This is a genomic window from Bartonella alsatica (assembly GCF_013388295.1).
Lineage (GTDB): Bacteria > Pseudomonadota > Alphaproteobacteria > Rhizobiales > Rhizobiaceae > Bartonella > Bartonella alsatica.
Map to the genome: position 1 here is coordinate 1,179,045 of NZ_CP058235.1, position 57,671 is coordinate 1,236,715.

At 37.1% G+C, this 57,671-nt stretch carries 47 protein-coding genes, 1 other RNA gene and 2 pseudogenes (2 of these 50 cut by a window edge); 10 read left to right on the forward strand and 40 right to left on the reverse strand.

Annotation, left to right across the window (positions count from 1 at the left end):
• The 6 genes and pseudogenes from ugpE to HWV54_RS04830 form a co-directional block, all read right to left on the reverse strand.
• On the reverse strand, window positions 1–794 hold the 5' portion of the coding sequence (gene ugpE / locus HWV54_RS04805) for a sn-glycerol-3-phosphate ABC transporter permease UgpE (RefSeq protein ID WP_005866201.1). Its footprint begins 58 nt before the window's first position; only the first 794 of its 852 coding nucleotides appear in the window; its start codon is at window positions 792–794; its stop codon lies beyond the left edge, outside the window.
• 10 nt (window positions 795–804) lie between these two features.
• Window positions 805–1,689 carry a sn-glycerol-3-phosphate ABC transporter permease UgpA gene (gene ugpA, locus HWV54_RS04810; protein WP_005866199.1) on the reverse strand — a complete coding sequence of 295 codons (885 nt, stop codon included), beginning with the start codon at window positions 1,687–1,689 and terminating at the stop codon, window positions 805–807.
• A gap of 105 nt (window positions 1,690–1,794) precedes the next feature.
• Window positions 1,795–3,120: a sn-glycerol-3-phosphate ABC transporter substrate-binding protein UgpB gene (gene ugpB, locus HWV54_RS04815; RefSeq protein WP_005866198.1), complete on the reverse strand. Its 1,326-nt coding sequence runs from the start codon at window positions 3,118–3,120 to the stop codon at window positions 1,795–1,797.
• Window positions 3,121–4,032: 912 nt separating this feature from the next.
• Complete coding sequence (locus tag HWV54_RS04820) at window positions 4,033–4,959, reverse strand: metal ABC transporter solute-binding protein, Zn/Mn family (RefSeq protein WP_005866197.1); 927 nt, start codon at window positions 4,957–4,959, stop codon at window positions 4,033–4,035.
• Between the two features lies 1 nt (window position 4,960).
• Window positions 4,961–5,842 (reverse strand): metal ABC transporter permease, encoded by an 882-nt coding sequence (locus tag HWV54_RS04825; RefSeq protein ID WP_005866195.1) that lies wholly within the window; start codon window positions 5,840–5,842, stop codon window positions 4,961–4,963.
• 8 nt (window positions 5,843–5,850) lie between these two features.
• Window positions 5,851–6,598, reverse strand: a pseudogene (locus tag HWV54_RS04830) (ABC transporter ATP-binding protein); the annotation flags it as partial.
• Between the two features lie 702 nt (window positions 6,599–7,300).
• Here HWV54_RS04830 and nrdH point away from each other — a divergent pair.
• From nrdH to nrdF, 4 genes are read left to right on the forward strand one after another with little or no spacing between them, the layout of a single operon-like run.
• Entirely contained in the window at window positions 7,301–7,525 is a 225-nt protein-coding gene (nrdH, locus tag HWV54_RS04835; protein WP_005866191.1) for a glutaredoxin-like protein NrdH, read from the forward strand.
• Entirely contained in the window at window positions 7,525–7,923 is a 399-nt protein-coding gene (nrdI, locus tag HWV54_RS04840) for a class Ib ribonucleoside-diphosphate reductase assembly flavoprotein NrdI (RefSeq protein ID WP_005866188.1), read from the forward strand. Before nrdH ends, nrdI begins: the two co-directional genes overlap by 1 nt.
• The gene (nrdE, locus tag HWV54_RS04845) at window positions 7,905–10,055 is read left to right on the forward strand and encodes a class 1b ribonucleoside-diphosphate reductase subunit alpha (protein ID WP_005866186.1); all 2,151 of its coding nucleotides are present in this window, start codon (window positions 7,905–7,907) and stop codon (window positions 10,053–10,055) included. The genes nrdI and nrdE overlap by 19 nt, the downstream gene beginning before the upstream one ends.
• 11 nt (window positions 10,056–10,066) lie before the next feature.
• Window positions 10,067–11,041 carry a class 1b ribonucleoside-diphosphate reductase subunit beta gene (gene nrdF, locus HWV54_RS04850; RefSeq protein WP_005866184.1) on the forward strand — a complete coding sequence of 325 codons (975 nt, stop codon included), beginning with the start codon at window positions 10,067–10,069 and terminating at the stop codon, window positions 11,039–11,041.
• Here nrdF and prmC read toward each other — a convergent pair.
• The 4 genes from prmC to secA all read right to left on the reverse strand — a co-directional run bounded on the left by prmC (window position 11,038) and on the right by secA (window position 16,308).
• Window positions 11,038–11,904, reverse strand: coding sequence for a peptide chain release factor N(5)-glutamine methyltransferase (gene prmC / locus HWV54_RS04855; RefSeq protein WP_005866182.1), 867 nt, complete (start codon window positions 11,902–11,904; stop codon window positions 11,038–11,040). The genes nrdF and prmC overlap by 4 nt on opposite strands.
• A complete protein-coding gene (gene prfA / locus HWV54_RS04860) occupies window positions 11,901–12,980 on the reverse strand; it encodes a peptide chain release factor 1 (RefSeq protein WP_005866179.1) in 1,080 nt (359 codons plus the stop codon). The genes prmC and prfA overlap by 4 nt, the downstream gene beginning before the upstream one ends.
• A gap of 174 nt (window positions 12,981–13,154) precedes the next feature.
• Window positions 13,155–13,655, reverse strand: a complete 501-nt coding sequence (locus HWV54_RS04865; RefSeq protein WP_005866177.1) for a Fur family transcriptional regulator — start codon at window positions 13,653–13,655, stop codon at window positions 13,155–13,157.
• Window positions 13,594–16,308: a preprotein translocase subunit SecA gene (gene secA / locus HWV54_RS04870; protein WP_005866175.1), complete on the reverse strand. Its 2,715-nt coding sequence runs from the start codon at window positions 16,306–16,308 to the stop codon at window positions 13,594–13,596. The genes HWV54_RS04865 and secA overlap by 62 nt, the downstream gene beginning before the upstream one ends.
• 420 nt (window positions 16,309–16,728) lie before the next feature.
• Between secA and HWV54_RS04875 the strand changes: the two genes are divergently transcribed.
• The 3 genes from HWV54_RS04875 to HWV54_RS04885 all read left to right on the forward strand — a co-directional run bounded on the left by HWV54_RS04875 (window position 16,729) and on the right by HWV54_RS04885 (window position 19,591).
• Window positions 16,729–17,682: a peptidylprolyl isomerase gene (locus HWV54_RS04875; RefSeq protein WP_005866173.1), complete on the forward strand. Its 954-nt coding sequence runs from the start codon at window positions 16,729–16,731 to the stop codon at window positions 17,680–17,682.
• Between the two features lie 113 nt (window positions 17,683–17,795).
• A complete protein-coding gene (gene argJ, locus HWV54_RS04880) occupies window positions 17,796–19,028 on the forward strand; it encodes a bifunctional glutamate N-acetyltransferase/amino-acid acetyltransferase ArgJ (RefSeq protein ID WP_005866171.1) in 1,233 nt (410 codons plus the stop codon).
• A 149-nt stretch (window positions 19,029–19,177) separates the two neighbouring features.
• Window positions 19,178–19,591: a (deoxy)nucleoside triphosphate pyrophosphohydrolase gene (locus tag HWV54_RS04885; RefSeq protein WP_005866169.1), complete on the forward strand. Its 414-nt coding sequence runs from the start codon at window positions 19,178–19,180 to the stop codon at window positions 19,589–19,591.
• 1,093 nt (window positions 19,592–20,684) lie between these two features.
• Here HWV54_RS04885 and HWV54_RS04890 read toward each other — a convergent pair.
• From HWV54_RS04890 to HWV54_RS04905, 4 genes are all read right to left on the reverse strand, one after another.
• Window positions 20,685–21,551 (reverse strand): C40 family peptidase, encoded by an 867-nt coding sequence (locus tag HWV54_RS04890; RefSeq protein ID WP_005866167.1) that lies wholly within the window; start codon window positions 21,549–21,551, stop codon window positions 20,685–20,687.
• 154 nt (window positions 21,552–21,705) lie between these two features.
• Window positions 21,706–23,073 carry a leucyl aminopeptidase family protein gene (locus HWV54_RS04895; RefSeq protein WP_005866165.1) on the reverse strand — a complete coding sequence of 456 codons (1,368 nt, stop codon included), beginning with the start codon at window positions 23,071–23,073 and terminating at the stop codon, window positions 21,706–21,708.
• 13 nt (window positions 23,074–23,086) lie between these two features.
• Entirely contained in the window at window positions 23,087–24,031 is a 945-nt protein-coding gene (gene coaA / locus HWV54_RS04900; protein WP_245256331.1) for a type I pantothenate kinase, read from the reverse strand.
• Between the two features lie 178 nt (window positions 24,032–24,209).
• Window positions 24,210–25,199, reverse strand: a complete 990-nt coding sequence (locus tag HWV54_RS04905) for an asparaginase (protein ID WP_005866161.1) — start codon at window positions 25,197–25,199, stop codon at window positions 24,210–24,212.
• Between the two features lie 218 nt (window positions 25,200–25,417).
• Between HWV54_RS04905 and hslV the strand changes: the two genes are divergently transcribed.
• Both hslV and hslU read left to right on the forward strand, forming a co-directional pair.
• Window positions 25,418–25,999 (forward strand): ATP-dependent protease subunit HslV, encoded by a 582-nt coding sequence (hslV, locus tag HWV54_RS04910; protein WP_005866159.1) that lies wholly within the window; start codon window positions 25,418–25,420, stop codon window positions 25,997–25,999.
• Window positions 26,000–27,310 carry an ATP-dependent protease ATPase subunit HslU gene (hslU, locus tag HWV54_RS04915; protein WP_005866157.1) on the forward strand — a complete coding sequence of 437 codons (1,311 nt, stop codon included), beginning with the start codon at window positions 26,000–26,002 and terminating at the stop codon, window positions 27,308–27,310.
• Window positions 27,311–27,329: 19 nt separating this feature from the next.
• Here hslU and HWV54_RS04920 read toward each other — a convergent pair whose 3' ends face one another.
• The 3 genes from HWV54_RS04920 to rpsO all read right to left on the reverse strand — a co-directional run bounded on the left by HWV54_RS04920 (window position 27,330) and on the right by rpsO (window position 31,121).
• Window positions 27,330–28,328 (reverse strand): class I SAM-dependent methyltransferase, encoded by a 999-nt coding sequence (locus HWV54_RS04920; protein WP_005866155.1) that lies wholly within the window; start codon window positions 28,326–28,328, stop codon window positions 27,330–27,332.
• A gap of 68 nt (window positions 28,329–28,396) precedes the next feature.
• Window positions 28,397–30,598 carry a polyribonucleotide nucleotidyltransferase gene (gene pnp / locus HWV54_RS04925; protein WP_005866154.1) on the reverse strand — a complete coding sequence of 734 codons (2,202 nt, stop codon included), beginning with the start codon at window positions 30,596–30,598 and terminating at the stop codon, window positions 28,397–28,399.
• Between the two features lie 253 nt (window positions 30,599–30,851).
• Complete coding sequence (gene rpsO, locus HWV54_RS04930) at window positions 30,852–31,121, reverse strand: 30S ribosomal protein S15 (RefSeq protein WP_005866152.1); 270 nt, start codon at window positions 31,119–31,121, stop codon at window positions 30,852–30,854.
• Between the two features lie 329 nt (window positions 31,122–31,450).
• Here rpsO and HWV54_RS04935 point away from each other — a divergent pair, with 329 nt between their 5' ends.
• Window positions 31,451–33,079, forward strand: a complete 1,629-nt coding sequence (locus HWV54_RS04935; RefSeq protein ID WP_005866150.1) for an MFS transporter — start codon at window positions 31,451–31,453, stop codon at window positions 33,077–33,079.
• Window positions 33,080–33,542: 463 nt separating this feature from the next.
• Here the strand turns inward: HWV54_RS04935 and truB are convergent, their stop codons facing one another.
• From truB to HWV54_RS05045, 23 genes and pseudogenes are all read right to left on the reverse strand, one after another.
• Window positions 33,543–34,502, reverse strand: coding sequence for a tRNA pseudouridine(55) synthase TruB (truB, locus tag HWV54_RS04940; RefSeq protein WP_005866148.1), 960 nt, complete (start codon window positions 34,500–34,502; stop codon window positions 33,543–33,545).
• Between the two features lies 1 nt (window position 34,503).
• Window positions 34,504–34,911 carry a 30S ribosome-binding factor RbfA gene (gene rbfA / locus HWV54_RS04945; protein WP_040296462.1) on the reverse strand — a complete coding sequence of 136 codons (408 nt, stop codon included), beginning with the start codon at window positions 34,909–34,911 and terminating at the stop codon, window positions 34,504–34,506.
• 127 nt (window positions 34,912–35,038) lie between these two features.
• Window positions 35,039–37,564, reverse strand: coding sequence for a translation initiation factor IF-2 (gene infB / locus HWV54_RS04950; protein WP_005866144.1), 2,526 nt, complete (start codon window positions 37,562–37,564; stop codon window positions 35,039–35,041).
• Window positions 37,561–38,196 carry an RNA-binding protein gene (locus HWV54_RS04955; protein WP_005866141.1) on the reverse strand — a complete coding sequence of 212 codons (636 nt, stop codon included), beginning with the start codon at window positions 38,194–38,196 and terminating at the stop codon, window positions 37,561–37,563. The genes infB and HWV54_RS04955 overlap by 4 nt, the downstream gene beginning before the upstream one ends.
• Window positions 38,197–39,837 (reverse strand): transcription termination factor NusA, encoded by a 1,641-nt coding sequence (gene nusA / locus HWV54_RS04960; RefSeq protein WP_005866140.1) that lies wholly within the window; start codon window positions 39,835–39,837, stop codon window positions 38,197–38,199.
• A gap of 46 nt (window positions 39,838–39,883) precedes the next feature.
• Entirely contained in the window at window positions 39,884–40,534 is a 651-nt protein-coding gene (gene rimP, locus HWV54_RS04965; protein WP_083832385.1) for a ribosome maturation factor RimP, read from the reverse strand.
• 127 nt (window positions 40,535–40,661) lie between these two features.
• Window positions 40,662–41,363 carry a tRNA (guanine(46)-N(7))-methyltransferase TrmB gene (locus HWV54_RS04970; RefSeq protein ID WP_005866135.1) on the reverse strand — a complete coding sequence of 234 codons (702 nt, stop codon included), beginning with the start codon at window positions 41,361–41,363 and terminating at the stop codon, window positions 40,662–40,664.
• A complete protein-coding gene (metK, locus tag HWV54_RS04975; RefSeq protein ID WP_005866133.1) occupies window positions 41,356–42,627 on the reverse strand; it encodes a methionine adenosyltransferase in 1,272 nt (423 codons plus the stop codon). Before metK ends, HWV54_RS04970 begins: the two co-directional genes overlap by 8 nt.
• A gap of 131 nt (window positions 42,628–42,758) precedes the next feature.
• The gene (locus HWV54_RS04980) at window positions 42,759–43,172 is read right to left on the reverse strand and encodes a helix-turn-helix domain-containing protein (RefSeq protein ID WP_005866131.1); all 414 of its coding nucleotides are present in this window, start codon (window positions 43,170–43,172) and stop codon (window positions 42,759–42,761) included.
• Between the two features lie 147 nt (window positions 43,173–43,319).
• Window positions 43,320–44,954 carry an apolipoprotein N-acyltransferase gene (lnt, locus tag HWV54_RS04985; RefSeq protein ID WP_083832380.1) on the reverse strand — a complete coding sequence of 545 codons (1,635 nt, stop codon included), beginning with the start codon at window positions 44,952–44,954 and terminating at the stop codon, window positions 43,320–43,322.
• On the reverse strand, window positions 44,917–45,936 hold the full coding sequence (locus tag HWV54_RS04990; protein WP_005866127.1) for a hemolysin family protein: 1,020 nt from the start codon (window positions 45,934–45,936) through the stop codon (window positions 44,917–44,919). Before HWV54_RS04990 ends, lnt begins: the two co-directional genes overlap by 38 nt.
• A 100-nt stretch (window positions 45,937–46,036) precedes the next feature.
• Window positions 46,037–46,513 carry an rRNA maturation RNase YbeY gene (ybeY, locus tag HWV54_RS04995; protein ID WP_005866125.1) on the reverse strand — a complete coding sequence of 159 codons (477 nt, stop codon included), beginning with the start codon at window positions 46,511–46,513 and terminating at the stop codon, window positions 46,037–46,039.
• The gene (locus HWV54_RS05000) at window positions 46,510–47,637 is read right to left on the reverse strand and encodes a PhoH family protein (protein WP_005866123.1); all 1,128 of its coding nucleotides are present in this window, start codon (window positions 47,635–47,637) and stop codon (window positions 46,510–46,512) included. The genes ybeY and HWV54_RS05000 overlap by 4 nt, the downstream gene beginning before the upstream one ends.
• A gap of 159 nt (window positions 47,638–47,796) precedes the next feature.
• Window positions 47,797–49,173, reverse strand: a complete 1,377-nt coding sequence (miaB, locus tag HWV54_RS05005) for a tRNA (N6-isopentenyl adenosine(37)-C2)-methylthiotransferase MiaB (protein WP_005866121.1) — start codon at window positions 49,171–49,173, stop codon at window positions 47,797–47,799.
• A gap of 31 nt (window positions 49,174–49,204) precedes the next feature.
• Entirely contained in the window at window positions 49,205–49,696 is a 492-nt protein-coding gene (rimI, locus tag HWV54_RS05010; protein WP_005866119.1) for a ribosomal protein S18-alanine N-acetyltransferase, read from the reverse strand.
• A complete protein-coding gene (gene tsaB / locus HWV54_RS05015) occupies window positions 49,689–50,381 on the reverse strand; it encodes a tRNA (adenosine(37)-N6)-threonylcarbamoyltransferase complex dimerization subunit type 1 TsaB (RefSeq protein ID WP_005866117.1) in 693 nt (230 codons plus the stop codon). Before tsaB ends, rimI begins: the two co-directional genes overlap by 8 nt.
• A gap of 541 nt (window positions 50,382–50,922) precedes the next feature.
• Window positions 50,923–51,951, reverse strand: a complete 1,029-nt coding sequence (locus HWV54_RS05020) for a YeiH family protein (RefSeq protein WP_005866115.1) — start codon at window positions 51,949–51,951, stop codon at window positions 50,923–50,925.
• Between the two features lie 66 nt (window positions 51,952–52,017).
• The gene (gene recR / locus HWV54_RS05025; protein ID WP_005866113.1) at window positions 52,018–52,623 is read right to left on the reverse strand and encodes a recombination mediator RecR; all 606 of its coding nucleotides are present in this window, start codon (window positions 52,621–52,623) and stop codon (window positions 52,018–52,020) included.
• Window positions 52,624–52,659: 36 nt separating this feature from the next.
• Window positions 52,660–52,983, reverse strand: coding sequence for a YbaB/EbfC family nucleoid-associated protein (locus HWV54_RS05030; RefSeq protein WP_005866112.1), 324 nt, complete (start codon window positions 52,981–52,983; stop codon window positions 52,660–52,662).
• Window positions 52,984–52,997: 14 nt separating this feature from the next.
• Window positions 52,998–54,920: a DNA polymerase III subunit gamma/tau gene (locus HWV54_RS05035; RefSeq protein ID WP_005866111.1), complete on the reverse strand. Its 1,923-nt coding sequence runs from the start codon at window positions 54,918–54,920 to the stop codon at window positions 52,998–53,000.
• A gap of 235 nt (window positions 54,921–55,155) precedes the next feature.
• Window positions 55,156–55,253: signal recognition particle sRNA small type (gene ffs / locus HWV54_RS05040), an RNA gene on the reverse strand.
• 599 nt (window positions 55,254–55,852) lie between these two features.
• A pseudogene (locus HWV54_RS07040) lies at window positions 55,853–56,254 on the reverse strand (hypothetical protein).
• A gap of 562 nt (window positions 56,255–56,816) precedes the next feature.
• Window positions 56,817–57,671: the 3' portion of a prephenate dehydratase gene (locus tag HWV54_RS05045; RefSeq protein ID WP_005866109.1), read on the reverse strand. 6 nt of this gene lie beyond the right edge of the window; 855 of the gene's 861 nt are visible here — the last part of the coding sequence; the start codon falls outside the window, past its right edge; its stop codon occupies window positions 56,817–56,819.

A 57,671-nucleotide genomic window follows, 5' to 3' on the forward strand; every position in this document is an offset into this window, starting at 1 on the left:
AGAACAGGCGGTACCATAGCAACAACAGAGACTGCCATTAATATATTCCATTGAGGATTATGTTGAAGTGATTCTATGACAAGCTGTTTTAGAATAATAAGAATAGTTTGATAATTTTGATTAGTTGTAACTATAAGAGGCCAGAGATATTGGATCCATCCATAAATGAACATAATGATAAATAAGGCGGCAATATTGCTTTTGCTAAGAGGGAGAAGAATATCTTTAAAAAATTTAAATGGTCCTGCACCATCAACACGAGCAGCTTCTAAAATTTCATCAGGAACCGTCAAAAAAAACTGGCGAAATAAAAATGTAGCAGTTGCAGATGCAATAAGTGGAATAATCATTCCGCTATAGGTGTTTATCATGCCTAACTGTGCGACTACTGTATATGTTGGGATAATACGAACTTCAACAGGTAGCATCAATGTGACAAAAATGAGAGCAAAAGCAGTTTTTCGAAAAGGAAAGCGCATATAAACAATTGCATAAGCAGAAAAAAGGGAAATAACAATTTTTCCAATACTAATACCAAAGGCCATAATAAGCGAATTCATTAATAATGGCCAAAGATTAGGCAGCCCGAGTTGTACAAGGCCATCACCAAAAATTGTTTTATAGTTTTCCAGGGCGTATTTTCCCGGTAAAAGAGGAAGTGTTCCGGAACTGAATGCCGCTGAACTATGAGTTGATGCAATGATAGCAACATAGACCGGAAAGCAGATAATGATAATACCAAGAATAAGGACAATATGGGTTAGAAATTTCAGAACAGTGCGATTTTCAACCATGATTTGTTTCCTAATATTGTACACGACGTTCAAGCCAGCGAAACTGGATAAACGTTAGGACAATAACTATCAACATTAAAATCGTTGATTGTGCTGATGATGCACCAATCATTTGGTTTTTAAAACCATCATCATACACTTTATAGACAAGAGTACTTGTCGCACGTGCAGGACCTCCCGAGGTTATGTTGTCAATAATACCAAATGTATCAAACATAACATATTGGATATTGACGATAAGAAGAAAAAAGGTAGTTGGTGAAATCTGCGGAAAAACCACAGTCCAAAATCTTTTAAAAGGGCCAGCACCATCAATTGCTGCGGCCTCTATTTGGGAACGTGGAACGGATTGGAGACCTGCGAGAAAAAAAAGAAAATTATAGGAGATTTGTTTCCAGCTTGCTGCAATCACAATAAGGATCATTGCTTGAGTACCATTGATACGATAATTCCATATAATACCTATTTCTCTAAGAAGAAAAGGGATAGTTCCAATGGTTGGATGGAAAATAAATAACCATAATATACCTGCCAATACTGGAGCAACGGCATAGGGCCAGAGCAAGAGCGTTGTGTAAGCCTTTTTTGCACGGATGACACGATCAACACAAACAGCCAAAAGAAGTGCTATAGTCATTGAAACAACAGTAACAGAAATGGAAAATACTGCGGTTATGAAAAGTGATTTCAGATAAGCAAGATCAGAAAGAATTGTTATATAATTTTCAAAACCAATAAACGTTGTCGTAAAACCAAAAGGATCTTCACGTTCGAAAGAGGATTTTATTGCTTGAGCAGCAGGCCAAAAGAAAAATAAAAAAGTCACAATAAGCTGAGGAAGCAGCAGCCAATAAGAGAGTAAACTATTTTTAAAGTATGCGTGTTTTTCTTGCATCCGTAAGGCTTTTTTAATATAGAAACTTCAGAAAGGTGAACAAAAAAGAATTAAAAGGACTCAACTGTTTGGATAAACTTTGATATTTAATAACAAGAATAAATCTTAAAGGTTAGCTTTTTCAAATTCACGTAGGAGTTTATTACCACGTTCAACGGTTTCATCTAATCCATCTTTTGGTGTTTTTGAACCACTAAGGACAGCTTCTAATTCTTGATCAAGAATAGAACGAATTTGTGGTAAATTACCAAATCTTATGCCCTTTGAGTTAACAGTTGGTGGATTGAGAGTGATCTGTTTAATAGCAATATCTGCACCGGCATTTTTATCGTAGTAATGCTGTTGCTTGCTCAATTCATAAGCAGCTTTTGTTGTTGGAAGGTAACCTGTTATCTGATGCCATTTAGCTTGGTTATCTGCTTTCGAGAGATATTTAAGAAAAGCAGCAGCACCAGCATATTCTTCAGGGGTATGACCTTTCAAAGCCCAAATAGAGGCACCACCAATAATTGAATTTTGTGGTGAACCTTTTACATCATCATAGTAAGGTAACATACCAAATCCAACATTGAATTGTGCTTCGGACAAAATTCCAGCACGAGAACCTGAAGATTGCATAAAGATTGCACAATTTTGTGTCATAAACATTGGTGTTGCATCCAACGCTCCAGCAGGGCCACCATAGCGAAAAATACCTTGGTCAGACCATTTTTTTAGGTCAGTCCACATACGCACTTGTAAAGGTCCATTCAAGGTAAGCTCTGTATCAAGACCGCTAAACCCATTTTCTTTCGTTCCAAAAGGAATATTATGCAAAGCTGAAAAATTTTCTATACCAATCCATTGAGATGCATAAGCCATTGTGAAACCACAGCTTGCTGCTTTAGTTTCAAGAATTTTTTTGGAGAAATTCTCAACGTCCTGCCATGTTTTAGGTGGTTGGTCTGGGTCAAGTCCTGCTTTTTTAAAGATATCTTTATTATAATAAAGGATTGGTGTTGAAGCGTTGAATGGCATAGAAAGCATACGCCCCTTAACATCTGAATAATAATCTCTGATAGCAGGCAAATAATCTGTAGAATCAAATTCTTGTTTTGTATCAGCCATAAGTTGATAAACAGGATAAACGGCACCTTTTGCAGCTATCATGGTACCAGTACCAATTTCATAGATTTGAGCGAGAACCGGTTGTTGCTTCCCACGAAATGCTGCAATAAGTGAAACCATACCTTCTTCGTATTCACCACGAAATGAAGGAACAATTTTGTACTTAGATTGACTGGCATTAAAGTCGTTAATGAGACGTTCAGTTTGTTTCCCTAGTTCGCCACTCATAGAATGCCAAAAACTAATTTTTGTTTGCGCAAACCCTACTGTTGTTATGCTGATAGCAATTGCAAATGCTACTATAGAAAAATAAAAACGACTCATAGTTCCCTCTTTCTGAAATGATGGAATACAGGCTTCGCTAAATTTATAGTATTACACATAAACACGCCATAACAATTTTGTTTCAGAAATATTTTGGTTCATTTAAACAGGAACCATTAAAAGGTCAAACGAATTTGTTTAAACTTACTTGCCTTACTTTATGAAAGCTATCGTATGTTAATGAGATACTAACCTGTAAACACCTGATAAAAAACTGAAATGGTGTAAATGGCAAAGCAGTGAGCAAGCTCAAGTCAAGGATACAAACAGTAAAAGTTATTTAGTTATGGTTATTACAGTATTCAGATTTACTTTTTTAAGAGAGAGACGTTTATTCTAGTTATTTGTCTTGTAACTTTTAAATGATTACTTTAAAACAAATCGTTTACACTGTACTTATAATAATCTCTACTAGAGCAGATTTTTTAAATTTATAAGAGGCTATTATCCTCTAAAACTTTTCTGGTGTATTCATAAAATATGTTAGAATATTACTTTTAGGAACTAATAAGCGTTGGTTTTTAGGATTAAGGAAACGCTTTAGGGTATTTAACAGTATTTAAATCTATAAAATGATTTATTTTAGTCTTCCTATAACGACTTTGAAACCATAATTTACAAAGTGTTTTATCAGCGCAAAAATAGAGAATGATTGAGCAGATGATGTTAGTTTATGGGCAAAAAACATGTTAAATAAAATATGTAATTGCACTTTCAAACATTGTATGGTGAGCTCCTTTCAGATTACTATTGCATGTTGAGTTGTCGCGTTTATTTTCTCAATTTATTTGGTATAATTTCTTAATTTATAAATTATTTCAGTATTGAACACTGATTTATCATGATTTACAACATTGTAAATTCTGACAGTTATGATTTTACTAATTTTTCAGCTCTTCTGTAAAATATTTCTTAATGTTTTGTGATGGCGTCAATGATGGTATTCACATTATGTGCCATCATATCAAGATAAGTTGCAGCAGGGCCATTTTCATTTGACAATGCATCAGAATACAATGTTCCACCGATTTTTAAACCGGTTTCTTTTGAAATCTGTTTTATAAGACGCGGATTAGAGATATTTTCAATAAACAAGGCAGCTGCTTTTTTGATTTTAATTTGTTTGATAAGATTGACTACATCAGCTGCTGTCGCTTCAGTTTCTGTTGAAGTACTTTGAGGTGCAAGTATGGTGAAACCATATTCTTGAGCAAAATACCCAAAAGCGTTATGAGATGTGATAATAATACGCTGATCTTTTGGAATGGTAGCGATCTTTGTTTTGAATATTTCTTGTGCTACTTTAAGTTTCTGGATGTAGACTTTAGCATTTTTTCTGTAGCTTACACAGGATTGTTGATCGATTTTACAAAAAGCAGCAGCGATATTTTTGATATAAATTTCAACATTTGGAATAGTTAGCCAAGCATGTGGATCAATACCACTGTGGTAGTGATGTTGTTGGGCAGTATATTTTTGATTTGTAATTTCGAGGGGAGAAATGTTGGCACTTACTTCAACAAGAAGCGCTTTTGTGCCGCTTGCTGTGATGAGGCGGTCAATAAAACCCTCTAAATGAAGTCCGTTAATGAAAATAATATGAGCATTTCTAAGAGCTTGAGCATCACGGGGGGTAGGTTCATAAGTATGAGTATTTGCATTGGGGCCGACAAAAGTAGTCATGGAAATATGGTTACCTCCTACATTCTTTACTAAATCTGCAAGAATAGAAAAACTTACAACAACTCTGATTTTATTATGCGCAGCAGCAGAAAGTGGAAAAAAGGTAAATAATAAAAGAACACCATACAGTACAAATTGTTGAATAAGTTTAGACACATTATTTCCTTAAAGTGGAGTGGGCTGTATAAAAAAGGTGGGGAAACCATGCTACAATAAAGCCGCGTGGACTTATGAAGCAGGAAAAAAGATAAATAGATCCTGCGGCAATAATAATAGAAGGGCCGGAAGGAAGTGACAGATGAAAAGAAAGCAGCAGGCCACATACACTAGCAATGATTCCTAAAAAGATGGAAAATATGCAAATAGGTCCCAGACGCGAAAGCCAAAAACGGGCCGTAATAGCTGGAATCATCATAATGCCTACAGAAAGCAATGTTCCTAATGATTGAAAACCGCCAACCAAATTCAATACGACAAGTCCAAGCAATGATATATGAACATATTTACTCAATGGAGAGAGTGATTTAAAAAAAAGAGGATCAAAGCTTTCTAATACAAATGCGCGCCAGAAAGTACAAAGACTGCATATTGTGATCAGCATTATAGTGGTGATCAGTAAAAGGGCTTGTGTATCAATAGCAAGAACTGAGCCAAATAAAAGATGGAGTAGTTCAATTGTGGAGTTTTTAAGTGAAACAATGATGACACCTACTGCGAGTGCAATAAGATAAAAAACAGTCATTGATGCGTCTTCTTTTTGAGAGCTATTTCGTGAAATCAAGGCGGTTGCTAAAGCAACAATGAAGCCAGCTAAAATGCCACCAATTGTCATGGAGATGAGCGAAAATCCGCAAAAAAGAAAAGCAGCTGCAACACCAGGAAGAATGGCATGGGATATAGCATCTCCTGTTAAACTCATTCCGCGTAGCATCAGAAATACACCAACGGGACAAGCACTGATGGACAGAAGAATTGAACCGATAAGGGCGCTTTGCATAAAGTGAAAATCAAGGAAGGGGGCAAGAAAAAATGCGTACACGTATTATACCTAATAGAATGAGAATCATTGAGGGGAAAATGTTGTCTTAGCGCACTGATACGCAAAGAGCTGAGGAGAAAAAGATGGTATAATGTGATGAGTATTGTCATGAAAAAACTGGGTTGTTTCTCCATAAAAAGCATTTTTTTTATTAATATGGATCATTTTAGGAAAACATTCTTGCACAATGAGAGGATCATGGAGTGCTGTAAGAACCGTTCGTCCTTGTTGTTGCCAATACGTGATCAACGCAAGAAGGTCTGTTTGGGTGTTATAATCTACACCATTGAAAGGTTCATCGAGTAAGATAATATCAGCATCTTGTACAATAATACGTGCAAAAAGAGCGCGTTGTAATTGGCCACTTGACAGCGTATCAAGTGTACGGGTAGCAAGAGCTGTAAGCCCAACCATTTCAAGTGCATTTTGGATTTTAGAATAATAAGGGCGCTGGTTTTTCCACAATCCACAAAAAGACCACAGTCCTGTTTTTACGAGCATTTGCACATCAATTGGAAATGTTTGATCTATATTACATTGCTGGGGAAGGTAAGCAATTCGACTTTGTTTTGGTTTTGTGATTTTACCTGTGATAGGTTTAATCAAGCCAGCGATAGTTTTCAGCAATGTAGATTTTCCAGCACCATTATCACCCGTTATTGCTATCAAAGAGCCCGTTTTTAACTTTGCTGAAAAGCTTCTTATTGCTATTCTATTTCCATAGCCCAATGTTGCACTATTGAAATGCAAATCCATAATTTATACTCTCTTTTATTATTTTCCATAAACATTATGTTATGTAATAATATAACGCTTGTCAACAAAACGTTATATTATTACATGTGTTTTGAGAGTTGAGGATTTTAGTGGGAAGATCGTGGAAAATTTAAAATAGTGATTGAATTTTCCTTGACGAAAAAGAGAGTGTGTATACTATATATAGTATCAAAATGATTGGTGATTCTAAATAAGCACAAGTGAGGGTATAGTGTGTTTCGTTTGGTGTCTAAGTTATTTCCATAATGTGATCGTGAAGAGTTTATTGACCAAGGACAGAGTAGTGTTCCTGTTAGGATATCTCTTTAGGAAGAATTTCCTTTCGTTTTTGTAAGTTGGTTTTTGTCATGAAAAAGTAAAGTTAAGCTATTAGAGAATAGTAGCTGGAGAGGGAAGTTTTCAGACAGCAGGAAGGAATTGTAATGCAGGCGAAAGGTTGTTTTATAACTGGGGGGCTTTTGCTATTTAAGTTGTAGAATGATCACTTATTCTCATCGTAATTTTTGAATTATTTGGTGAGAACTTCTGTTACGTTCAGGAAGCTATGTGTTATTTGAATTAAGAGTATAGCTATGTGTGTTTGCGTACGATTTCTATTTTTTGTTATCCTTGAGTATTTATAAAGTTATCAGAATAAACTCTGTAAGGGTTAATTTGTTAGAATTGTGAAAGTTGAAGAAAATGCCGGTCACTATTTATAGCAAACCATCTTGCGTCCAATGTGATGCTACGCGTCGTGCCTTTGATGCTAAAGGCATTAGTTATCGCGTTGTAGACATTTCTCGCGATGAGCAAGCATATATTTTTGTTCAATCTTTGGGGTATCGTCAGGTTCCTGTAGTTGTTTGTGGTGAAAATCATTGGTCTGGTTTTAGACCTGATATGATTAGTGGTCTTTGTGTTTAATGGGACTTATTGTTTATTATTCGAGCGCAACGGGTAATACTGAACATTTTGTTTTACAGCTTGATCAAAGACTCTTCAAAATTGGTAAAAAAAAACCGTCTGTGTTAATCAGAGAACCTTATGTGTTGATCGTTCCTACCTATGCAGATGGTGAAGGAAGAGGGGCTGTGCCGAAAGCAGTTATTCATTTCCTTAATGAAATCGAGAACCGCAAGTTAATTCGTGGTGTCATTGGTGGTGGGAATCGTAATTTTGGTCGCTATTATAATTTAGCAAGCAAGATCATTTCTGAAAAATGTTGTGTGCCTTGCCTTTATCGTTTTGAGCTACGTGGAACTGATGAAGATGTTATTTGTGTAAAGAAGGGATTGAAAAGATTTTGGAAACAATTGATATAGAACAGTTGCAGAAATCAGGTCAGATCACAGATTATCACGCACTGAATGCAATGCTTAATCTTTATGATGAAAATGGTCATATCCAATTTGATATGGATCGGCTTGCTGCTCGACAATATTTCCTTCAGCATGTTAATCAAAACACGGTTTTTTTTCATAATTTGAAGGAGAAAATAGATTACTTGATAGAAGAAGGTTATTATGAAAAAGCCTTATTTGAACTTTATGATTTCTCTTTTATCAAAAAGCTTTTTAAGCGTGCTTATGCATTTAAGTTTCGTTTTCCTACTTTCTTGGGTGCCTTTAAGTACTACACGAGCTACACCCTGAAGACTTTTGATGGGAAACGTTATCTTGAACGTTATGAAGATCGTGTCTGCCTTGTTTCTTTATATTTAGCACAAGGAAATAAGGCTCTTGCTGAGATTTTTATGGATGAGATTATTACAGGTCGTTTTCAACCTGCAACACCGACATTTTTGAATGCAGGAAAGAAGCAACGTGGTGAATTGGTATCATGTTTTTTACTGCGTGTTGAAGACAATATGGAATCAATAGGTCGTTGCGTTAATTCAGCTTTACAACTTTCAAAACGCGGTGGAGGTGTGGCGCTTTGTTTGACCAATTTACGGGAAGCGGGGGCACCAATCAAGCAAATAGAAAACCAATCTTCAGGTGTATTACCTGTGATGAAACTTTTGGAAGATTCTTTCTCTTATGCCAACCAACTTGGTGCACGGCAAGGAGCTGGAGCTGTTTATTTACATGCGCATCATTTAGATATCATGAAATTTTTAGATACAAAACGTGAGAATGCTGATGAGAAAGTCAGAATTAAAACGCTTTCGCTTGGTGTGATTATTCCTGATATTACTTTTGAGCTTGCTCGTAATAACGAAGATATGTATCTATTCTCACCCTATGATATTGAGCGCGTTACAGGTAAATCCTTTAGCGATATTTCTTTAACGGAGCATTATCGATCTTTTGTTGATAATGCAAAGATTCGTAAAAAGAAAATAAATGCACGTGTCTTTTTCCAGACTTTAGCGGAAATTCAATTTGAATCAGGTTATCCCTATATTTTGTTTGAGGATACTGCTAATAGAGCTAACCCAATAGCTGGACGTATAAGTATGAGTAATTTATGTTCAGAAATTTTGCAGGTGAGTGAGGCCAGTGAACTGGCGACAGATTTAACTTATCGCACTATTGGAAGTGATATATCTTGTAATCTTGGTTCAATGAATATTGCAAAAGCAATGGAAAGTTGTGATTTCGGACGGACGGTAGAAGCTGCTGTTCGTGCTCTTACTGCTGTTTCCGATATGAGTGATATTGCATGTGTACCTTCTATTGCGAAAGGTAATGCCGAAAGTCATGCGATTGGTTTGGGACAAATGAATTTGCATGGTTTTTTAGCGCGTGAGCAGATCTATTATGGCTCTCCAGAAGCGATTGATTTTACTAATATCTATTTTTATATCGTAACGTATCATGCAATACGTGCTTCCAATTTAATTGCACGCGAACGTCAGCAAATCTTTGCAGGATTTGAAAAGTCAGCTTATGCAGATGGCCGTTTTTTTGAAAAATATATTGAGAAAGAATGGAAGCCGCAATTTGCACTTGTCCAAGAGCTTTTTGCACGTAATAATATTGTTATACCAGACCAAAAGGATTGGCAGGAACTCAAGAATTTAGTTATTGAGCATGGTCTTTATAATCGCAATCTGCAAGCTGTTCCTCCCACAGGGTCTATTTCCTATATTAATCATGCGACATCTTCTATTCATCCAATTGCTTCGAAAATTGAAATTCGCAAAGAGGGAAAAATTGGACGCGTTTATTACCCGGCTCCTTACATGGATAATACGAATTTAGATTTTTATCAGGATGCTTATGAGATTGGACCTGAAAAAATTATTGATACCTATGCTGCTGCCACTCAGCATGTTGATCAAGGTCTTTCATTAACTTTATTTTTTCCAGACACAGCTACCACCCGTGATATTAACCGTGCACAAATTTATGCCTGGAAAAAGGGTATAAAGAGTATTTATTATATACGGTTGCGACAAGTAGCGTTGAGTGGAACAGAAGTGGATGGCTGTGTTTCGTGCAGTCTATAGGAGATAATCATATGACAAAGATTACAACTAAGAATCCTGTTGTTTGCGCTGTCAACTGGAATAGATTGCATGATGAGAAAGATCTTGAAGTATGGAATCGCTTAACAGGAAATTTTTGGTTGCCTGAAAAGGTTCCACTTTCTAATGACATTCCTTCATGGTCAAGTTTAACGGAGGAAGAACGCAGGTTAACGATTCGTGTTTTTACAGGATTAACTCTCTTAGATACAATTCAAAATACAGTAGGAGCTATCTCACTTCTGGTTGATGCAATAACAGAGCATGAGGAGGCAGTATTGACGAATATTGCCTTTATGGAAGCGGTTCATGCGCGTTCTTATTCCTCTATTTTTTCAACCTTATGTTCAACCGTAGAAGTTGATGATGCGTTTAGGTGGTCAGAAGAAAATATTCATTTACAGAAAAAAGCCAGATTAGTACTTGAGCGTTATGAAGGAAATGACCCACTAAAGAAGAAAATCGCCTCCACTTTGCTAGAAAGTTTTTTATTCTATTCTGGTTTTTATTTGCCTATGTATTGGGCCAGCCGCGCTAAATTAACTAATACAGCTGATCTCATTCGGCTTATTATCCGCGATGAAGCTGTACATGGTTATTATATAGGCTATAAATTTCAATTAGGATTTTCAAAACTTAATGAGGCCCAAAAGCAGGAAATTAAAGATTTTGCTTTTAACTTGCTTTTCGACCTATATAATATTGAATGCAAATATACTGAAGATCTTTATGACGCTATAGGATTGACAGAAGATGTTAAAGTTTTTCTTCATTATAATGCAAACAAGGCTTTAATGAATCTGGGTTTTGAAGCTCTTTTCCCACCTGAAGTTTGTCGTGTTAATCCTGCCATTTTAGCCGCTTTATCACCAAACTCCGATGAGAATCATGACTTTTTTTCAGGAGCTGGTTCTTCCTATGTCATTGGCAAGGCGGTTGCGACCACGGATGATGATTGGGAATTTTAATGATTGCATGCAAAAAGAAGGGCGCGGGGTATACCGCTTAGGTCTTTGCGCATTTCTAAGCATTTGAAGCCGTTTTTTTCAAATAAGTCGCAAACTTCTTTTTCTTGAGAATATCCGATTTCAACAGCGATATGGCCTTTTTCTTTTAAGTAGTTTGATGCTTTATCAGAAAGCTTTCGATAAAAATCAAGACCATCTTTTCCACCGATCAGTGCGCGTAATGGGTCATACAGTTGCACTTCCTTTGCAAGATTTTGGATATCTGTTGCTGGAATATAAGGTGGATTGGAAATAATAAGATCAAATCGACCTGTAACAGAATCAAACCAATCGCTAAAAAGAGGTATAAAGCGATCTATCACTTCCGCATTCTTTGCATTTTTTGTAGCTGTTTTGAGGGCATCTTCTGAAATATCCACAGCTACTGTGTAGGATTGGGGAATTTGTTTAAGAATTGCAATAGCAATGGCGCCGCTTCCTGTTCCCATATCAAGCAGTGTTATTTTTCCTAATTCTTTCACATGTTTTTTGAGGAGAGGTAAAACAAGATCTATGAGGATTTCTGTATCAGGACGTGGTTCTAACGTATCTGGAGATAATGCGAGAGATATGCCGTAAAATTCTCTTGCCCCTATAATACGGTAGACAGGTTCGCCAGCAATACGTCGTTGTATGGCGTGTTCTAATTGTACAATTTGCTCAAAAGATAAGCACATATCTGGTTGGAAAATTCTATCAGATGCATTTGTATTTGTTATCCATTCAACAAGTATTTTTGCCTCAAGATTGGCTTCAGAAATTCCTTGTGTACGCAATTTTTCTTGCGTTTTTCGGATGGTATAATTGAGAGTATGAGTACTCATTCATTATTATCCATTTCCATAAGGAGTGCTGTCTGGTGATTGGATATGAGAGCATGAATAAATTCATCAAGATCTCCTTCCAAGATGCGATCAAGCTTATACAAAGTGAGATTAATACGGTGATCAGTAACACGGCCTTGTGGAAAATTATAAGTACGAATGCGTTCTGAACGATCACCAGAGCCAACTTGGCTTTTACGGGAAGTTGAACGTTCATTTTCTGCTTTTTGTCGTTCAATGTCAAATAAGCGTGCACGTAAAATTTGAAGCGCTCGTGTACGGTTTTGGTGTTGTGATTTTTCTGCTTGTACTACCATAATTCCTGTTGGAATATGTGTAATACGAACGGCTGAATCAGTTGTATTGACATGCTGTCCTCCTGCCCCAGATGCACGCATTGTATCGATGCGAATATCTTCTGGACGAATTTTAATATCAATTTCTTCAGCTTCTGGAAGTACTGCGACGGTAGCAGCAGATGTATGGATACGTCCACTTGTTTCTGTTTCAGGGATGCGTTGTACACGATGAACACCTGATTCAAATTTCAGTTTAGAAAAGACACCTTTCCCTGAAATGGACGCAATAATTTCTTTATATCCACCAACTTCTCCCTCATTAAGTGAAACAATTTCTACTTTCCAGTTGTGAGCATCGGCATAACGTGCGTACATGCGAAAAAGATCACCAGCGAAAAGTGCTGCTTCTGAACCACCTGTTCCTGCTCGAATTTCAACAATGGCGCTTTTTTCATCAGCAATATCTTTAGGCAAAAGAAGAATTTGGAGTTTTTGCTCAAATTGTTCAATTTTTTGGTTTAATAATGGCAACTCTTCTTGGGCAAGATCGCGCATTTCTATATCTGTTAATTTATCATTGATGATAGTCTCCAGCTCTGCAATCTCTGCAGAAAGATCATTTAATGTACGTATAGAAGCAACAATTGGTTGTAGTTCTGCATATTCAGAAGCTAATTTTACATATGTCTCAGCATCTGGGTTTTTAGCCATTTGGCTCTCAATTATTTCAAAGCGCTTTTCAAGCTGTCTCATACGATCTTTTGGCAAAGAAACCATGATAAATTGGCCTAATTTGTTATAATACGAGCAATTGACTGCCTTATAGCATCAGATAAAAGAGAGTAGTAAAGCAGAAAAACTTTTTTGCCACTGAAAACTATAATTTTTTAGGTGAACTTATAGAAAATCTGATTTCCATAAGGCGTTTTTTGATTATACATATGAGATCACCTATCTAAGAATTGTTTTTTTCCCATACAGTTCAAGGCGATGGTAAATAATATCATAACCAAGGGATTTAGCAATTTCTTCTTGCAATTTTTCAATAATATCAGAATGAAATTCGATAACTTGCCCTGTTTCTATATCAATAAGATGATCATGGTGTTGTCCATCTGCTTGCTCAAAACGAGACGGCCCACCACTAAAGGTATGGCGATGAATTGTTCCATTTCCTTCTAATGTTTTCATTGTTCTATAAACAGTTGAGAGAGAAATGCTAGAATCTATTTTGTGAGCACGCTGAAAAATTTCAAATGCGTTCGGATGATCGTTTGTTTCAGCTAAAATATCAAGAATAATGCGTCTTTGACGTGTTACTCTTAAACCTGCAGTGCGTAGTTCCTGCTCATAATTTCGCTTTTTGTTCATCTTTTTAATTGTTTGTTTTTCAAATAAAGGCACCATGACAATGTTTGTATTTTTTATCTGACCCACAGGGACAACGCTCATTCCGTCCAACCTTTCCCCATGTGGTTACATCATTGGGGTCACGGTCTTTCGGGTTAACAATTCTATTTTCTTGTGTTCGTGTCCACAGGATAGCAGTTTTTTCTTCTCCTTGATTATTTGGAGAGTTATCGGCATCCGTTGGTACAGGTATGAGTGGTTCTATGGGTTGTTGAATGATATCGAAACGCATGAGTTTAGAAATAACAATTCTGCGTAAATTTCTGAGCATGCTTTGAAAAAGTTCAAATGACTCTGTTTTGTACTCATTGAGTGGATCTCTCTGTGCGTAACCCCGAAAACCAACAACAGAACGTAAATGGTCTAAACTTACCAGATGTTCACGCCATAACGTGTCAATAGTTTCAAGTAATATAGCTTTACGACAATAAGCCATAACTTCTGAAGAGTAGCGCTCAGTACGTTCGTTTTCAAGTTTTGTAATGGCATCTGATATGCGTTCAAAAATTTGTTCTTCAGCAATTCCATCTTCTTTTCCCCATTTTTCTACTGGAAGTTCAAGATTAAAAAGTTGGTGAATTTCTTCTTGTAGAACTTTCACATTCCATTTTTCAGAATATGTTCCCGATGGGATATAGGCTTCTACAAGATCTTCAACCACTTCATTACGCATTTCAAGGATCGTGTCTGTCAAATCATCTGCATTCATGATTTCCATACGCTGTTCAAAAATAACCTTGCGTTGATCATTCATGACATCGTCATATTTTAACAAATTTTTACGGATTTCAAAGTTTTGTGCTTCGACTTTTTTTTGCGCTTTTTCAAGGGCTTTATTAATCCATGGATGGGTAATCGCTTCATTTTCTTTCAATCCAAGCTTTTGAAGCATACTATCTATACGGTTGGAGCCGAAAATACGCATAAGATCATCTTGAAGAGAAAGAAAAAATTTTGAGCGACCAGGATCACCTTGACGACCAGAACGTCCACGTAGTTGATTATCAATACGACGACTTTCATGGCGTTCAGTAGCAATGACATAAAGGCCACCAACCGCTAATGCTTTTTCTTTGAGTTGTTGGACATCTTTTTTAATAGCTTCAATTTTAGCAGTTCGCTCTAGACCTTCGGGGATATTCTGTAATTCTTGTCGAATGCGCATCTCGACATTTCCGCCAAGCTGTATATCAGTACCACGTCCAGCCATGTTTGTTGCAATGGTTAATGCTCCAGGAACTCCTGCCTGTGCAATAATATATGCTTCCTGTTCATGATAGCGAGCATTCAAGACTCTAAAATCGTTAATCCCTTCTTTACGTAAACGTTCTGCCAATTGTTCTGACTTTTCAATAGAAGTTGTTCCAACAAGAATAGGCTGTCCTTTTTCGTGTGCTTGACGAATATCCTGTAAAATAGCACGATATTTTTCTTCTTCTGTTCGATAAATTTCATCATCTTCGTCACGACGCTGTATTGGTAAATTTGTTGGAACTTCAATAACATCAAGACCGTAAATATTACTAAATTCTTCAGCTTCTGTTACAGCAGTACCCGTCATACCAGACAATTTTCTATACATACGGAAATAATTTTGGAAAGTGATGGAAGCTAAGGTCTGATTTTCTGGTTGAATAGCAACATGTTCTTTGGCTTCTAATGCTTGATGAAGCCCTTCAGAATAACGCCGTCCTGGCATCATACGACCTGTAAATTCGTCAATGATAACAATTTCACCATTACGCACAATGTAATCTTTGTCACGAACAAACAGCTTATGGGCTTTTAAGGCATTATTGACATGATGGACAATGGCGACATTTTCTATGTCATAGAGGCTTTCACCTTTAAGATGTCCAGCCTGTTCAAGCATTTTTTCAATTTTTTCGGTCCCAATTTCGGTAAAGGTTGTTGTTTTTTGTTTTTCGTCTATTTCATAGTCTTCTGGAGTTAAGATAGGAATAAATGTATCAATAAGGTTGTAGAAGTCAGTACGATCTTCTAGGGGGCCAGAAATGATAAGGGGGGTACGTGCTTCGTCAATGAGGATCGAATCAACCTCATCAACAATTGCATAATGATGTCCACGCTGGACCATTTGACTACGATCAAAGGCCATATTATCGCGCAGATAATCAAAACCCAATTCATTGTTTGTTGCATAGGTGATGTCGCATGCATAGGCTACTCGGCGAGCATCATTATCAAGATCATGGAGAATCACACCTGTTGTTAGTCCTAAAAAGCCAAAGATTTTTCCCATTGTTTCAGCATCTCGACTAGCAAGATAATCGTTTACTGTAACAACATGAACGCCTTTTCCTTCTAATGCATTAAGATAAATTGGCAAAGTTGCCATTAATGTTTTACCTTCACCGGTACGCATTTCAGCAATGCCACAGTCATGAAGCACCATTCCACCAATGAGCTGTACATCAAAAGGGCGCATATCATAAACACGTTTTGCTGCTTCACGGGCAGTTGCGAAAGCTTCTGGTAAGAGCAAATCAACGGTTTCACCTTCAGTAAGACGTTTACGAAACTCATCAGTTTTTTGGCGGAGTTGTACATCGCTTAATTTCACGAATTGTTCTTCTAAAGCATTAATTTGTCCAACTTTTTGACGAAGAATCTTGAGACGTCGCTCATGAGCTGAACCAAAAAATTTACGTGCAAAGACACCTAAACTGACCATTTCTGGCCCTTTCTTTTAATTGTTGCTACTATTATTGGGTAATTCATATGATATCCCCATGTTTTGCAACCCTTAAGGTATTTAATATAACTAGATATAAGTGGTACCATTATATTTATGGGTGTGCAATTTTTCTCTTTGATTGTAAAGTAGAGATAAGAGGCTAAGTGCACCGTGTCAACTTTAGTAATGCTGTTTAGTTGGCACAATACAAAATAATTTAGAATACAGTATGTCATTTTTCTATGATTATCACGTTTTCTATTAGCATTAGATAGGAAGGGATAAACTGAGATAAAAGGACATTTTATGCTTTTTAAAATAAAATTACTGATTTATTTATCTATGTTTAGAGGTTAGAATGTTACAGTTAAAGAAAATAGAATCTTGAATCTGCCTTCATTTTTAAGGAGTATATTTATGAAATTCAATTCTATCACGCTATTTTTGACATCAGCCTTATTAACGAGCACAAGTTTAGGGGTGATAGCCCAAGAAAATTTGAATTCTACAACGAATGATTTAAAGACTTTGGAGAAAGCTTCTGAAAAGGCAGTTTCTCCCTCTCATGTTATGGCGATTATTGAAGGGAAGAATATTACAGCAGGGCAATTAGATGAGTTAGCGCTTGAAATAAATCCTAATTTAACACGTTTTTCTGATGAACAACGTCGTATAATGGTTTTAAAAGCCTACTTGGATATGCAGGCACTTGCTAAGGCAGCAATAGAGAAGGGTATTGATAAGACTGAAGCTTATGATAAACGTATGGCAGTTATGCGTGACAATGTTTTGCAGCAGCTTTATTTTAAACAAACAATTATTGACCAGATTTCAGATACTGATTTGGAGGCCCTTTACAATAAAGAAGTTGCCGCTTTACCCAAAGAAGATGAGGTTAAAGCGCGTCATATTGTAGTCAAAACGAAAAAAGAAGCAGAAGTTATCATTAAGCGTTTAAATAAAGGAGAGAATTTTGAAGAAGTTGCAAAAAAGAATTCAACAGATGGTTCTGCTGCTGTGGGGGGTGATCTTGGCTATTTTAGCCATGGTCAAATGGTCAAACCTTTCGAAGATGCTGCATTTGGCTTAAAAGTTGGCGAATACACCAAAAATCCTGTTGAAAGTCCTTTCGGTTGGCATGTTATTAAGGTAGAAGATCGTCGTTTGAAACAACCCCCTGCATTTGATGATGTTAAAGAAGTGTTGCGTACACAGCTGATAAAAGAGCGTTACCAAAAATTGATTGTTGATTTGCGTAGCAAAATGAATGTGAAATATCCAGATCCTGATGTTATAAAACTTATGCAATCTCTTAATCAAAATGAAACATCGCTTCCAAATGAAACATCAGATGAAGAGGATACAGAATAATAAGGAAGAAACAGTAGATAGTATCGTTGTGGGGTAGTTTGATAAATAAATTTTGTTTAACAAGCTTGGTAATTGTTTTTTAGAGATCATTTTATTTTTACGGAAGGCATAGTGTGACTTTAAAAATATCTCCTTTGTCTCCGCAAAATATACGGGAGCTTCCGCCATTATCTGGTGTACGAATCGCAACGGCTGAAGCGGAAATTAAATATAAAGGTCGTACAGATCTTCTTTTCATCATATTTGATGAACCAGCGAGTGTGGCTGGTGTTTTTACACGCTCAAAATGCCCGTCTGCTCCTGTAGAACATTGCCGCGCATCGCTTTCTCATGGGGTTGCTAGAGGTGTTGTTGTTAATTCTGGAAATGCAAATGCTTTTACAGGTCGTAAAGGAAGGAACACAATAAATGAAATTATATGTGCAGCGGCGAGTGCTTTGAAGGTTGAAGAAAATGAAATTTTTATAGCTTCTACCGGTGTTATTGGTGAGCCAATGGATGCATCGAGTATTGTAAGCCTTTTACCAAATATGGCGGCAACAGCAAAAGAAGGGAATTGGTTGGAAGCTGCGAAAGCAATTATGACGACTGATACCTTTCCAAAACTTGCTACGCGCAGTTTTGATTGTGGGGGAGAGATCGTTACTATTAATGGGATTGCGAAAGGTGCTGGTATGATCGCACCAGATATGGCAACGATGCTCTCTTTCGTCGTAAGTGATGCAGGAATTTCTTCAGATATGCTTCAATTGATGTTATCAGAAGCTGTTCAGGGTTCTTTCAATTCGATTACTGTCGATAGCGATACTTCAACTTCAGATACACTCATGATGTTTACTACAGGAAAAAAAAGCTTTCCTAGCCTTACACATAAAGCTGATCCACGTTATGAGGTGTTCTCAAAGAACTTGAGTGCACTTTTGCATGAACTTGCATTACAAGTTGTTTGTGATGGAGAAGGCGTTCGTCATTTAATTGAAGTTAATGTAATTGGTGCTACAACAGACAATGCTGCGAAGACTATTGCTCTATCAATTGCAAATTCACCACTTGTAAAAACGGCTATTGCCGGTGAGGATGCTAACTGGGGGCGAGTGGTTATGGCAGTTGGCAAGGCTGGTGTTGAAGTAGACCGTGATCTATTGACAATTTGGTTTGGTGAATATCGTTTGGCTGTTAATGGTGAACGAGATCCTGAGTATTGCGAAGAAACAATAGGCGCTTATATGCGAGGTAAACATATCACAATTCGTGTTGATATCGGCTTAGGTATTGGGAAAGCGACAGTTTGGTCTTGTGATTTGACGAAGGAGTACGTTATGATTAATAGCGATTACAGAAGTTAGCAGATGTATCATAAATTTGACATCGGATATCTGTTTGACATCGGATATCTGTATTTCGAAAAGCGTGAAGTGTTTAGCTCTTTCATTTTGAAGTAAGGGGAGAGATAATACGGAAGAGATGATTATATTTACCCCTTTTGGAGAGTGGTATGAGTATAAAAAATTCACTTCTTCTTGTTGTTGCATGTGCATTATTAGATCAAAATAATTGTGTTTTGCTTACAGAACGTCCTAAAGGAAAATCACTAGCTGGTTTATGGGAGTTTCCTGGAGGAAAGGTTGAGCAAGGTGAAATACCAGAAGTATCATTGATTCGTGAATTAAAAGAAGAGCTCGGTATTCATGTTCAGGCAGATAATTTACTACCCTTAACATTTGCAAGTCATGGCTACGAAACATTTCATCTCTTAATGCCATTGTATCTTTGTTACCATTATGAAGGTATTGCTCAAGGACGAGAAGGGCAAAATTTAAAATGGGTTTTTATTGGTGATCTTGAAAAATATCCTATGCCTGATGCTGATAAGCCATTGGTTCGGCTATTGAAAAATTTTCTTCTTTAATAAATCTTAAAAAGAAAATATCGTTTACGAATAAGGGGTATCTTTTTCATAAATATTAATGGTAGATAAGATGATTTCTAAGAGAAAACTTTGTGGTTTTGTAAGAGATTTTTCTTTTTTTGCATTCAACTACTTCATCGTTATTATATTGCACTCATATGATACAAAGTAGATTTTATAAATATAAATTACCGTTTCCATAATAGGTCATTTTTTTGATGTTGTAATGCTTTATTGTTTTAAATGTTCTTACTCTGAATCAAAAAAATTGTTCAAATACGCTTATAAAAAAGATGGCCTATAATTTGAAAAGCAGTTTGAGAGTGGATGCAACATATGATGGATGAATTTTTTAAATGTTAAGAGAAAGTATGACACTGAAAGTATGCCGGCTATGATAGACTAATTTATGATTTGCAAACATAACGTTAGTGATGCTCAGTGGATTTTGCAATTATATATATCTGGATAATAGAACTGAGAAATGAAATTAAAAGTTATCTAAATAAGCATGTGAAAGAGCAGTACAATGTGTGAGGGTACTTATTATAAAGATCTCAGAACCCATTAAAGAATCGAAGTAACAAAAACATGAAGTTCTGCCCAATTTCCATAGTTTAAAAGTTATTACTCTAGATATTTTTGAAAGCTGTGGAGTTGAAAAAGAAAGAAATGTTGAAGCTTAATAATAATTACCTTTATGCATTCCGTTTGCTGCCAAAAATAATACACTCATTACTTTATTGCTCTGTCATTGAACAGTTTTGCTAATTAAATTTGTATAATGCTAATTTATATATATTTCTGTAATATGCGCAATTTAAAGAAAACTACTCATTAAGTTGGTTGACGAATTATCACATTCTCCAAAAATGCATGAATATTAATAAAAATTTTTGAATGAATACTGAATATAAGTTTTAAGAAAAATTAAGTTATTAATTCTCCTTGTTATAAATAAGCTTGCGAAAGAGGATTTGTCGTTTACATGGGATCAGCAACTTTTTTAGATCAGCAGTATTATTTTAAGGTTTTAAAATGAGCTCATGAAAGAATGTAATATTCGTTAGTTATGCTGATTAAGAGTTCCTAATTATACTTCTAATATTGGGCGACGTTTTTCTATAGGATATTGTTGATATTTTTTAGCGATGCGCATAATTGTCTTCTCCAGTGGCTCAATCGTAACATCCATCGAAAAGCCATTTGCATGAATTATATTTTCATCATCAACCATAATAGCAACATGACCTTTCCAAAAAATCAAATCACCTCGTTGAAGTTTATCATTATCTGTAAGTTGATTGCCTATAGTTTTCTGCTGCATGTCAGTATCACGTAAAACCATTTGATCGGTCATTATCATGGAAAGTTGAAGCAACCCTGAGCAATCAATTCCAAAACCACTGACACCACCCCAAAGGTATGGTGTGCGAATAAACATTTCGGCAACTGTAACATAATCTTCATATACGCGCCCAATGGGGCTGAGGTGATTGGTAATGATTGCTTTCCCCTCTTCAAGTATAGAATACATGGTACCACGAACTTCAATTTCATCAACAACACTTACTTTGCTTCCCATGGATAAGGGATATTCCATTGGCCCATGTAAATCAGCTTGGAAATACTGAAAAGTACGTGGTACTGAAACGATATGCGTTTGCTTTACGGTTGATGTACAAAGAACTGTTGTATCAATATAACCAACATAACCATCTTTGAGGGATTGTACCCAAGACATGGTCTTTCCTTGTTCAAAGACGAGAAGCTCTTCTCCGAATAAGCACTCTGTTTGCATTTCACTTTTTTTATTGTTTTCTTTAAAGAGTCCAGCAACAGGTATATTAACACGTTTTTTTTCACCTTGCACAAAGCATTGTGCTGTAACTTCTGTTTCAAGACGTTTGTCTGCTAGATCATCTCTAAATGCATATAATCTTGGATCTTTAGAGACCATTCGTTTACATTCCATTTTTATCTTTGAATAGAATTATAACATGTACTCGTAGGACTTTTCATTCTCAAATAAAGCACAGAACACCATTTGAAGTAATAAGCAATCATTCCTACACTTTCAAAATTATCCATAAAGATGGATATTTTATGTTAATTTAGTTTTTAAAGAGATTATAAAGAGCACGAATAGCTTGTGCAGACCCACCAACAGGATAGCCTGGTTTTTCTTTTGGAACCCACCCATAAAGATCAAAATGCGCAAAATGTTCAGCTTTTTCAACAAAAGAATTGAGAAATAAAGCAGCGACTATAGAGCCAGCAAAGTTATTTCCAGCTATATTATTCAGGTCAGCGATTGGTGATGATAACATTTCTTGATAGGGTTTCCAGAGGGGCATTTGCCAAAGAGGATCGGAAACAGAGTGAGCAGATTGAGAAATTTGTTGCGCCCACATTGAATCATTACAATAAAATGCGGGAAGATCTGGTCCTAATGCTATACGCGCTGCTCCTGTTAATGTTGCCATACAAAGCATATATTGTGGGCTTTCTTCATCACCATAAGCAAGTGCATCGGCAAGGACAAGCCGTCCTTCAGCATCTGTATTGCCAATTTCAACACTTAAACCTTTACGACTTTGGAGAATATCGCCTGGTCTGTAAGAATTAGCAGAAATTACATTTTCAACGGCTGAAATCAAAACACGTAGACGAAAAGGTAATTTGGCATCCATGATAAGTTTAGCTAACCCCAAAACGTGTGCCCCACCCCCCATGTCTTTTTTCATGTATAACATGTTATTGGCTGATTTAATATTAAGACCTCCAGTATCGAAGGTTACTCCTTTACCAATCAACGTTATTTTAGGGTGGTTTTCTTGGCCCCAGCGTAGCTCAATCAGTCGTGGTGCAGTACTACTAGCACGCCCTACAGCGTGAATCATGGGAAAATTATGTGTTAAAAGATCATCTCCACAAATGCTTTGGACATCAGCACCATAGGTTTTTCCCAATTGGCGTGTTTTTTTCTCGAGATTATCAGGATTCATATCATTCGCTGGGATATTGATAAGATCACGAACAAAAAAGACAGTTTCATAAATTCGTTGAAGCTCAACGAAATCAACCGTATCGTTGACATAGATCGACAACGATTTGGAAGAAGAGTTTTGACGATATCGGTTAAATTGATAATTTCCAAATGCCAATCCAAGATAGCTATTTATTTCATGTGAGGCTGTTCCTTCTAAATGCCAATTTCCAGCAGGAAGATTTTTAGCGAGAAGCCCTGTGATAAAAGGTTCATCACCGTTGCCTAGTCCAAAGAACACTTTTTTTAAATGTCCCGTTTTGTGAGGAATAAAAAGTATTTGTCCTGCTTTGCCGGTGAAATTATTAACGTTCATCCATGCTGTCGTTGATGCATCAAGCGATAATTCAACAAGATTTTTAGGACTTACCAAAAATATAGGACAGCTATTATCGATACGTTTTTGGCTAAAATAAATGTAATGTGAGTGCATATTTATGAAATCCTCATAGTTGTCGAAGTGCGACATATTCAACCAAATGGTTTTTTCCTTTGCGTAGAATGAGATTAGATCGTGGTCGTGTTGGCAATATATTTTCTTGTAAATTTTTCAAATTAATTGTTTGCCAGATATTTTCAGCGATTTTTAAAGATTCCTCTTCATGCAGTAGTGCATAACGATGAAAATAAGATTCAGGATTTTGAAAAGCTGTTTTACGCAAACGTTTAAAACGTTCCAAATACCAGTGCCGAATTACTTCTGTTTCAGCATCTACATAGATTGAAAAGTCAAAAAAATCTGAAACAAAAGGGATAATTTTGCCATCTTTAGGGAGATCACTTACTTGTAAGACATTAATACCTTCAATAATTAAAATATCAGGGTGGTCAATGGTAATGGTTTGATTTTCCAGAACATCATAGGTCATATGCGAATAAAGTGGGGCATTAACATTACCAATACCAGCTTTTATAGCAGAAAGAAAGTTCAGCAATTTTTTAATATCATAAGAATCAGGAAAGCCTTTACGATTCATACGATTTTTTTGCTGTAATACAGCGTTAGGATAAAGAAAACCATCAGTTGTAATCAAATCAACTTTAAGATTGGATGCCCAACGTTTCAAAAGTTCTTGAAGGATACGAGCAGTAGTTGATTTTCCCACCGCAACAGAGCCAGCAATTCCAATGATAAAAGGGGTTTTTTTTGTTTCTTTTTGATGTAAAAATTGTTGGCGCTTGTAAAAAAGTTCCTGAACAGCTTCAACATGACATGATAACAAACGTGATAAGGAAAGATAAATGCGTTGTACTTCTTCAAGATCAATTGGATCATCAATTGAACGTAAACGTTTAATTTCATCAAAGGTCAAAGTAAGTGGTGTATCCGCACGGAACTTGGACCATTCTTGTGCGGTAAAGACACGATAGGGTGAATATCGTTCAGAAATAGATTTGACCAGGTTATCTTTTGGGTCAATTTTTGAGAGAATCAAATCAATCATTTATATTAGTCGAGATCTTTTTTGCTGCAGTAATTGATTAAAAATAGATAAGCAAGTTTTTTTGTATTCAAATGAGTTTCGTTTCAGATGTTCTTTATTTTTGGAATAATAAATTAATCTTTTGTTAGCTTATAGTCCAGCTATTCCAGTTTGCATTGATTTGTGCTAGTGATAGCCCTTCTGCCAAAAAAGCCCATAAAAGTAAGCGCGCTTTTACTGCTGATAAATAACCGGACATAAGGGCGCCAGAAGCAATCAAATCGACTTCTGAACCTTTATAACCGTAAGTTATGCGGGTTGTTGAGCCAGTACAGGTACGACTAGCAATAATAATAGGCATTTTTTGTGTATATTGTTGCACGATGTCTGCCTCTTCAAAACTGCAGTGTCCTGATCCGAAACCAGCAATGACAAGTCCAGAATAGTATCCACTTTCGAAGCAGAATTTCATTAGCTGTGTATCAGAGGATAAAGAGGAATGAAGGAGAGCAACTTGGTGATCATAATTTTTGGGAGGATCAAATGTTGTCGGGAAAAAGTTTCGATCATTAAAATAAATTGGTCTTCCTTCCAAAATAGCACCTAAAACACCTGTCAAACCTGATTGAAATGTCTCAATTTTGACAGTATGGTTTTTCTGAACCCAATAGGGTGAGTGAATGGTGTCATTAATTACAACTAAAACACCTCTGTTTCGGCTTTGTGGATGAGCAGCAACACGAGTTGCCGCTAAAACATTAGCCGGCCCATCAGCACCTGCTTCACAGGGTATACGCATAGCACCAGTTATAATGAGTGGTTCTTCTTTGTCCCAATAAAGAGAAAGAAAAAAAGCTGTCTCTTCTAGTGTATCAGTACCTTGGGTTAAAACAATACCTTCTGCACCAGCCTTTATTTGTTGTTTTGCCCACTCTAAGATTTCAAAAAGAATTTTAAAAGATAAAGAACCACTCGGTAATTGTGTGAGTGTTTGCGCGTAAATATTAGCAACGTTATTTAAGTCAGGAACACTTTTGATAAGGGTATCTGAGGTTAATGTCGGTTGCATTTGGCCAAAATTGTCAGCAGCCATTGCAATTGTTCCTCCCAATGTCCCTATTGCTATTTTTTTCATAATTATTCCCTTAAAAGACAAAAATTGTTTAAAAGAACTATTTAACAACAATTTGCATCGATAACAATGCTATCATTTTTTTTTAAAAAAATTGAATTGTGCTAAATCATTGTGTTTTGCAATATATGTTCTTAAATAAAGATAATAATGATTGGATTTTACATTTGATGGAAAGAAATCAATATTAAGAACAAAGGTTAATATTAAGGAGTCTCCTTATGGAAGAACATAAACCAGACATAATGTATGGTACAACTATTATTACTATACGCAAAGGTGACAAAGTTGTGATGGCTGGTGATGGACAGGTTTCGCTTGGGCAGACGATTATGAAAGGCAATGCGCGCAAAGTTCGTCGTATTGGAAAGGGTGGAGCCGTTATAGCTGGTTTTGCAGGCGCTACAGCAGATGCTTTCACTTTGTTAGAAAGATTGGAAACGAAGCTTGAACAATATCCTGATCAGCTCATGCGTGCCTGTGTAGAACTCGCAAAAGATTGGAGAACAGATCGCTATTTGCGTCGTCTTGAAGCAATGATGCTTGTGGCTGATAAGAAAATAACTTTAGCTTTAACAGGGCTTGGAGATGTTTTAGAACCAGAAGATGGAGTTATGGCGATTGGTTCTGGAGGCAATTTTGCTTTTTCGGCTGCTTGGGCACTTATGGATATGGATTTGGATGCTGAAACTATTGCTCGTAAAGCTATGGATGTTGCCGCTAAAATTTGTGTTTACACCAATGATCATTTTACGATTGAAACATTGGATGCAGAATTATCTTCTTTAGAGAAAGCTATTTGAATGTGTGTTGTATTTTCCCCTCGTGAGACTGTTTCTGAACTTGATCGTTTTATTATTGGACAAAATGATGCTAAACGTTCTGTTGCTATTGCACTGCGCAATCGTTGGCGTAGACAGCAGCTTGATGGTCCAATGCGTGAAGAGGTTATGCCGAAAAATATTTTGATGATAGGACCAACAGGTGTTGGTAAAACAGGTATAGCGCGTCGATTAGCAAAACTTGCTGGCGCACCTTTTGTTAAAGTAGAAGCAACTAAATTTACTGAAGTTGGTTATGTGGGACGTGATGTTGAGCAAATTATTCGTGACCTTGTTGAGATTGCTATTTCTCTTGTGCGTGAAAAAAAACGAGATGAAGTTAAAGTAAAGGCTCATATTAATGCTGAAGAGCGCGTTTTAGATGCCCTTGTTGGCAAGACAGCAAGCCCTGCTACTCGTGATAGTTTTCGCAAAAAGTTACGCGAAGGTGAATTAGATGAGAAAGAGATTGAAATTGAAGTAGCCGATAATAACAACAATAGTGCTTCGACCTTTGATATTCCTGGTATACCTGGCGCACAAATGGGAATTATGAATTTGTCGGATATTTTTAGTAAAATGGGGAGTCGTACAAAGGTTCGCAAAACTACAGTAAAGGATGCTTTTAAGCCACTCATTGATGATGAATCAGAGAAACTCCTTGACCAGGATCAAATTATTCAAGAAGCGCTCCGTGTTGCTGAAAATGATGGAATTGTATTTATCGATGAGATTGATAAAATTGCAACGCGAGATGGTGGAGCAAGTGCTGCCGTTTCGCGTGAGGGAGTTCAACGAGATCTTTTGCCTTTGGTTGAAGGAACAACAATTGCTACAAAATATGGACAAATCAAAACAGATCATATTCTTTTTATTGCGTCAGGTGCGTTTCATGTTTCCAAGCCTTCTGATTTATTGCCAGAGCTTCAAGGTCGTTTGCCCATTCGCGTGGAGTTAAATGCTTTAACAAGAGAAGATTTACGACGTATTCTAACCGAACCAGAAGCCAGTCTGATTAAGCAATATATTGCTTTAATGGCGACAGAGGAAGTTCATTTAGAAATTACCGATGATGCGATTGATGCTTTAGCGGATATTGCTGTAAGTTTAAACGCAAGGATTGAAAATATAGGGGCACGTCGTTTGCAAACAGTAATGGAGCGTGTTCTAGATGAAATTTCTTTTACGGCACCTGATAAAGCTGGAACATCGTTTAAAGTTGACGCTGCTTATGTCAGAAAATCTATAGGTGAGCTTGCTGCTGATATAGATCTTTCACGTTTCATTCTTTAAAGTTATCGCTTGTTTTCATCTATCGGCGTGCTTCGATAATTTTAAATCCATGGGCTTTTTCATGTATCAATACCGTATGAAAAATGTCTTTTAACAATGTTTCATAAGGAAGGTATCGGTTAGCAACCAGAAGCAGATTGCCGCCTGGCTTGAGATATTTTGCAGCATTTATAATAAAATGCTGTCCTAATGAGACATCTGTAGTTTGTTGTGTGTGAAACGGCGGATTTGAAATGATTGTATCATATAGATCTGTGATAGGTTCATGTATAAGATCATGCCAATAAAAATGAATCGGACAAGAAGCGGCTATGTGTTTGAGATGCTGTTTAGCTGCTTCCAAAGCGTTATAATCAGCTTCATAGAGGTCGAGAGCTGTTAGTTTTTCGCTTCTTTCAAGGGCAGCATAAGAAAGATACCCCCAACCAGCACCAAAATCAGCGGTTTTTCCAGAGATAATTTTGCACATGTGCAAAGCAAGTGCAGCAGATCCACGATCGATACGACCATGCGAGAACATGCCAGAAGTAGTCTGAAATTTATTTTCAAAAGTGAGTGGTGGTGAACGCAACTGTACAATCTTCTGTCTCTCTATTTTTTGTGGAACTTGAAGCCAAAATACCAGTCCGTGGTTTTTGGACAATTTATCGGTGATAGGAATAAATGTTTTAACCCATTTCATCATTGAAGCAGCGCCAGCCGTTTTATTTCCACCGATAACAATCCATCCACCAGGTCTAACACATTCTAATAAATCAAGAAAACAATTTTGGTTGAAACCACGGTATTTGCTTAAGTGTAAAAGCGCACCATCATAGGTGAAAGTTTTATCTATTTGAGGTGCGCAATGAAACTGAGCATTGGCAAATTTTAAAAAGTTTTGTCGCCATGGTGTTATAACTTTTAAGTTTTGCATCCATTCTGAAGCAGGAATTTCGGTTAAACCAAAACTCAACCATAATTGGTTTGGATTGGGAAGAGCAAGGCTATGGTTTTCAAAAGGTAAAAACAGTAACACATGTAGTTCTTTCAAAGAAAAAATATCATTCTAACATTATGGATGACATTTCATGACAAAAAGAAAGATCACTCTTCTTTTTTCTTACGACGGCGTTTGTTTTCAGATTTATTTTTTTCATCTATGCACTTTTCTTGTTCTTCTTTTATCGATCTATCACCTGTAATTTCTTCACCAGTTTGTTGATCGACGATTTTCATGGATAACCGAATTTTACCCCGCTCATCAAAGCCCATTAATTTAACCCAAACTTTATCGCCTTCTTTAACAATATCTGTTGTTTTTATGACGCGTTCTGACGCGAGTTGAGAGATATGAACGAGTCCATCACGTGAGCCAAAGAAATTTACAAATGCACCGAATTCTGCAGTTTTCACCACTGTTCCTTGGTAGATAGCACCAATTTCAGGTTCATCAACAATAGAATGAATCCAGTGCTTTGCTGCTTCAATGGTTTTAGCATCGGCAGAAGCAATTTTAATTGTTCCATCATCTTCAATATTGATTTTTGCTCCAGTTTGTTCAACGATTTCTCGAATGACTTTACCACCAGAGCCGATAACATCGCGAATTTTATCAACGGCAATATTCATAACTTCAATGCGGGGAGAAAATTCGCTGAGTTCAGCACGTGCACTGGTTAAGGCTTTGCTCATTTCATTAAGAATATGAATTCGACCGCTTTTAGCTTGTTCAAGTGCGATTTTCATAATTTCTTCGGTAATACCATCAATTTTGATATCCATTTGTAAGGCAGTAATACCATTTTCTGTTCCCGCTACTTTAAAATCCATGTCTCCAAGATGATCTTCATCTCCTAAAATATCTGACAAAATAGCAAAGCGTTCACCTTCTTTAATCAAGCCCATAGCAATACCTGCAACTGGGCGTGCCAGAGGAACACCAGCATCCATAAGAGCAAGTGAAGTTCCACAAACAGTTGCCATGGAAGATGATCCATTGGATTCAGTAATTTCTGAGACAGCACGAATGGTGTAAGGGAAGGATTCCTTAGTTGGCAACATGGGATGAATTGCCCGCCATGCCAGTTTGCCATGTCCAATTTCGCGGCGACCAGGAGAACCAAGACGTCCTGTTTCACCTACTGAAAATGGTGGGAAATTATAATGGAGGAGGAATGTTTCCTTATACGTACCCGTTAAGGAATCAATATATTGTTCATCTTCACCAGTTCCTAATGTTGCAACGACAATTGCTTGTGTTTCTCCACGGGTAAAAAGTGCTGATCCATGTGTTCGAGGTAAAATACCAACTTCTGATTCGATGGGACGTACTGTTGAAAGGTCGCGTCCATCAATACGCTTTTTCGTATCAAGAATGTTCCAGCGAACAATTTTTGCTTGCAGCTGTTTGAAAACGGTTGCAATTTGATCTGCACTGAATTCACTGCTTTCTTCTGTTTCGGGTATAAATTTATTTATGACTTCTGTTTTAAGTGCATCAATAGCAGCATAACGCTCTTGTTTATCAGCAATTGTGTAAGCTTTTCTTATATCTTGTTCAGCCATTTCCAGCATAGCTTTTTCAAGATCAGTGAGATCTTCAGGAACGAAATCACGTGGATCTTTTGCGGCGACTTCGGCAAGTTTGATAATGGCATCAAGAACAGGTTGCAAACCTTTGTGCCCAAACATAACGGCACCTAACATAATGTTTTCCGGTAATTCTTGTGCTTCTGATTCAACCATCAATACGGCATTTTCTGTTCCGGCAACAACAAGATCAAGTTTTGATTCAGGCATCTCATCGATATGGGGGTTGAGAATGTATTGTCCGTTACAATAGCCAACACGGGCACTGGCAATGGGGCCCATGAAAGGAACACCCGATAGAGTTAAAGCAGCAGAAGAAGCAATCATCGCAAGAATATCGGGATTATTTTCAAGATCATGCTGTATAACAGAAACAATGACTTGTGTATCATTTTTATAACCATCGGCGAAGAGGGGGCGAATTGGACGATCAATCAAACGTGAAATCAAAGTTTCATTTTCGGTGGGTCGGCTTTCACGTTTTAAATAACCACCAGGTATTCTACCCACAGCATAGGATTTTTCTTGATAATTAACAGTGAGAGGGAAAAAATCTTGGTCTGGTTTGGGACTTTTTGCTGATACAACGGTTGCTAAGACAATAGTTCCTCCATAGGTAGCAATTACTGCACCATCAGCTTGACGTGCTATTTTCCCTGTTTCAATAGTCAGTGGCCGACCGGCCCATTCAATTTCTATTTTGTGCGTTTTGAACATTTTTTATCCTTAATAACCAGTGTTCACATCTTTGAGTGCTTACATCCTGGTTTTGCGTAGCAGATTTAGAAATTCTACGCAGGACAACAAGACACTTCTATTTTTTCGCGAGAAGAAAAAAATAAATCGCAATTTAAAGGCGAAGCAACTAGCAATCCTGCCTCATGATGGTTATTCATCAGTTTTTAATTAAAAGTAGCAAGCTGAAAAAATGGGCGGATTTCTCAGAAAGATTATCCACCCATTTTCCCCTCTAGCGACGTAAACCTAATTTTTTGATAAGCGTTTGATAACGATTTTGGTCAACTCCTTTAAGATAATCAAGAAGGCGACGGCGTTGAGATACCATCTTTAAAAGACCACGACGGGAATGGTTATCCTTTTTGTGTGTTTTAAAATGGTTAGTTAAATTAGAAATACGTTCAGAAAGTACAGCAACCTGCACTTCTGGTGATCCCGTATCACCGGCTTTATTTGCGTATTCTGCGACAAGAGCTTGTTTACGCTCAGCTGTAATCGACATCGTATATCCTTTCAAAAACAAAGAAACAAAAGCCACCCATAGCCGAGATGTCGTTCAGCAAGGGTCTACGAAGAAACAAGAGGAGCTGAAGACTCTCACCTGCTTTGGCACTTATATAGGAAAGGAGGTTAAAATGCTAGTCCTTAAAAGCATATTGAAGGCCTTCTTTTAAGTAAAGGATTTTATTTTGAAATGTTGATTTTAAAAGGGTTTTGTGAGAAATTTTTAAAAAATTATGCATCCTTTTGATACAAAGATTACTGTTTTACAGAGAGTATGTATGATACCAAAAACGATAAATACCGATTTTGAGGCAAAAGAGGCAAAAGATGCGGGGAATTTCAACATTCGAACTTTTTCGTAATTCAGTATTTCGGAATTTGTGGTCGTCCACTCTTATTTCTAATTTAGGGGGGCTTATACAGGCTGTTGGAGCAGGGTGGTTAATGGCGTTGATTAGTTCTTCTCATTCCATGGTGGGGCTTGTTCAAAGTGCTACAACATTACCACTTGTTATGTTTTCTCTGATGGCAGGAGCATTAGCTGACACTTTTAATCGCCGCCAAATTATGTTGTGTGCGCAGATTATGATGATGGTTATATCCATGAGTTTAGCTATTTTATCTTTTATGGACTTGCTAACACCTTGGTTTTTATTATGCTTTACGTTTTTGATTGGATGTGGAACAGCCTTTTATAATCCTTCTTGGCAAGCGACAATAGGAGACATTGTGAGTAGGGAAAATATCCCTGCTGCTGTGAGTTTGAACAGTGTCGGCTTTAATTTGATGCGTAGTGTAGGTCCTGCTATTGGTGGTGCTATCATTGTTACTCTTGGCGCAGCCGCTGCTTTTTTATTCAACGCGATAAGTTATATTCCTTTAATTGGAGCTTTGTTTTTTTGGAAACCGTGCTATGAAAACAACAAGTTGCCGCGAGAAAGACTTTTAGGAGCTGTCTCAGATGGTTTGCGGTATGTTGCGATGTCGCCCAATCTTCTGAGTATTATGGTTAGAGCGTTCCTTTTTGGTATTGGGGCGATTTCGATTTTAGCACTTTTGCCAATTGTTGTACATAAAATTCTCGGGGGCAGTGCTCTTCTTTATGGTACATTGCTCGGTAGTTTTGGTCTTGGAGCCATAATAGCTGGTATGATTAATTCATTTGTGCGGAATTATTTTCGTTTAGAAACAATTATAGCAAGTGCATTTATTGGTTTTGCTTGTTCTTGCTTTTTTTTAGCGATGAGCCGTTCATTGATTATAAGTCATATTGCTTTATTTCCTGCAGGCTTATGTTGGGTTTTAACGTTATCATTGTTTAATACATCTGTACAGCTTTCTACACCACGCTGGGTTGTTGCACGTGCTTTAGCACTTTATCAAACGGCATCATATGGAGGGATGGCTGTTGGAAGTGCAATTTGGGGAGCTTTAGCTGATGGTTATTCACCAACAGTTGCTTTGAGTATTTGTTCTCTCTTCTTGGTTTTTGGAGCCCTTGCGGGGATAAAATTTAGAATTCAGGAAATACCCCAGATAGATTTGAATCCGCTTGATCATTTCAGAGAACCGGAGCTTTTACTCGATCTAAAAGCACAAAGTGGCCCAATTATGATTATGATAGATTATCAAATTCATGAAAATGATCTCGAAGAATTTCTTAAAGTCATGACACGTCGTCGCCATATTCGTTTACGTGATGGTGCTCGCCAATGGGTTCTCTTACGCGATCTTGAAAGACCTGAATATTGGACAGAAGCATATCATATGCCAACATGGGTAGATTATTTGCGTCATAATCACCGTCGCATAAAAGCCGATGCAGAGGTAAATAAACTTCTGCGTCATTTGAATCGTGCGCCTAATGGTATAAGAGTACATCGCATGATTGAACGACAGACAATACCACAAGCTAATGAAATGCTTTTAAAATCTTCTTCTGTTCATCTACCTTAAGATAAGAGGACTAAGACGGTTTTCTTGTACAATATTAGGTATGTGCAATACTATTTTTATGGATAAATTTGTTAGTATAAACAGAACAGTAGAAAATTTATATGCTTTCATGAACATTTTATAATGTTGATAGGTTGAAAACAAATTTTTACTGAACAAGTAATTAGAGACTATGAGTCTAGCGATTTGTTTAAGTTAAAATTGTATTTTCCATTTCACAAGATTCTCTTGATACAATAGTAGATAGTATATGCACGTTATGTCCAGTAATGATCAAAAAGGCGATTGAAAATGATAAAAACAGTTTGTTAACGAGGGTTAGACTATGAACGCATTATAGATTTTCGGTTCCAATATGAATTATTATAAAAAAGTTAAGTGTAAGACAATGAAAAAAGCCTTCTTCTCTTTATTGATATGATAAAATATCTTTTTCCAAAAGATTATTGTAAGAAAGAATGAATTAAATTGTAAAAATACGCTTTGGTTTGAACAGGCTTTTGTCAAGAGTGCCTATAGCAAGAAGCTGCTCTTTGTAGGTAACACAGACTTCATTTTCCTCAATAAGTGCATTATGCTCACAGAGCGGTACTGGTGAGCCCTTCATGATCTGCTGTGCTTGGATTTCACTAAGGGTGTAATGAGAGAGGCAATCCAGCGCAGTATCTGTTTCAATTAAAAATGAGTCAAGTATTGAAAAATTACTTCTGGGAGAAGCATCATTTTCATTTGTTATACTTTCATCTAGTTTTGCCGCTTTTAATGTGTTCCATGTAATGAGATCATTTTCACAAAAAGGTGCCACTGCGATACGTCTTAAATCAGCAATATATCCGTAACAACCAAGATCACGTCCCATATCGCGTGCTAAGGAGCGCACATAAGTTCCTTTTCCACAGGTTATTTCAAAGATAGAACGTTCTCTGGTAGGAGTTGCTATTAATTTAAAAGTTTCTATTTCTACTTGACGCGGTGGAATTTCAATAATTTTACCTTTACGGGCTAGATCATAAGCACGATTGCCAGAAATTTTAATTGCCGAAAATTGTGGAGGTGTTTGTAAAATGATACCTGTATATTGAGGAAGAAGGGCGAGTATCTCTTCTTGTGTAGGACGTTTGAGAGACGTTTTTATTATTTCACCCTCTAGATCATCTGTTGAACGTTCTTCTCCCCAAACGATGTGAAAACGGTAGGTTTTTGTACCTCGCATCACGTAAGGAACAGTTTTAGTTGCTTCGCCCAGTGCAATTGGTAGGAGACCAGAAGCAAGAGGATCTAGTGTACCTGCATGTCCTGCTTTTTGCGCATGAAAGAGCCATTTGATTTGTGAGACAGCTTCTGTTGATCTCATTCCTTTTGGTTTATCAAATATGACCCAACCAGAAACAGAACGGCCCTTTTTTTTACGTTGCCGTACCATATTAATCCTCAACTTCATCATTACGGTGAAGATCTCGCACTACCTCAGGTGAGCGGAGTAGAGCATCAATTTTTGAAAAATTATCAAAACTACTATCGAGTCGAAAACGTAGTTCAGGCATATATTTCATCTGTCGTAACGCATGACTGATTTTTCTACGGATAAAACGGCTATGTTTATTGAGGATATCAATGACATCAATATGAGAGGAGTTTTTAAGAGTGTTAAGAGGAGAAATAAAGCAGGTAGCAATTTTTAAATCTGGTGACATGCGTACTTCAGAGACAGAAATCATCATATTTTTCAAGAGATCCTCAAGTAAAATATCGCGCTGGAGCATATGCGCTAATGCGTGACGCACTTGCTCTCCTACTCTTAATTGCCGTTGTGATAGCTCTGCATTTTTTATCAAAGTTTTTACCCTTATTACAAACTACTCTTCTTTTGACTATCTTCAAAGATTAAGAAAACAAAAGTATTACACATAAATCCAATAACTTTTTTTATTTTATAACAGAGCAAAGCATTGAATTATTTTATAATGTACGATTAATATGTTCGATACGAAAGGTTTCAATAATATCCCCTGCGCGTATGTCTTCGTAATTTTCGAATGCTATTCCACATTCTTGTCCGCTTTGTACTTCATTGACTTCATCTTTGAAGCGTTTGAGTGTTTTAAGTTTTCCTTCATGAATGACAATATTATCGCGGATAAGGCGAACACCAACGCCTCGTTCTATCTTACCTTCTGTAACACGGCAACCCGCAACTTTTCCGACTTTTGTAATGTTAAAAACCTCTAAAATTTCAGCATTACCAAGGAAAGTTTCACGCTGTTCTGGTGAAAGTAATCCTGACATGGCAGCTTTAATATCATCAACAAGGTCGTAGATGATATTATAATAGCGAATTTCAATTCCTTGTGTTTTTGCACAATCGCGTGCCTGTTTATTAGCCCGAACATTAAAGCCAATCACAGCAGAGTTAGAAGCTTCAGCAAGAGAAATATCACTTTCAGTGATACCTCCAGCACCAGAATGTACAATGCGTGCACGCACTTCTTCGTTTCCTAGTTTTTCCAATGCTGAAGCGATTGCTTCAATTGATCCTTGTACATCTCCTTTAATAATAAGGGGAAATTCTTTAATGCCGGTGGTTTGTAGTTTTGTCATCATTTGTTCAAGAGAACCACGAGAACCCGTTTGTCGGGCTACAGCTTTATCACGCGCTAATCGCTGACGATATTCAGCAATTTCGCGTGCTTTTGCTTCATGACTGACAACAGCAAAACGGTCCCCAGCTTGTGGTGTCCCTTGCATACCTAAAATTTCGATGGGTGTAGAAGGAACTGCTTCTTTGACATGACAACCACGGTCATCAATCAAAGCACGCACGCGTCCCCATTCATTGCCGGCGACAATAATATCAGAAGGATGCAATGTACCTTTCTGAACAAGAACTGTTGCAACAGATCCACGTCCTCGATCCAGTTTTGCTTCAATGACAACACCTTCTGCGGTTCTTTGGGAGTCTGCTTTCAGATCAAGAATTTCAGCTTGAAGGAGAATAGCTTCGAGTAGTTTATCAAGATTTTGTCCAGTTTTCGCAGAAACTTCGACTTCTAAAGTCTCTCCACCCATAGTCTCAACAAACACCTCGTGTTGTAAAAGCTCTGTACGCACCTTTTGTGCATTAGCAGCTGGTTTATCAATTTTGTTAATAGCAACAATAATGGGCACACCAGCAGCTTTAGCATGATTGATTGATTCAATCGTTTGTGGCATAACACTATCATCAGCGGCTACAACAAGAACGGCAATATCGGTAACGCGAGCTCCACGAGCACGCATAGCTGTGAAGGCAGCATGTCCAGGAGTATCAATAAAGGTAATCTTTTGACCACTCTGCTCTACTTGATAAGCACCAATATGTTGTGTAATACCACCTGCTTCACCAGAAACAACATTCGCTTTTCGAATAGCATCGAGCAAAGAAGTTTTCCCATGATCGACATGTCCCATAATTGTTACAACTGGTGGACGTGATTGCATTTTTTGGGGATTATCAGCAATATTAAAGATGCCTTCTTCTATGTCAGATTCTAAAACACGTTTAACAGTGTGACCAAATTCAACGGCGATGAGTTCAGCAACGTCTGCATCAATAACATCACCGGGTTTCATCATTTGCCCTTGTTTCATCAGAAATTTAATGACATCAACGGAACGCTCAGTCATACGCTGCGCAAGTTCTTGAATTGTAATGGTTTCGGGAAGAACAACTTCACGGGAAATTTTTTCTCTTGGCTCTTGATTTTGTGCACGTTTAAATTTCTCTTGCCTGCGGCGCATTGCGGCCATTGAGCGCCCACGTGCATTACCTTCTTCATCCAGAGCAGTATTAAGGGTTAGCTTTCCACGACGTCGTTCATCAGCACCTTTTACAACTTTTGGTGCACGCACTTCTGATTTAGCGAGATTAGCACGTCGGTTGTATCGATCGTCTTCTTCTTTATCTTCATCTACTTTGCGTTTTTCAATCACAGTTGTATTTTTAGGCGCGATAGTGATATCTATTGGTTCTATGAAGGAGAGAGTAGAGCTAAGAGAGGGAGTTTGTTCTGGTGGATTTTTTTCTTTTTGATGTATTTCTGTTTCTTGAATTGACTGCTGAAAACTTTCTTCACGTTCTCTTTCACGTTTTGCTTCTTCTTCAGCTTGTTCACGCGTTATTTTTTCTTGGATATGTGCTTCTTCTAATGCACGAAACCTCGCTTCCATTTCAGTGGATGAAAGATTACTTTTAGCGACGGGTTTATTCGGCTTTGCTTCTTCGAATTTTGGTTTAGAACGTTGGGGAGCCACATGTGGTTTGGTAATTGGCTGTTGTACTTCAGCTTTTTCATCAGGTCGCGTAATTTTGCGCCGTTTAGTTTCGACAACTACAGCCTTCGTACGGCCATGGCTAAAATTTTGTTTGACCGTACTCGTTTCTAAGACTGACCGCTTTAGGGTTAATGTCCTCTTGACTGTTATTTTGTCATTGCTATTTTCACTCATTGTACTTCCTTCACGGCTTGAACCGTTACCTCACCGAGCTTGCTATGCTTTTCATCACGATAGGCGAGCAATTTATGTATTGTGTTCAGAAATCCTTCAGCAGCTTTGGTATCCAATAAGGCTGCATGCATTACCGGATTAGCACCAAAAGCCACTCGCATTTCATCACTTGTAAATAAAGATATGGTTTTTATATTCCGATTTGTTTGTTGTTGTGTTTTATGGATGGCTTGTGCGATTTTTCGTTTTCCATCTTCTGTAGTTTCCTTAGCATGAAGGACAAGAATAACTTGACCAGAGCGAATAGCAGCATCAACTTTTGTTGTTCCCATGACAATGGTACCTGCTTTTCGTGCCAACGAAAGGCTTGCAAGAGCAGCTTTTAGCAAAAGTGTATCAACAATATGCGCAAGATTTGGTGCAACCTCAACATCTGTTTTAAAACTTTTGTGAAAAGCTTTTTGTTTGATTGCTGCTTCAATGGTAGAATGACGAGCAGAAACCCAAACACCGCGTCCTGGCAAATTAGATTTAAGATCAGGGACAATTTGATTATTGGGACCAATAACAAAACGGATCAACGTTTTTGCTGGAGCATTTTTTCTGGTCACAATGCAGGTCCGTTCATTCATTTAAAGTGCATCCACATTCAAATTATCTATTTTTTCATCTTTTGCAGATTTTGCAGAATTTTTGCTTTCTGCAGGAGCTTCTTTAACAAGATCAGCTTCGTTTATCCAGCCAACTTGCACACGTGCTGCTAAAACCATAGCTTCTGCATCAGCACGTGTAATATCAAATGGGGTCAGGATACCAGAAAAATTTTGTGTTTGACCTTCTTTACGTTCTCTCCATCCAGCCAAATCATCGACTGCATAGCCAGCAAAGTCTTCTATTGTTTTCACACCATCTTCACCAACAGCAACCAACATGGCACTTGTCATTCCTGGCAATGTTCGTAATTCGTCAGAAACACCAAGTTTTTTGCGTTTTTCATCAAGTTCTTTTTCTTTATGTTCGAGATATTCGCGCGCACGGCTTTGAATTTCAGCAGCAGTTTCATGATCAAAACCATCAATGGAGGCGATTTCTTCGAGATCAATATAAGCGATTTCCTCAATAGAAGAAAAACCTTCTGATGCCATAACCTGTCCAATCATTTCGTCAACATCTAAGGATTCCATAAAAAGTTTGCTGCGTTCCGCAAATTCTTTTTGACGATTTTCAGATTCTTCCTTTTCTGTTAAAATATCAATATTCCATCCCGTTAATTGTGAGGCTAGACGAACATTTTGTCCACGCCGTCCAATAGCAAGGCTAAGTTGATCATCAGGCACAATAACTTCAATACGTTCTGCATCTTCATCGAGTACAACTTTAGTAACTTCAGCGGGTTGCAGTGCATTAACAATAAATGTGGCAGCATCAGGAGACCAAGGAATAATATCAATTTTTTCACCTTGTAATTCTGCAACTACAGCCTGTACGCGGCTTCCTCGCATTCCCACACATGCTCCAACAGGATCAATGGAACCATCGCGTGAGACAACAGCAATTTTAGCACGTGAACCCGGATCACGGGCAACCGATTTAATTTCTATAATACCATCATAGATCTCTGGCACTTCCATGGTAAAAAGTTTCACCATAAATTGGGGGTGTGTACGTGAAAGAAAAATTTGTGGACCTCGTGATTCACGGTGCACATCATTGACAAAGGCACGAATACGATCTCCATAGCGGAAAGATTCACGTGGAATTAATTCATCACGGCGTACGATAGCTTCACCACGACCTAGATCAACGATAACATTGCCATATTCTACACGTTTTACTGTGCCAGAAACAATTTCACCGATTTTATTTTTAAATTCTTCATATTGCTGGTCACGCTCTGCGTCGCGTACCTTTTGTACAATAACTTGTTTAGCAGATTGTGCTGCGATACGACCAAAATCCATAGGAGGTAAAAGATCAGCAAAAAAATCACCAATTTTTGCATTTTTTTGGTGTTTGAGTGCGTCAGATAAAGTAATTTCACTTGTATAATCTTCGACGACATCAACGATTTTTAGCAGACGCTGTAATTTAATTTCACCTGTTTTAGAATTGATTTCGGCACGGATATTGGTTTCTTGACCATAACGAGAACGTGCCGCTTTCTGAATAGCATCAGCCATCGCAGAAATGACAATTTCACGGTCAATTGATTTTTCACGTGCAACAGCATCTGCAATTTGCAGAATTTCAAGCCTGTTAGCGCTTGTAGCCATCAATTTTCTCCTTCTTTGTGTCACACGATGGGCATTCCCAGCGATATTAATCCTTGTAATTTGACGTTTGTTTTGAGACGTTAGGATTATCTTTGGGAATGAATTGTTGATTTAAACTTTTATTTTTTTTCAACGCGTCGCGAATAAGTTCATCGGTAAGTACTAAATGCGCATTTGTGATATTACAAAAGGGAATAGAGATATACATGCTTTCACCATAAGCAGCTTGATCGGTATTTAAAGTAAATCCATTTTGCGTAATATTTGTAAGTGTTCCACGAAATTTTCGACGTCCATCAATTGTTATTTTGGTTTCAATTTTTGCAATATGTCCTTGCCAATGAAAAAAGTCAGATTTTCTTATCAATGGACGATCAATTCCAGGAGATGAAATTTCTAAATGATATTTTCGTTCAATAACATTTTGCACATCAAGAAGAGGAGAAACAGTCCGACTAACAGTTTCGCAATCTTCTACGGTTATGGAACCATCAGCGCGTTCAATCATAATCTGAAGTGTTAAACCATTTAAACCAAGAAGTTTTACACGAACCAAACGAAAACCTAAAGGCTTAAGCAATGGTATGACAAGAGCAGCAACGCGCGCTTCATTGCCATCTTCTTCAAATAGACGCGGCTCATCAAGATCGCTTATCTTTTCAGTTTCATTCATATATTTTATCCAAGTCGTTTTCATCAGTTTTATGACATTAAAAAAGAGCGGGTACAGCGGCCCACTCTTCATCATAAGACCAAGAATTTAGTTATTGATACTCTTAAATTCAAAATTTTTCAAGTTGTTTATAAGAAAAGCATTTCACCATTTATTTTTTGATAAAGGTAAGGTAGGCAGGTATCCGTCCTGCACGTAGAGCTTTTGCTTCATAGCGAGTACTTATCCATAGCGGATAAGGGGTTTTCCAATCTTTGGGGTCTTCTGCTTTCCACTCAAAGTGATTATGTTGGATGCAATGATAGAGGGTCCAGTTTACATAACTGTCTATATCGCTAGCGAAGCGGAATTTTTTCCCTGTTTTAAGAACGCGAGCAAAACGGTTAAGATTTTTTATGTTGATAAAACGTCGTTTCCAATGTTTCTTTTTAGGCCATGGATCAGGATAGAAGAGGTCTATTCCATCAAGTGATGCATCTGGAAGCCAATCAAGAAGGCGTGTAGCATCATCATCATAAAGACGAATATGGTTTTGATGTTGTTTATGCTGTTCAAGAGACATTAACATTTTTGCCATGCCATTGATAAAGGGCTCGATGCCAATAAAACCAGTTTGTGGAAAATATCCCATTTCGTGAAGCAAACGCTCACCTCCACCAAAACCAATTTCGAGACGGACTTCTCTTACATTACTAGAGAATAAGGATGTTAAATCTAAGGGTGGTAGGGTGCTTAAATCAATATTAAGAGTTGGAAGAAGCGTTTTTATACGCACAAGTTGTCTGTTTCGTAGACGTTTTCCTTGTCGGCGACCAAAAAAGGCTTTATGGATACGTGTTTTATGATCAATCATGGTATTTAATCATTGTATGTAGCCTTTTAATCAGATCAGTTTTTTCCCATGAAAATGAACCGTCACGTTCTGGTGTCCGTCCAAAATGTCCATAGGCGGCTGTTTTTGCATAAATAGGTTTATTAAGATCAAGATGTTTTCGGATTCCAGTTGGTGAAAGATCCATTATTTTGCGAATAGTTGATTCAAGAATTTTTTCATCAACTTTTCCTGTTCCATGGAGATTAAGATAAATAGATAAAGGCTGTGCAATACCTATTGCATAGGAGAGTTGAATGGTGCATCGTTCCGCTAAATTAGCTGCAACAATATTCTTAGCAAGATAACGTGCGGCATAAGCTGCAGAGCGATCAACTTTTGTCGTATCTTTACCTGAAAAAGCACCTCCTCCATGGGGTGCTGCTCCTCCATAAGTGTCAACGATAATTTTGCGCCCCGTCAACCCAGCATCGCTCTGAGGGCCACCGATGACAAATTTTCCTGTTGGGTTAATATACCAACTGCATTGAGCAGAAATGGGAATATCATGTAAAGCTTGACGAATATAAGGCTCAACTACTGTACGTACTTTATGAGAATCCCAACTTTCATCTAAATGTTGTGTTGAAAGAACAATGGATGTTACCTCTATAGGCTTTCCATTTTTATACCGTATAGTTATTTGACTTTTAGCATCTGGCCCTAATTTTCCAGTTTCTCCTTCCTTTTTATGGCGCGCTGCAGCAAGAAGTTTGAGTATTTTATGTGCATAATAAATTGGTGCAGGCATAAGATCGGGTGTTTCACGGCAAGCATATCCAAACATGATACCCTGATCACCTGCACCTTCTTCACCATGTCGATCCATAGCGTTATCAACTCCGCAGGCAATATCCGTTGATTGGGGACGTAAAAGAACATCAATTTTAACAGTTTTCCAATGGAAACCTACTTGTTCATAACCAATTGCACGAATAGCACGACGCGCTATTGTACGAAAACGTGTAGGATTAATGAGTGGAAAGCCAGTTTCATCGTAGATAAATTCTCTATTTTTATCTTTTTTTAAGAGTGTATCAGGAACACGCACTTCACCGGCGATAACGACACGGTTCACACTGACTAGAGTTTCACAAGCGACTCGTACTAACCATGGATCTGTACCAGTTTTTTGAGCTTCTTTATAAATCATATCAACGATTTCATCGGAAATACGATCGCAAATTTTATCAGGATGTCCTTCCGATACCGACTCACTCGTAAAAAGATAATCTTGATGCGGCATAGGAACTCCTTCAAAAAAGAACACCAACAATTTATTAATTGTCTATTAAAACTGTTCTTATTTGCCAATCCCATAACAAATCGTCAATGCTCATTTATAAGCTGAATGCGGGAAAAGATGTAATTTTTACTTTATAGCTTGTTTGTCATATCTTCTTCAGAAAGGGCTTTTGCCAAGTCAATGATTTTTCGACGGATTTTAGCGTCGGATATATTCGTAAAGGCACGCATCAGCTGGATTCCTTCATTACTGGAGCAAAAGTCCATAAAATCATTGTCGCTTTCAGCGAAGCCTTCTATATGTTGCGTACTAATACCCTTATCAAAAAAATAAGAAACAGGAACATCCATAATTTCTGCAATTGCTTGAAGACGACTTGCTCCAATACGATTTGTACCTTTTTCATATTTTTGGATTTGCTGGAAAGTAACGCCTAATTTCTCACCCAGTTTCTCTTGGGTAAGTCCTAAAATATTACGACGTAAACGAATACGGGTTCCAACATAGATATCTATAGGATCGGGTTTTTTTTTAGTCTCGGTCATAATGCAACTCTTTATTTCCAGCACTTTACTTTTAAACCAACATCAGATTTCTGTGAGGCTGGTTTATCATATAATTAAGATAATATGTAACACTTTTTCCCAACATTGCCGGTCTACGCAATGTAATACCGTCTGTGGGCACTTGAATCACTCAGGATGTTTTGTAGAACCAAAACCGATACAGCACAATAGCATAAGAATGAATAAGATGAAAGTAGAGAATATTCTATATTCATTGCTTCCTATAGGGGTAATGGGCGATGGAATTGGTGAATCAATAATGCCAACAGCATTTTGCTGGAGAGCTACTACGATTCGTCCATAAGAATCAATAACAGCCGATATTCCATTATTGGCTGCTCGTATGAGAGGGATTCCCAGTTCAACGGCACGAAGCTGTGCTTGTTGAAGATGTTGATATGGACCAGGTGTTACACCGAACCATGCATCATTTGTAACATTAATGATTGCTTGAAAAGGGGAGCCTTTAAAAGTCAATTCATTGGGAAATATTACTTCATAACAAATCAGCGGGAGGTAAGAAAATCCGTTTGGCATTGTAACAATTTTGCGCACGTTTGCAGCACTATATCCACCTATATTATCAGCAAGGGTATGTAAACCAATTTTTTTCAATAAATTTTGATAGGGAAGATATTCACCAAAAGGAACTAAGTGAAGTTTATCAGAAGTGTTTAAAATATTACCTTTATTGTTAATAACTGCAATTGTATTAAAGTATTGCATTTCCGCATTAAGGGAATCATGTTCAGCTCGTATAGCACCAATAATAGCCCATTGTTTAGGTTTTAGAAGAGAAGCGATACGCATTGTAGTAGAAGAGTTATCGTAGAGAAGATAAGGAATAGACGCTTCAGGCCATACGATAAAGTCAGGTTCTGGATTATGATCTGCTGTTGGTGTAGCACTCAAGCTCATGTGAGCTTCAAATATAGCTTCTCGTGTTGTATTACTCAATTTTATGTTTTGCGGGATAGAAGGTTGAACAATGCGCACCCAATAACTACTTTTTTGGCTATTTGCTGTGTTCTGTGTGGTATTAAGGCGGTAAAAACCAAAACCACTATGAGCTAATATAAGCGATAAGCAAAGAGATAGTGCGGCTTTCTTTTTTTCATCCGTTAATAAAACAGTTGGTAAACTGTAGACTAAGACAGCAAGAATATTCATTCCGTAAAGTCCCACGATTGCATCAGTTTGCATAAATATCGGGGTTGGCATAGCTGTATAACCAAGAGCATTCCATGGAAAACCGGTGAATAAAAGTGCGCGTAACCACTCTGCTAATCCTAGCGCAAAGGCCAAAACAAAGAAACGTGCTATTCCTTTTGTCCATAATAAACCGACAATGAATCCAGAAAAAAACCAATAAAGGGAAAGGTAGAAGGGAGGACCTAAAATGGCAAATGGCACTGCCCAACCAAAAGAAACTGGATCGGTGAATAAAGCATTGCACAGCCACCAAAGGCTACAAATAAAATAACTAAAGCCAAATATTCCACAGCTTAGAGCATAGGTGAGAAAACGCTTTCTATTATTTTGGATAACACGTATTGAATCAAGTAAAATAATAAAAACGGGAAAGGTCAAAAAACAGAGAGGTGTTAAATAAAAGGGTGGAAGAGCAAAAGAAGTAAAAGCACCACAAAGAAACACCCACATTTGCCGCTTCCAGCCGGTGGTAGAAAACAAAAAAAGTGTGAAATTTCTTAAAGACATTTGGCTATTTTTCAGGGATAGCATGGCTCTCAAAATTCTCATTTTCTGAAGTGCGAAAAATGCGTAACCGCTTAATTCTGCGTTTATCAGCTTCCAAAATACGAAATCGATAACCAGGTACAGCTTCAACAACTTCACCTTTTGCAGGAATTCGATCAAGAATGGAAACAATCAAACCACCAATAGTATCAACTTCATCACCATATTCCCCGACAATAAAATCAGGACCGAGAGCTTTTTTTACATCCTCTAGTTCAGTTTTTGCGTCAACAAGCCATTTATTATTGGGTTCGCGCACGATAGCATTGTCGACATTATCATGTTCATCTTCGATATCACCAACAACTAATTCGACAATATCTTCCATTGAAACTAAACCATCTGTACCTCCATATTCATCAATAACCAAAGCCATTTGTGTTCTTGTGGTTTGCATACGTGTTAATAATTTGCTTGCCAACATAGAACTAGGAACAAAGAGAACTGATCGAACCAAATCCAATTCACCAATAGGGGTGTGCAAATGCGTATGATTTAACTGAAGCAAATCAGATTTCTTCTTGGTTTGAGTTGAGTTGATGATAAAGAAAGTCATATAATTAAGGATATCACGAATATGGATCATTCCCCGTGGATCATCTAAAGTTTCAGCATAAACAGGTACACGAGAATGGCCAATTTTTGCAAAACATTTAAGAGCTTCTCCAAGTGGAGTGTTTATTTCCAATGCCTTTATTTCAGAACGTGGAATCATAACATCATCAACACGTGCTTCTCTCAAGCGTAAGATATTATGCAGCATAGTGCGTTCTTCAGGTGAGAAGAGGGCTGTGTCTTTTTCATTATCAGCAGTAAGTGCAACTTTAAGATCATCGCGCAGTGATGTGGAATTACGGCCACGTAAAAACGAAAATAAATGATTCATCAGGGAGTATTTTTCCGTATGATTCGCTTGTTGAGAAGGGTGTTCTTCAGTATTAAGAGATATTTGTTGGTTATTGGGGGCATTTATTTTGTTTGCCATGATTTTGAAATCTTCAAACTTTCTTTTAGTAGTAGAGGCATAAAAAAACTTTAAATTGTATGATGGTGATATTAATTTAAAAAGTTAATTTTTATCATTTTTAAGACAATTCAGTATAAGGATCTTTTATGGAAAGCTCTTGAAGAATTTCTCTTTCAAGTTTTTCCATTTGGTGAGCTTCATCATCTGTTTCATGATTATAGCCAAGAAGGTGAAGAACACCATGAACAATCATATGTGTCAAATGATCCTGAAATAGTTTTCCCTCTTTCTTTGCTTCAAATAAAACAGTTTCTCGCGCAATAATAATATCACCAAGCATAAGTCCAGGAGTCTGCCCAACTTTAAGTGGAAAAGCAGGAAAGGACAATACATTGGTAGATATGTTTTTATTACGCCATTGCGCATTGATCTGTGTCATATGTTTATCATCCGTAAAAAGCAGGCTGACTTCGCTTGCAATATTTTCTAACGAAAGATGATGCATTGTTGTTGTTAATGCTTTTTCACTAATATTATAAAGCATTTGCTCATCATCCCATCCTGTGTCCTCGACAATTATATCAATGGTAATCATAATAGATCAAATTCACTTTTTTGCGCACCGCATGAGAGTGGTACTTCTTTATTTTGTGTTCTAGAATCATGATCATAAGCCCGCACAATAGCGGCAACAAGAGGGTGGCGCACGACATCTTTTTCATCAAAACGAATGATTTCAATATCTTCTACGTGTGAGAGAATACGTATTGCTTCACTTAAACCTGATTTTTGTCCGCTAGGTAAATCAATTTGGCTTATATCACCAGTGATAATCATACGTGTCCCTTCTCCAAGACGGGTGAGGAACATTTTCATTTGCATAGGTGTGGTATTTTGTGCCTCATCAAGAATAACAGCTGCATGGGTAAGTGTGCGTCCGCGCATGAAAGCAAGAGGAGCAATTTCTATGACACCAGAAGCCAAAATGCGTTCTACTTTTTGGACGGGAATCATATCATAAAGGGCGTCATAAAGCGGACGTAAATACGGATCGACTTTTTCTTTCAGATCACCTGGAAGAAAGCCAAGATGCTCTCCAGCTTCAACAGCAGGACGTGAGAGGATAACTCGTTCAATGATACCATGCTCTAGAAGCATTACTGCATGAGCAACAGCAAGATATGTTTTACCTGTTCCTGCTGGACCTACACCAAAAACAAGTTCACTATGATTCATTGCACGTATATAAGCATCTTGTGTTGGAGTTCTAGCATGAATTATTTTTTTATGGGTACTTATACTTAATCGTGCAGGGATTTTTTTTCCATGTTGAATTGTTATGGAGGCTTCTTGCTGTTCCTGTAGCAAGTTTGCCATGGCAATTGCTCCTTCTGTATCTGATAAAGTAAGCTCTTGATGTGTTTTGGCGCGTTCATAAAGCTGCTTTAATATGTATTGAGCACGTTTTATAGCAGCCATATTTCCACGGATTAAAATCTCATTACTGCGCGCATAAATGCTAACTCCGAGTTTTTGTTCGATATAAGTAAGATTTTCGTCGAGTTTACCAAAAATCATTTTTGCATATTTATTGTTTTCAAAAATTAAAACAACATGATTAATATCTGATATGTTCGCTTTTCCTAAGATATCAGTATTTTCAAGGTGAGCATTTATTTTTTCTTTAACACGCTTTTCTTTTTCGGTTGAAGCTTTCAACCTATTCTCCCTTATTTATATAAGTGTTGCATATTTTCTTCAGTAAACTTTATAAAAAACAATATATTTTTTATAGAGTGTAGCTTTAGATGTAATCATTTTCTTCAAAAAACAAAGAATTTTCTAAAATATCTGTTTAAAAAAGCATGCAAGACATGTTTATACATTTGTCATTTCACCGATAAAACTATTTGAGCTTACATTTTTAATATGAATTTCAACTACGGAGCCTGTAGGAGCATCTGTATCCACGACAACAGGAAAAAGCCAAGGTGAGCGACCTACCATTTGTCCCAAGTGACGCCCAGATTTTTCGATGAGAATATTGATTTTTTGACCAATTTTAGAACGCAAAAATGCGTTTTGCTGTTCAAGAAGAAGGATTTGTAAATATTGAAGCCGAGCATCTTTTACTGTTTCGTCAACATGATTTTTCATTGTAGCACCAACTGTTCCAGGGCGAGGTGAGTATTTAAAAGAATAGGCGGAACTGTACTGTACTTGTTTAATAAGTTTAATAGTTTCTTTAAAGTCATCATCTGTTTCTCCTGGAAATCCTACAATAAAATCGCCAGAAAAAGCAATATCGGGTCGTGCGGTACGAATTTTTTCAATAAGCTGAAGATAATGAATGCTTTTGTGCTGGCGGTTCATTGCTTTTAAGATGCGATCTGAACCCGATTGGACAGGCAAATGCAGGTAAGGCATCAATATGTCAAGATCTCGGTGCGCAGCAATAAGGCTGTCATCCATATCTCGCGGGTGGCTGGTTGTGTAACGCAGGCGTTTTAAACCATCCAGTTTTGCAAGATGATAGAGAAGATCGCCAAGACGCCAAGTTTTGCCATTCGTATTTTGTCCATGCCAGCCATTTACATTTTGTCCAAGCAGCGTAATTTCTTTAACACCAGCTTCAACGAGTTGTCGAGCTTCCTCGGTAATTTGCTCAACAGATCGCGATATTTCCGCACCGCGTGTGTATGGAACGACACAGAACGTGCAAAATTTGTCGCAACCTTCTTGCACTGTTAAAAATGCACTAACACCCCGTTTTCTTACAGCACGTTTATTATGAGGTGGTAAATGAACAAATTTATCTTCAACAGCATAGTCTGTTTCGATAATTTTTTTCCCCTGTTTAGCTTTTTCTAACAAATCTGGTAAGCGGTGATACATTTGCGGACCAATGACGAGATCCACTGTTGGAGCACGGCGTAAGATTTCACTTCCTTCAGCTTGTGCAACACATCCAGTCACACCGATCATCAGGGGCTTATCGGGTGTTCGTTCTTGACGCATCATCCGCAAGCGGCCAAGATCAGAATAAAGTTTTTCTGCCGCTTTTTCACGAATATGACAGGTGTTAACAATAATAAGATCAGCGTCACTTGGTGTTTGTGCTGAAACATAGCCTTGCGCACTGAGACTATCATTCATTCGCTGGCTGTCATAAACATTCATTTGACACCCATAGGTTTTGATAAAAACTTTTTTAGGAGTAACAGAAGACGTATTTTTAGAATTTACTTTACTCATAGCGCATCTCTAAATGCTTTTTACACAAATCTCAATCTATTTGCTTAAAAGTTTTTTGCATAATGATTGCATCTCCCCGGCTATTTTTTGTTTGATAGTAGGCAAGGCGTTTAGAAATTTGTTGAAATTCGAAGCGGTTATAAAGATTCAAAGCAGAAAGATTTGTTTCTTCTACTTCTAAGAATAATTTTATAGCGTGTTTGTGGTAGAGGTGGTGAAGTGTGTTATCGATAAGCAAAGTGCCAATTCCTTGTCGATGGAAATGAGGATGAACAGCAATTGTAATAATTTCTGCTTCATCAAGAATAAGACGGCAGAGGCAAAAGCCTAAAATTTGATCAGGTCGACCAATATGAGAGGCTTTATATCCGAAGATAGAGTGATCTGTTAAGAAATTATCAAAAGTTTGTTTTTTCCAAGCAGGGACAAAACAATGCTGATGAATTTGATGAAGAGAAGCACTATCATCAACTTGTAGTGGAGTAATCTCAAAATGTTTTTTTTTCAATGAAAATTTAGACATTATTTTTTCGTGGTAAAGCAAAGTCAGTTTGTTGTTTTGCGTCAGCATTACGTAAATAGAGTGGGCAGGGCGGATCTTTTGGTTGTTTGTTTGCCGCAAGAAGAGCATAACTTACAATATCAGCTGCTTCACAGGGGATTTTATCTAGGACAATTTTTTTGTTTCTCTTATTACTTTCTATGTGCAGTGCAATGAGATCAGCTGCGCGACCGATTAGTCTTGTTTGTTGCGGTAAATCTTCAATGATATTTTCAATTGTTTTTAATCCTGGTGCTCCCAAAGGTGTAAGATCTTTATTGAAATTTTGATGATAGAACATATCTCTTCCGGCTTCAATAACAACAGTAATTGCTGATGCAGTATTTTTATTGGTTGCTGTTTGTGCTGCTAACGCTTCAAGTGCATTTACTCCAACAGCTGGTATTTCGAGAGCTAATGCCAAAGCACGTGCTGTTGAAACACCCACACGTACACCAGTGAATGATCCAGGTCCAATATTGACAGCAATGCGATCAACTTGATTCAGGGTCATGTTAGCTTGGATCATTATTTGTGTGATGTCTCCAATAAGTTTTTCAGCGTGTCCTTTGTTCATGCGCTCACTGATGCGCGCAATGACAGATTTATGACGAATGAGTGCAACAGCACAATAAATTGAAGCAGTGTCTATGGCAAGGATAAGCATAAAAGCATTTTAGTTGAATAATATGATAAACAAAAGACCTGCTGTGTTTTTTAGTATTTTTATTTTGTGAGTCTATTTGTAATTTAAGAATATTGCTAGTGCCAATAAGTAACAATACCTTTTCTATTAGGTACTGGCGTGATCTTCATTCGTATCTTGTTGCAAAATATCGTAAGTAGAAGCAATTTGAAAGGGAGAAATTTTGAATTCATATTTATTTGTTTCCAATGAGAGCATATTCTGTAAATTTTTAGTAAAAACTTAGTTTTGATGAGAGCAGATAAAATAAAAAAAGTGGTATTGTTTTTTATAAATTATGTAGTTTTGGATGATGCTGATTGCAAACAATTATATGCTGAAAAAAGCAGCTTGAGAGTTTACTACATTAATATCAAAAGTGCATTTGATTTTTTGTTTAAACTGATGAGAAGTTTTTGGAATTTTAGCCTAATTTGATAAAAGGGATACCTCGATATTGGCAAGTCTTTGGGGTGATTATATATTACGTTGAAAAAAGCAAAAATGTTTGAGAACGCGTGTTTCAAAGTGTTATATGGTTTAAATCATTTAATTGTATCATGATAAAGCTACAAACACCAAGGACAAGGATGGAGCAGGTTGAAGCTAAAATAATACGCCATCCTGCTTTTTTTAATGAACGGATATCAGTGCTTAAACCTAACGCTGCCATTGAGATGACAGTGAAAAACTGAGCAATAAATTTGATAGGGGTAAGGGCTGTTTCAGGGATAAGATCACTTGAGCGAATAAGCATCATAATAATAAAGCCAATAATAAACCATGGGACGAGAGTATGCCAACGCAAGCGTGTTTGTGTTGATCGGTTATAGATGAGTGACAAGGCAAAAATAATAGGACCTAACATTAAAACGCGCACCAATTTAACAACTGTTGCAATTTGAACACTTACAAAAGAGACAGATGCTGTTGCTGCTAAAACTTGTGGTACAGCATAAACTACCATGCCAGCAAGCACACCATATTGGTTAAATGACAAATTCAGAAGTAGATGTAAAAAAGGCAGCAGTAAGATAATAAGAACCCCTAAAAAAGCGGTAAAAGCAATTGATGCAGCCACTTCTTCAGGTTTAGCTTTAATGACAGGTGCAACGGCGATGATAGCTGAATTGCCACAAATGGCATTTCCGCAAGTGACAAGCATTGCTAAACGCGAAGAAAGCCCGAAAAGTTGGCTGATAGAAAAACTAATAAGAATAGTTATGAATATACAGAATACGATGTTAGCAAGCAAACACCAACCAACTGACAAGACTGCGTGTATGCTAATGCTTGCTCCTAAAAGAACAATAGCAAATTCAAGAAGTGTTTTCGCACAAAAATTTATACCTTTTTGAAAATATATTGGCAAAGTAAAACAACTACGAGTAATTATTCCTAAAAGAATTGCCAAAACAAGATTTTCAATCCATGCTTCTGTGAAAAGTTGTTTTTCTACGACTTCTAAGCCATAACCTAAGGCTGATATGAGGAAACATATTAAAATACCTGGACCAAAGTCGTTTAAAAGTGAGAACTTTTTCTTAATCATTTTAATATTTTTCCTATAAAAAATGATAGTAAATAATAAAGAGATAACAGGTAAAAGAAAAAAGTTTTAAATATTTGTTCTCGCCTGTAAAGCTGCTGCTAAAGTTCCATCATCAAGATAATCAAGTTCACCTCCTACAGGTACTCCATGAGCAAGCCGAGTAACTTTAACTGAAAAATTGGAAAGCTGATCGGTGATGTAGTGAGCTGTTGTTTGTCCCTCAATAGTAGCGTTGACAGCTAGAATAATCTCCGTGATTGGGTTTTGTACAACGCGTTGGATTAAGGAAGCGATGTTGAGTTCGTCGGGACCTATTCCATCTAAGGGAGAGAGTCGTCCACCCAGTACATGATAACGGGCTGCTAAAGTTCTTGCACGTTCAAGAGCCCAAAGATCAGCAATATCTTCAACAACAATAATTGTTGTATTATCACGGCGTGGATCTGTACAAATCAAACAAGGATCAATTGTATCTACATTTCCACAAACAGAACAAATGCAAACTTTGTTCACAGCAGTTTGTATTGCCGCTCCTAAAGGTTCCAGCAATGTTTCCTTTTTTTTGATAAGGTGAAGTGTAGCACGACGAGCAGAACGTGGACCAAGACCTGGTATACGTGCCAAAAGCTGAATAAGACGCTCGATTTCAGGTCCTGCAATATATTTAGACATATTCTTGTTTCATGGAGTTAAACAAAATGCGCTTCATTAGAATGGAAGTTTGAAACCTGATGGGAGTGGTATCCCTGCTGTTATGCTTTTGGTTTTCTCTTCTATAGCTATTTCAATTTTTACTCTGGCTTCATTATAGGCTGCCATAATCAGATCTTCAAGGATTTCTACTTCCTCAGGTGTGAGTAATGAAGGATCGATTTGAATTGCCGTTATAATATTTTTGCCGTTTAAGGTGATATTGACGAGACCACCCCCTGCAGTACCAATTACTTGAAGTTTTGCAAGTTCTTCTTGAACTTTTTGCATTTTTTCCTGCATTTCTTTAGCTTTTTTCATCATGCTCATCATATCACGCATAGAAATAGGTATCCTTATTCGTCATTAGTCTCACTTTTATTTTTAAAATTATTGGGTATTAAATCAAGATCGTTTTCTTGTTTATTCAGACGAATATCAACAATTTTTGCTTCTGGAAAATGGTTAAGTATTTTAGCGATATCAGGATCTGCTTCTGCATTGGAAAAAAGTGTCTTTTGAACAGCTATATTTTCTTCCTGTAAGGTTGGTCCTCCCCCTTCATTGACAAAAGTGATAGTCCAACGTTTTTTAGTCCATTGAAAAAGCATTTTTTCTATATCACGAGCAAGTGAATGTGGAGCATCGTCAGAAAGTCTCAAGGTGATATGTCCTGGTTGAAAAGAAATAGGATGGACAAATTCTTTAACAAGGAGTTTGAAGGGAATCTCATTGTACTGTTCGGCTAATTTAACAATATCATGTAAGGAATTAATAATAATGGTTTGCGATTCAGTAATTTTTGCTGGTGTTTTCGTGGAGAAATGTGACAAATCTACAACATTTTCAGAGAGCTCAACAGATTGAACAGTTTCAAGAGTTTCCGTTATCTCAGGAGTGTTAGTGCTTTTAGAAGTTTGAATTTTGACTGAATCTTTTGATTGTAACGAGAAACCAAATTGTTTTCCCAAGGGTGTTTTTAGATCTGTTTGGTTAGGTGTTGTGTTTGAAACGCTTGGGGAAGAATGGGCAGATAAAGCTGTTTCTGTTGCTGTATTATTCGTATTTATGGATTCTTGATGAGAAGAATTTGAGACGATTGTAAGAGGTATCTTTTCTTGTGAAAGCTTTTTTAAAGCTTCATCAAGAGTTGGTAGATCAGCAGTGTGAGCAAGACGAATGAGTAGCATTTCGGCAGCTTGAAGCGGACACGCTGTCTGACTTACTTCTTGTAAGCCTTTGAGTAACATTTGCCAGTTTCGGGATAAAACAGGAACGGAAAGTTTTTGTGAAAAATCTAAACTTCTTAAACGTTCATCTTCAGTAAGCGAGAGATCTTCAACTATCTCTGGAGTAAAACGTAGACGTGTAACCAGGTGATTGAAATTGGCTAATTCTGTCAATATAGTGAGAGGATCAGCTCCTGCATCATATTGACTGCGTAATTCATGCAAGGCATTTACAACATTGCCCTTCATGATAAATTCAAAGAGATCAATAATACGCGCTTGATCAGCTAATCCGAGCATTGCACGCACTGCAATGGCACTGACGTTTCCATTACTATGAGCAATTGCTTGATCAAAAATGGATAGCGCATCACGTACGGAGCCTTCCGCAGCTCGCGCAATCATAGAGAGCGCTTTGTCTTCTACTTCTACCTTTTCATATTTTGCAATTTGACTCAAATGTGTGTTCAAAACTTTCGATTCAATACGTCGTAAATCAAAACGCTGACAACGTGAAAGAATTGTAATAGGAACTTTGCGAATTTCTGTCGTTGCAAAAATAAATTTTACATGTGCTGGTGGTTCTTCAAGCGTTTTCAATAGGCCGTTAAATGCTTGTGTCGAGAGCATATGCACTTCATCAATAATATAAACCTTGTAACGTGCCGAAACAGGACGATAACGTATTTGTTCAATAATTTCACGAATATCATCAATACCTGTATGTGAAGCCGCATCCATTTCTATAACATCTATATGGCGCCCTTCAATGATTTGTGTGCAATGTTCACCTAGTGTGTTCAATACGGTTGTTGGTTGGTCAATATCCTTTGTTTTGTAGTTGAGTGCACGGGCTAAAATACGCGCTGTTGTGGTTTTACCCACTCCACGAATCCCTGTTAACATCCACGCTTGTGCAATGCGGCCTGTTTCAAAGGCATTTGTAAGGGTACGTACCATGGCTTCTTGACCAATGAGGTCAGAAAAATTTTGAGGCCGATATTTACGCGCAAGAACACGATAAGTCGTTTCTAGCGGCATATTTTCCATCAATGACTCCAATTTTGAAGCTCTTTATACGTATAATTTGGTAACACAAAACCACAGGTTAATTCTGTAGTCTAATATAAAAGGGTTTTTTCTCAATTAATTTATTCTTTGAAAGAATAAGAAAATTTGCTTAAAAACAGCCGAAAAAACCTTTATTCGCTATCTTCACAATACTGCTTTGAAAATTGAAGATAATTTCGCTACAAAACAACAAAAATGTGATTTATACAATAACATAGGAGGCTGGCACAATGACCCGTACCAAAACTCGTTAGGGCTGCTTCTTTCCAGATCTGACCCGGTTGGCGAGCAGTTCGTCCATCACCAACCTCCCAATCTCATATTGTCGATTTAAAATGAAAAATCAAGCTAAGAAACGAGAAATATAGCACGAACAATGAAGAATTCTTCCTTTGAGTTTAGATTTTGTATTATGGACGACAAAGAGTATGGTGATTTATCAATTTTCATTGGAGTAGCTTACCATATTGAGTTACTATGAACAAAGTGTTTATTGATATTAAGAAGAAGTTTATTAGCTAAGCTTTATTTAGCGGGAAGGGTATTTATTTGAAATTGCTTAACGAATTATAAAAAATTTGCAGAAGCAAAAAAGAGGAGATAAAGCAATACAAGTTATACGATGAGTTAAAGTAAGGGGAATAAATAGTAAGAGGAATAAATATTATTGCTAAATAGTGTTATGTAATCGGTGCTATATTACTTTAAAGAATTGATGTATTCTTGACTAGTTTGAGAAAATAAATTTAGTTTATTCTCTATTTATTCCTAACAGTTTAATTGCTAAATAAGCACAAACCCTAAACTGCTCCTCAAAATCGAGGATAATAATTTATCCTACGCGGTTTCCAAAAAAAGACCTATTGCAGCTTCTACATAAATACGCAAGTTTAGATACTCTTGGAGTATTATCAATGATATTCTCCTGTATTGCAATTTTTTCCCATAATTTTTTTAGTAATATTTTTAAAAATATAATTACCTGACGAAGGAAATCTTATATGGAGAGATTTTATACCTTTGAGCGTAAAGATTTTATGTTCTTTATCATGCGTTATTTTTTTCATCATCAGTAACATTTTAGTTTGTCTAAGTCAGAAGGGGAAGAATAAGATAAAGAAAAGGATGCTTTTGGGGGCTTAAATGCCTTGCAAAAGTATTCAATGTCTCGATGTATTGTACCGGCTACACCAATTATAATGCTTTTACTTGGCGCAAAATTCCATTTTTTTTCATCAAGTTCAACAAATGCAACAGTGGAAAACGAGAATATCGGCAGCTAATAACTCTTGAGTGAAGGTTTTCTTCCTTATTTTTCCCTCTTTATCCTAAAATACATTTGATCATAAATCAGTTTTCATTAATATGGAAGGCCAAGTTTAATTGCAAAAAGCAGAGTTAAACTGCACTTTTTAGCTTTATAAAAATTATTTTGGGTGTTGCTTAAATTTAAGAAAAGCATTATTGTTTGATACATTCTGATAGCAATTAAAATTGTTGTATATCCTTCTTTAGGAGATTGACAGTTCATCCTTTTAAAATAAATGCCATACACGGTTGTATGTTTTCTCAAAGAATTCTTTCTTGCATGAGGGAAATGGGATGGCCAAAGACAATTTTACTTCGGTGCTTGTGTTTTTTTGTCCATATTAAATTTAAGTCCTTTATTATATCGTTTGTGGAAAAATATTATTCGAACAATTGAAAATATCCCATTAAATAAATAATCTTTCTCATTTGCCTCTTTAGTGTTCATTATGAAACTTATTGAGCAAAAAAAGAATACCTTTCCAGAGCCAATTTTTCATGAAATTTTTAGTATATTCTTTATATATCTATAAAAATCTATCAAAAATGATATAATTTAATTGTCTTTCATACAAGTGTTCGATTATTTTTAGCAGGATAAATGCCTATAATGCGCAACTCGGCAGAAAAAAATGACAGCTCTTCTAGGGCGAGACGCATCATAGGATCTTCAGGATGTCCTTCAATATCAACAAAAAATTGTGTTGCATTAAAATTTCCACCAATTTGATAGCTTTCTAATTTTGTCATATTGATACCATTTGTAGCAAATCCTCCCATAGCTTTATAAAGGGCAGCTGGGACATTGCGGACTCGAAAAAGAAGGCTAGTAATAATTTTTTCGCCATTTTGGGGTTTGGGCACATGCCGTTGAGAGCGTGAAAGGATCACAAAACGAGTAATATTATGAGGACTATCTTCAACATTTTTTTCAAGAATATCAAGTCCATAGAGTTCTGCTGCAATCAAAGGTGCTAAGGCAGCTTGTGAACGCTTTCCATTTTTTTTAATAAATTTTGCGGCTCCAGCTGTATCAGCAGAAGAGACAGGTTTCCAGCCATTGTTCTGTATGATTTTACGGCATTGTGCTAGGGCATGCGTATGGCTATGAACGGTTTTAATTTCGTCATGTGTAACACCGGGTAAAACCATTAATTGAAAGTGTATAGGTAAAAAATATTCATCAATAATATAAAGAGATGATTGCGGTAGAAAATAATGAATATCCGCAACACGGCCAGCAATAGTATTTTCAATAGGAATCATAGCAAGATCAGCTTGCCCACTTTCTACTAAGTTAAGGGCTTCTTCAAAAGTTGCAGAAGGAACAGCCTCCATGTCGGGAAACATATTGGAGCAAGCAATATGAGAATTGGCACCGTATTCTCCTTGGAAAGAGATTTTATTAGTTTCTTTAGGTGT

Bases quoted from the DNA above. Each gene is read 5' to 3' on its own strand.
- miaB (WP_005866121.1), bottom strand. From the start codon at position 49,173: ATGAGTAAAGTAAATTCTAAAAATACGTCTTCTGTTACTCCTAAAAAA.
- nrdI (WP_005866188.1), top strand. From the start codon at position 7,525: ATGGGACTTATTGTTTATTATTCGAGCGCAACGGGTAATACTGAACAT.
- infB (WP_005866144.1), bottom strand. From the start codon at position 37,564: ATGAGTGAAAATAGCAATGACAAAATAACAGTCAAGAGGACATTAACC.
- prmC (WP_005866182.1), bottom strand. From the start codon at position 11,904: ATGAGTACTCATACTCTCAATTATACCATCCGAAAAACGCAAGAAAAA.
- metK (WP_005866133.1), bottom strand. From the start codon at position 42,627: ATGCCGCATCAAGATTATCTTTTTACGAGTGAGTCGGTATCGGAAGGA.
- ugpB (WP_005866198.1), bottom strand. From the start codon at position 3,120: ATGAGTCGTTTTTATTTTTCTATAGTAGCATTTGCAATTGCTATCAGC.
- HWV54_RS04970 (WP_005866135.1), bottom strand. From the start codon at position 41,363: ATGATTGATCATAAAACACGTATCCATAAAGCCTTTTTTGGTCGCCGA.
- secA (WP_005866175.1), bottom strand. From the start codon at position 16,308: ATGGTCAGTTTAGGTGTCTTTGCACGTAAATTTTTTGGTTCAGCTCAT.
- lnt (WP_083832380.1), bottom strand. From the start codon at position 44,954: ATGAGAATTTTGAGAGCCATGCTATCCCTGAAAAATAGCCAAATGTCT.
- hslV (WP_005866159.1), top strand. From the start codon at position 25,418: ATGGAAGAACATAAACCAGACATAATGTATGGTACAACTATTATTACT.
- HWV54_RS04890 (WP_005866167.1), bottom strand. From the start codon at position 21,551: ATGGTCTCTAAAGATCCAAGATTATATGCATTTAGAGATGATCTAGCA.
- truB (WP_005866148.1), bottom strand. From the start codon at position 34,502: ATGGTACGGCAACGTAAAAAAAAGGGCCGTTCTGTTTCTGGTTGGGTC.
- rimI (WP_005866119.1), bottom strand. From the start codon at position 49,696: ATGTCTAAATTTTCATTGAAAAAAAAACATTTTGAGATTACTCCACTA.
- HWV54_RS04865 (WP_005866177.1), bottom strand. From the start codon at position 13,655: ATGAGCGTTGTCCCTGTGGGTCAGATAAAAAATACAAACATTGTCATG.
- HWV54_RS04885 (WP_005866169.1), top strand. From the start codon at position 19,178: ATGAGTATAAAAAATTCACTTCTTCTTGTTGTTGCATGTGCATTATTA.
- rimP (WP_083832385.1), bottom strand. From the start codon at position 40,534: ATGAAAACGACTTGGATAAAATATATGAATGAAACTGAAAAGATAAGC.
- HWV54_RS05035 (WP_005866111.1), bottom strand. From the start codon at position 54,920: ATGGAAAATATGCCGCTAGAAACGACTTATCGTGTTCTTGCGCGTAAA.
- HWV54_RS04895 (WP_005866165.1), bottom strand. From the start codon at position 23,073: ATGCACTCACATTACATTTATTTTAGCCAAAAACGTATCGATAATAGC.
- HWV54_RS04875 (WP_005866173.1), top strand. From the start codon at position 16,729: ATGAAATTCAATTCTATCACGCTATTTTTGACATCAGCCTTATTAACG.
- prfA (WP_005866179.1), bottom strand. From the start codon at position 12,980: ATGGTTTCTTTGCCAAAAGATCGTATGAGACAGCTTGAAAAGCGCTTT.
- nrdF (WP_005866184.1), top strand. From the start codon at position 10,067: ATGACAAAGATTACAACTAAGAATCCTGTTGTTTGCGCTGTCAACTGG.
- tsaB (WP_005866117.1), bottom strand. From the start codon at position 50,381: ATGCTTATCCTTGCCATAGACACTGCTTCAATTTATTGTGCTGTTGCA.
- HWV54_RS04955 (WP_005866141.1), bottom strand. From the start codon at position 38,196: ATGAATGAACGGACCTGCATTGTGACCAGAAAAAATGCTCCAGCAAAA.
- HWV54_RS04905 (WP_005866161.1), bottom strand. From the start codon at position 25,199: ATGAAAAAAATAGCAATAGGGACATTGGGAGGAACAATTGCAATGGCT.
- pnp (WP_005866154.1), bottom strand. From the start codon at position 30,598: ATGTTCAAAACGCACAAAATAGAAATTGAATGGGCCGGTCGGCCACTG.
- nusA (WP_005866140.1), bottom strand. From the start codon at position 39,837: ATGGCTACAAGCGCTAACAGGCTTGAAATTCTGCAAATTGCAGATGCT.
- HWV54_RS04935 (WP_005866150.1), top strand. From the start codon at position 31,451: ATGCGGGGAATTTCAACATTCGAACTTTTTCGTAATTCAGTATTTCGG.
- nrdH (WP_005866191.1), top strand. From the start codon at position 7,301: ATGCCGGTCACTATTTATAGCAAACCATCTTGCGTCCAATGTGATGCT.
- ugpA (WP_005866199.1), bottom strand. From the start codon at position 1,689: ATGCAAGAAAAACACGCATACTTTAAAAATAGTTTACTCTCTTATTGG.
- HWV54_RS04980 (WP_005866131.1), bottom strand. From the start codon at position 43,172: ATGACCGAGACTAAAAAAAAACCCGATCCTATAGATATCTATGTTGGA.
- HWV54_RS05030 (WP_005866112.1), bottom strand. From the start codon at position 52,983: ATGCGTGATATGATGAGCATGATGAAAAAAGCTAAAGAAATGCAGGAA.
- rpsO (WP_005866152.1), bottom strand. From the start codon at position 31,121: ATGTCGATTACAGCTGAGCGTAAACAAGCTCTTGTCGCAGAATACGCA.
- hslU (WP_005866157.1), top strand. From the start codon at position 26,000: ATGTGTGTTGTATTTTCCCCTCGTGAGACTGTTTCTGAACTTGATCGT.
- ybeY (WP_005866125.1), bottom strand. From the start codon at position 46,513: ATGATTACCATTGATATAATTGTCGAGGACACAGGATGGGATGATGAG.
- recR (WP_005866113.1), bottom strand. From the start codon at position 52,623: ATGTCTAAATATATTGCAGGACCTGAAATCGAGCGTCTTATTCAGCTT.
- HWV54_RS04990 (WP_005866127.1), bottom strand. From the start codon at position 45,936: ATGGCAAACAAAATAAATGCCCCCAATAACCAACAAATATCTCTTAAT.
- HWV54_RS05020 (WP_005866115.1), bottom strand. From the start codon at position 51,951: ATGATTAAGAAAAAGTTCTCACTTTTAAACGACTTTGGTCCAGGTATT.